39 protein-coding genes, 2 pseudogenes, 1 riboswitch and 1 other annotated feature (1 of these 43 running past the window's edge) are annotated in these 57,671 nt (G+C 64.1%); of the genes and pseudogenes, 22 read left to right on the top strand and 19 right to left on the bottom strand.

The window, feature by feature from the left end:
• Positions 1-138: 138 nt before the first annotated feature.
• The 5 genes from BLW83_RS04210 to BLW83_RS16060 all read right to left on the bottom strand — a co-directional run bounded on the left by BLW83_RS04210 (position 139) and on the right by BLW83_RS16060 (position 8,337).
• Complete coding sequence (locus tag BLW83_RS04210; protein ID WP_143042738.1) at positions 139-603, bottom strand: hypothetical protein; 465 nt, start codon at positions 601-603, stop codon at positions 139-141.
• A gap of 233 nt (positions 604-836) precedes the next feature.
• Entirely contained in the window at positions 837-4,103 is a 3,267-nt protein-coding gene (locus tag BLW83_RS04215; RefSeq protein WP_090845979.1) for an N-6 DNA methylase, read from the bottom strand.
• Positions 4,093-6,222, bottom strand: a complete 2,130-nt coding sequence (locus BLW83_RS04220) for an N-6 DNA methylase (RefSeq protein WP_143042740.1) — start codon at positions 6,220-6,222, stop codon at positions 4,093-4,095. Before BLW83_RS04220 ends, BLW83_RS04215 begins: the two co-directional genes overlap by 11 nt.
• Positions 6,209-8,122: a DNA methyltransferase gene (locus BLW83_RS04225; RefSeq protein WP_218139079.1), complete on the bottom strand. Its 1,914-nt coding sequence runs from the start codon at positions 8,120-8,122 to the stop codon at positions 6,209-6,211. Before BLW83_RS04225 ends, BLW83_RS04220 begins: the two co-directional genes overlap by 14 nt.
• Complete coding sequence (locus tag BLW83_RS16060) at positions 8,119-8,337, bottom strand: ribbon-helix-helix protein, CopG family (protein WP_090845980.1); 219 nt, start codon at positions 8,335-8,337, stop codon at positions 8,119-8,121. Before BLW83_RS16060 ends, BLW83_RS04225 begins: the two co-directional genes overlap by 4 nt.
• A gap of 728 nt (positions 8,338-9,065) precedes the next feature.
• Between BLW83_RS16060 and BLW83_RS04235 the strand changes: the two genes are divergently transcribed.
• A protein-coding gene (locus tag BLW83_RS04235; RefSeq protein WP_090845982.1) for an IS3 family transposase occupies positions 9,066-10,300 on the top strand; the annotation gives its coding sequence in 2 pieces (ribosomal slippage) (positions 9,066-9,366 and positions 9,366-10,300; 1,236 coding nt in all).
• Positions 9,353-9,469, top strand: a sequence feature (AL1L pseudoknot). (Overlaps the previous gene by 117 nt.)
• A gap of 310 nt (positions 10,301-10,610) precedes the next feature.
• Here the strand turns inward: BLW83_RS04235 and BLW83_RS04240 are convergent.
• Positions 10,611-10,724, bottom strand: a pseudogene (locus BLW83_RS04240) (transposase); the annotation flags it as partial.
• A 229-nt stretch (positions 10,725-10,953) separates the two neighbouring features.
• Here BLW83_RS04240 and BLW83_RS04245 point away from each other — a divergent pair.
• The 7 genes from BLW83_RS04245 (at position 10,954) to BLW83_RS04275 (ending at position 18,185) form a co-directional block, all read left to right on the top strand.
• Positions 10,954-11,931: a VOC family protein gene (locus BLW83_RS04245; protein WP_090845984.1), complete on the top strand. Its 978-nt coding sequence runs from the start codon at positions 10,954-10,956 to the stop codon at positions 11,929-11,931.
• A 2-nt stretch (positions 11,932-11,933) separates the two neighbouring features.
• Complete coding sequence (mhpA, locus tag BLW83_RS04250; RefSeq protein ID WP_090845986.1) at positions 11,934-13,430, top strand: bifunctional 3-(3-hydroxy-phenyl)propionate/3-hydroxycinnamic acid hydroxylase MhpA; 1,497 nt, start codon at positions 11,934-11,936, stop codon at positions 13,428-13,430.
• A gap of 2 nt (positions 13,431-13,432) precedes the next feature.
• Entirely contained in the window at positions 13,433-14,275 is an 843-nt protein-coding gene (locus BLW83_RS04255) for a fumarylacetoacetate hydrolase family protein (RefSeq protein WP_090845988.1), read from the top strand.
• Between the two features lie 38 nt (positions 14,276-14,313).
• On the top strand, positions 14,314-15,102 hold the full coding sequence (locus tag BLW83_RS04260; RefSeq protein WP_090845990.1) for a DNA-binding transcriptional regulator: 789 nt from the start codon (positions 14,314-14,316) through the stop codon (positions 15,100-15,102).
• A gap of 308 nt (positions 15,103-15,410) precedes the next feature.
• On the top strand, positions 15,411-15,860 hold the full coding sequence (locus BLW83_RS04265; protein WP_245728632.1) for a TRAP transporter small permease: 450 nt from the start codon (positions 15,411-15,413) through the stop codon (positions 15,858-15,860).
• On the top strand, positions 15,857-17,158 hold the full coding sequence (locus BLW83_RS04270) for a TRAP transporter large permease (RefSeq protein ID WP_090845994.1): 1,302 nt from the start codon (positions 15,857-15,859) through the stop codon (positions 17,156-17,158). Before BLW83_RS04265 ends, BLW83_RS04270 begins: the two co-directional genes overlap by 4 nt.
• A 28-nt stretch (positions 17,159-17,186) precedes the next feature.
• Complete coding sequence (locus tag BLW83_RS04275; protein WP_090845996.1) at positions 17,187-18,185, top strand: TRAP transporter substrate-binding protein; 999 nt, start codon at positions 17,187-17,189, stop codon at positions 18,183-18,185.
• A 102-nt stretch (positions 18,186-18,287) separates the two neighbouring features.
• Here the strand turns inward: BLW83_RS04275 and BLW83_RS04280 are convergent, their stop codons facing one another.
• The gene (locus BLW83_RS04280; protein ID WP_090845999.1) at positions 18,288-19,046 is read right to left on the bottom strand and encodes an IclR family transcriptional regulator domain-containing protein; all 759 of its coding nucleotides are present in this window, start codon (positions 19,044-19,046) and stop codon (positions 18,288-18,290) included.
• Positions 19,047-19,153: 107 nt separating this feature from the next.
• Here BLW83_RS04280 and BLW83_RS04285 point away from each other — a divergent pair, with 107 nt between their 5' ends.
• From BLW83_RS04285 to pcaF, 3 genes are read left to right on the top strand one after another with little or no spacing between them, the layout of a single operon-like run.
• Positions 19,154-19,888 carry a 3-oxoacid CoA-transferase subunit A gene (locus BLW83_RS04285; RefSeq protein ID WP_090847441.1) on the top strand — a complete coding sequence of 245 codons (735 nt, stop codon included), beginning with the start codon at positions 19,154-19,156 and terminating at the stop codon, positions 19,886-19,888.
• The gene (locus BLW83_RS04290) at positions 19,885-20,556 is read left to right on the top strand and encodes a 3-oxoacid CoA-transferase subunit B (protein WP_090846002.1); all 672 of its coding nucleotides are present in this window, start codon (positions 19,885-19,887) and stop codon (positions 20,554-20,556) included. Before BLW83_RS04285 ends, BLW83_RS04290 begins: the two co-directional genes overlap by 4 nt.
• A 1-nt stretch (position 20,557) precedes the next feature.
• On the top strand, positions 20,558-21,757 hold the full coding sequence (gene pcaF, locus BLW83_RS04295; protein ID WP_090846004.1) for a 3-oxoadipyl-CoA thiolase: 1,200 nt from the start codon (positions 20,558-20,560) through the stop codon (positions 21,755-21,757).
• Positions 21,758-21,866: 109 nt separating this feature from the next.
• Here pcaF and BLW83_RS04300 read toward each other — a convergent pair whose 3' ends face one another.
• Positions 21,867-22,277: a hypothetical protein gene (locus BLW83_RS04300; RefSeq protein ID WP_090846006.1), complete on the bottom strand. Its 411-nt coding sequence runs from the start codon at positions 22,275-22,277 to the stop codon at positions 21,867-21,869.
• 109 nt (positions 22,278-22,386) lie between these two features.
• Between BLW83_RS04300 and BLW83_RS04305 the strand changes: the two genes are divergently transcribed.
• Positions 22,387-23,286: a hypothetical protein gene (locus BLW83_RS04305; protein WP_143042742.1), complete on the top strand. Its 900-nt coding sequence runs from the start codon at positions 22,387-22,389 to the stop codon at positions 23,284-23,286.
• Positions 23,287-23,456: 170 nt separating this feature from the next.
• Here the strand turns inward: BLW83_RS04305 and BLW83_RS04310 are convergent, their stop codons facing one another.
• The 11 genes from BLW83_RS04310 to BLW83_RS04360 form a co-directional block, all read right to left on the bottom strand.
• Positions 23,457-24,485: a methionine synthase gene (locus tag BLW83_RS04310; protein ID WP_090846010.1), complete on the bottom strand. Its 1,029-nt coding sequence runs from the start codon at positions 24,483-24,485 to the stop codon at positions 23,457-23,459.
• Positions 24,486-24,512: 27 nt separating this feature from the next.
• The gene (locus tag BLW83_RS04315) at positions 24,513-25,496 is read right to left on the bottom strand and encodes a DUF1852 domain-containing protein (RefSeq protein ID WP_090846012.1); all 984 of its coding nucleotides are present in this window, start codon (positions 25,494-25,496) and stop codon (positions 24,513-24,515) included.
• A gap of 127 nt (positions 25,497-25,623) precedes the next feature.
• A riboswitch (cobalamin riboswitch) is annotated at positions 25,624-25,823 on the bottom strand.
• A gap of 493 nt (positions 25,824-26,316) precedes the next feature.
• Positions 26,317-26,742, bottom strand: coding sequence for a universal stress protein (locus tag BLW83_RS04320; protein WP_090846014.1), 426 nt, complete (start codon positions 26,740-26,742; stop codon positions 26,317-26,319).
• 12 nt (positions 26,743-26,754) lie between these two features.
• Complete coding sequence (locus tag BLW83_RS04325; protein WP_425433932.1) at positions 26,755-29,391, bottom strand: TRAP transporter permease; 2,637 nt, start codon at positions 29,389-29,391, stop codon at positions 26,755-26,757.
• A gap of 84 nt (positions 29,392-29,475) precedes the next feature.
• On the bottom strand, positions 29,476-30,435 hold the full coding sequence (locus BLW83_RS04330; protein ID WP_090846016.1) for a TAXI family TRAP transporter solute-binding subunit: 960 nt from the start codon (positions 30,433-30,435) through the stop codon (positions 29,476-29,478).
• 606 nt (positions 30,436-31,041) lie between these two features.
• The gene (locus BLW83_RS04335; RefSeq protein WP_090846020.1) at positions 31,042-31,959 is read right to left on the bottom strand and encodes a D-amino-acid transaminase; all 918 of its coding nucleotides are present in this window, start codon (positions 31,957-31,959) and stop codon (positions 31,042-31,044) included.
• Positions 31,960-33,999, bottom strand: coding sequence for an NADH:flavin oxidoreductase (locus BLW83_RS04340; protein ID WP_090846022.1), 2,040 nt, complete (start codon positions 33,997-33,999; stop codon positions 31,960-31,962).
• Between the two features lie 65 nt (positions 34,000-34,064).
• Complete coding sequence (locus BLW83_RS04345; RefSeq protein WP_090846024.1) at positions 34,065-34,829, bottom strand: amino acid ABC transporter ATP-binding protein; 765 nt, start codon at positions 34,827-34,829, stop codon at positions 34,065-34,067.
• Complete coding sequence (locus tag BLW83_RS04350; RefSeq protein ID WP_090846027.1) at positions 34,829-35,497, bottom strand: amino acid ABC transporter permease; 669 nt, start codon at positions 35,495-35,497, stop codon at positions 34,829-34,831. Before BLW83_RS04350 ends, BLW83_RS04345 begins: the two co-directional genes overlap by 1 nt.
• 68 nt (positions 35,498-35,565) lie before the next feature.
• The gene (locus tag BLW83_RS04355; RefSeq protein ID WP_090846031.1) at positions 35,566-36,408 is read right to left on the bottom strand and encodes a transporter substrate-binding domain-containing protein; all 843 of its coding nucleotides are present in this window, start codon (positions 36,406-36,408) and stop codon (positions 35,566-35,568) included.
• Between the two features lie 42 nt (positions 36,409-36,450).
• Positions 36,451-37,365: a dihydrodipicolinate synthase family protein gene (locus tag BLW83_RS04360; protein WP_090846033.1), complete on the bottom strand. Its 915-nt coding sequence runs from the start codon at positions 37,363-37,365 to the stop codon at positions 36,451-36,453.
• Between the two features lie 46 nt (positions 37,366-37,411).
• Here BLW83_RS04360 and BLW83_RS04365 point away from each other — a divergent pair, with 46 nt between their 5' ends.
• From BLW83_RS04365 to BLW83_RS15810, 10 genes and pseudogenes are all read left to right on the top strand, one after another.
• Positions 37,412-38,134: a GntR family transcriptional regulator gene (locus tag BLW83_RS04365; RefSeq protein ID WP_090846035.1), complete on the top strand. Its 723-nt coding sequence runs from the start codon at positions 37,412-37,414 to the stop codon at positions 38,132-38,134.
• A 42-nt stretch (positions 38,135-38,176) separates the two neighbouring features.
• Positions 38,177-39,313 (top strand): NAD(P)/FAD-dependent oxidoreductase, encoded by a 1,137-nt coding sequence (locus tag BLW83_RS04370; RefSeq protein WP_090846038.1) that lies wholly within the window; start codon positions 38,177-38,179, stop codon positions 39,311-39,313.
• 1 nt (position 39,314) lies between these two features.
• On the top strand, positions 39,315-39,602 hold the full coding sequence (locus tag BLW83_RS04375) for a (2Fe-2S)-binding protein (RefSeq protein ID WP_090846040.1): 288 nt from the start codon (positions 39,315-39,317) through the stop codon (positions 39,600-39,602).
• Between the two features lies 1 nt (position 39,603).
• Positions 39,604-41,049: an FAD-dependent oxidoreductase gene (locus tag BLW83_RS04380; RefSeq protein ID WP_090846042.1), complete on the top strand. Its 1,446-nt coding sequence runs from the start codon at positions 39,604-39,606 to the stop codon at positions 41,047-41,049.
• Between the two features lie 3 nt (positions 41,050-41,052).
• Positions 41,053-42,507, top strand: coding sequence for an aldehyde dehydrogenase family protein (locus BLW83_RS04385; RefSeq protein WP_090846044.1), 1,455 nt, complete (start codon positions 41,053-41,055; stop codon positions 42,505-42,507).
• Positions 42,508-42,709: 202 nt separating this feature from the next.
• Positions 42,710-42,934: a hypothetical protein gene (locus tag BLW83_RS04390; protein ID WP_177172489.1), complete on the top strand. Its 225-nt coding sequence runs from the start codon at positions 42,710-42,712 to the stop codon at positions 42,932-42,934.
• A gap of 741 nt (positions 42,935-43,675) precedes the next feature.
• Positions 43,676-53,143 carry a DUF7507 domain-containing protein gene (locus tag BLW83_RS04395; protein ID WP_177172490.1) on the top strand — a complete coding sequence of 3,156 codons (9,468 nt, stop codon included), beginning with the start codon at positions 43,676-43,678 and terminating at the stop codon, positions 53,141-53,143.
• The gene (locus BLW83_RS04400) at positions 53,140-56,700 is read left to right on the top strand and encodes a hypothetical protein (RefSeq protein ID WP_090846050.1); all 3,561 of its coding nucleotides are present in this window, start codon (positions 53,140-53,142) and stop codon (positions 56,698-56,700) included. The genes BLW83_RS04395 and BLW83_RS04400 overlap by 4 nt, the downstream gene beginning before the upstream one ends.
• Before the next feature lie 759 nt (positions 56,701-57,459).
• Positions 57,460-57,522: pseudogene (locus BLW83_RS16065) on the top strand (hypothetical protein); the annotation flags it as partial.
• Between the two features lie 76 nt (positions 57,523-57,598).
• Positions 57,599-57,671, top strand: partial view of an SDR family NAD(P)-dependent oxidoreductase gene (locus BLW83_RS15810; protein WP_218139081.1) — the 5' end (the start) only. The gene runs 341 nt beyond the window's last position; 73 of the gene's 414 nt are visible here — the first part of the coding sequence; it begins with the start codon at positions 57,599-57,601; the stop codon falls past the right edge of the window.

Raw genomic sequence — 57,671 nt, forward strand, 5'->3', positions numbered from 1 at the left:
AAACGGGCAGCCCGCCCTCCGCCTGGCGCAGCACGCCCATGATCTGGGCTTCGGTGAAACGGCTCTTCTTCATCGGAATCTCCTCGTCCATCTTGCCGAGAAAATTCTACCTTCGCATCCCCTTAACCACGGGGAGGATTACCTGTGCATCGACGTCGTGCGGAGAGCGGCGATGGCACCGGCGAACATCACCTCGAAATAATCGAGAGCCGACCCTGCCTCAGCCCGATCTTCAATGAGCTTGGCGATGAATATGTCCATTACGCGTTCTCGCCCAGCGGCGGCATGTACATTCTCTGATCGGCCTGCCTGCTCACCCGAGATGCGTGGTAGCGCAGAGGCAAGCCGCCGCATGAGCTCGCGATAGAGTTCGTTGAAATAGCTCTCGTCGTTGTCGTTGCGCGTGTCGCGTATGAGATAAACGATGCATTCGGATTTTATGTACAGAGGTGACGATCTGTCTCGGACCTTCAAGGCTGCGACGATTTCCTCGCGCGGCTGTTTGGTCAGCTTTACCAGTGCCTGTTCAACGTCAGCGCGACGCGTGTAGGCCGTGCCGGCAGATCGACACTTAGTAAGCGGTTTTACGTCTCCATTACCCAAAGGCATCCCCTTGATCTATCCGCATGTTCAGCAATGATAGCGCCCACAGATTTACCTCGGCTGAGCGTGTAGCCGTCTATCTACTTCGTTCGGCCATTTTAGGGGTACATATATTGAGGATGATAGTGATCCCAGTAGCATTTCTTCACCGTTACATTGTATTGTGGTGCGGCGAGTGATCGGTTGACTATTGGCCCCGCAGCGAAGCCACAGATCCGCGGCATTCTGGCCGATCAGCATGACGGTGCCTGCGTCCTGCTGCTGCTCCCATCGGACAACGCTGTGGATGTGCCGGCCAGCGCCGACTGCGCCAGCGTTTCAAGTTGCGCCAGAAGCGGCGATGCATCGAGCAGCGTACGCAGTTTGCGGCGACGCGCCGTCAGTGCTTTGGCAGGATCAGAAAGATACGGGTCTGTCGTGCAATGGCCTTCTGCAAGTACGGCAATATCCTTGGCAAGGACCCCGATCTTCCGATGATCGCCGTTGCCGGAGTCGTATGCGGGCATCATCCTGTACGGCAGGGTGTGAAGATGCCGTTCGCCGAAATCGCCCTTCGGGTTAAACGCGAGAGTGGCGTTGGTGAGCGCTAGGCTGTTGAGCATGCCGATCTGATACCAGGCCTCGTCCGCGTCCGTCACGACTTTCCAGTACAGGGTCTGGTCAACGACAAGGTCCTGGGCTTGCGCAACCGGAACGCACGCCGCGCAGACAATTTTGCCGCCGGCGCCGGCCAGAATGAGGTAGCCGGTCGTCCCTAAGACTTGCCTGGAGAGTTTGCCCCGCTCATCGATGCGCTGCTGGAGCGATTTGCCTTTCCCGACCGTCTTAAGCTTCTGGTTGATTGTGGCAAACCGGCGTGCTGTCTGGGTAAATCCCTGCCTGCGGATTTCGGCCTCGTCGAGAATGCTCCAAGTTCCACTCGCTTCACGCAGCGCCGGCAGAGCGAGCGGCGCGCGATGGACACCGAGCACGAACGGCAGCAGGTTTTCTGACTGAGCCATGCGGAAAATAAAGCGCGGCGCGACATGGCCGGGGAATCGGTCCGCCGCCATTTCCTTGGCTGATTTGATGGTAAACCCCCATGCGGAACCGCGCGTCGGCGTATCGACGTGGTATTCCGCCCCCGCATTCTGGAGGATGTCCACACATACGGCCGTGCGCGGCATAAGGTCGGCCCCCTGCTGCGGCAGGTCGCCGCCACCGCCGGCCACGGCCGAACCGCTGCCCGTTTCAAGAACCCAGGCGCTGCGTGCCGCACCGATGGTGCGAACCGAAAAACCTGCGGCATCCAATCCCGCGTCGGTCGCCATAAAGCCGCTAAACGTGCTTTGTGGAAGCCCGGTCGTATTCGCTCTTTTGTGACCGACCAGCGCCGCGCCGGGATATTTGAATGTTCCGGGCGCGACCTGCCAAATTTCGGCGATGTCGAACGGCACCGGACGGTCGCTTGTTAGGAAATCATGCTGCCTGAGCCTTTCGTGGTGGGTGCCGTTCAGCACCGTGCCGGGTACAAGGCAGGCAACGCAGGCATCAGGTCCCAAATAACGGTCGATGGCATGAAGCAGGTGCATCGTGCCCAGCTCAAGATGGAGAAAGGACTGTCCTGCGGGCTGGATGCCGTAGAGTTTCGCCCGGCCTTTCAGCAAGTCCCGGTACGGATTGTCGGCCAGCCCGCTCATGGCAAGCCATGGCGGATTGGACACAAGCCCGTTGAAGTGGCCGGCAAGAAGGCCCGGCCTGTAGGTATTGCGCAGGATGAACGCCCAGATGCCGTTGCGCCCGGCAACAGCCAGTTCAGCCATGCAATGCGCCAGCGGGAACAGCGCATCGGAAAGCTGTTTGTAAAGCTCCGGCGACAACGTGACCCCGAACGCCGCGATGGTGCCGTCGAGAAAACTGTCTGCGTCCGCCTTTGTGAAATCCGCAACGGTTCCGCGCCGCTGCGCATCATGCGCCTCGTCATAGGCCCAGTCCACGATCCGGTCGAAAAACTCCCGGTACGTTGGCTGCACCAACGCTGTCGGTAAATGTACGGTCGTGCCGTCAAGCGATACCGGAATGGTATCGCTTTCGCCGACTAGCGGAACTGACGCGGAAACTGGCGTGACGGCGAACAGCGAGTCCGCATGATAGATCGGGATGACGATGGGCTTTGTCGCCGCCTTGATCTCAGCCGAGAGGCTGACGACCCAAGTTGTCTTGGCGAGACTGACGGCCAGCGGGTCAATGTCGAAGCCAGTTGCTACGTCTTCAAGCTGCTCGATGGTAGAAAAGCCGAACCGGATCCGTGTGGCCTTTATGATTTCCGCGAGCATCGTACCGGATCCGCAGCACATATCGACGATCCGGGGGCTTTCCCCGTTCGGCAGGCCGTCGATGCAACGGTCGGCAAGCAGACGGGCGAGCCAGTGCGGGGTCCATTCCTGACCGAGCAGCTTGCGCTGGCTGCGGCGGGCGAGTTGCGCCATAAAGCGGCCGAACAAATCCTCTTCGGGATACCAGCTGAAATCGTAAGCATAGAGATCGCGCTGGAGGTCGCGGGCCACTGCAACAAGCCGGTCGATGTGCGACGGGCTGAGAAGCCAGCCGAAATAATCCTGCTCGACCACATTCTCCAACTGGAAATTGTTGCGGAAGAATTCGCCGTTCAAGATTGCCTTCAGTTCGTCGTCCGTGCTCAGCACCGCCTTGCCTGTCAGCACGTTCGCGCTCAGAAGCCGCGCGAGAAGGGTCACGTAAGCTTCATCGACATACGCGGCGGTGCGGAAAGTTCCTGCCGGCCCCTCCAGATGATCGACGAACTGCGACCAGAGATCGGTGGCAAGGTCCGCCGACGGATCGGCCTTGCGCCCCTCGTCCACCAGCAGCGACAAAGGCCCCGCGCTGCTCTTATATGCGGCCGAGTCCATGCCAAGGTCGGAAGCGAGGAATTCGGACCGCAACGGCCGCGACTGTTCGCGCGCCAGATGCTTTTTGATAAAGCCGCCAAGCTGCTCGGCGGACAGTACGCTGTCATCGGGCAGCTTGAGTTCGTCGATAACAACGAGCGCGATGTCGGCAGCGGTGCAGGCGGATGGATCGACCCCCGCTGCAAGTACGGCATCATAGGCGTACCATTCGACCGTGTCGGACAGCACGCCCCGGACCGTGGAAACCGGCATGCCCGCGCGGACAAGCCCCGCCGCCTGCTCTTGCACCTGCGCGTAACCGGTGTCGCGCTTGGCGGTGTTGCGCAGGTCGGATTCGTACTCAATCGTGGTCGAACCCACCAAATTGTCGATGAACCGGGATGCGGCTTTGCCTGATCCCGTGCCCACCTTGGTATGGGCTTCCGTTCCTTCGGTGTAGTTGTTGATCCAAGTCTCGTGCGCGGTGTCCGGGAACATAAGCCGCAATCGCCCCTGGACCTCGCTGCGCAGCACCGCCTCGACATGACCGGCATCCCGCAGCATGCGGCTGCGCGCGATAGTTTCACGAATGCGGGCAATATCAGCTGTCATGCACTGTCCTTTGACGGGCGGCGCACGCAGCCTCAAGGCGAGAGTCGATATGGCGCGCTACTTTCTTGAGGTCGTTTTCATTCATACCAGGCAACGAAGCGGCTAGGATGAACACATCGATCTGGTGCCGGGCTGATGGCACGCCCGCAGCAAGCTGCTGTCCGAGCGCGGAAAGTCTCTCGCAGTCGCCGTGCGATAAAGCGGGAATTGGCACTTGACGGATGTGTGTCGCTTCGAGTTTGAGCGCGCCGCCGCCAAGCGGCGTACCGGCGGCTTCCATTGCCGCCCTGCACCAGCTGCTATGGAACAGGGCGTAGAGCGCATGCGCTGTCCATCGCTTCTCATCCGCCCACAGGGTTGAGAAGTTGGCATCGATCAAAACCGGCGGCTGCGTATTCAGCGCGACGGCCGGTGTCCCGTGATTGATCCGCGGCGTGAAGATCGAGGGCAGGTGGCGCGCGGTGAAGGCCGGCAACATGTACCAGAAGCGCGGAACGTCGCGGCCGTTGCTTGGCCGGCGGACATTGGTACGCACCGCCGAAAGGTCGGGAATGAACCGTGCCGGCTTTTTCAGGTCCAGCGCAGTCCGGGCTGCCAGACGTACGAACGAAGCGAGCTCGGGCGGCATGACGCGGGGCGCAGACACGCGCCGCTTACGATAAGCCTCCGCCGCTTCTGCGACGAGCCTCTGATCTTCCGGCAGAACCCAATCAGACAAATCAAGCACGCGCGTGGCCGGACCGCGCCCGTCCGCAAAGGCTTGCATATCCGCCTGACGATGAAGAACGGGGCGCAGCGCCGCCACGGGAACGCGGACTTGCATGTTCTGAAAGCTGTCCGACGCTTCGACGGTGACGGTTTCGCCCTCTTCGTCACCGGCCATGGTCATATAGAAGAAGCGGTTACAGCCCGAACGCAGGCCTTGGCTGACCCGGATACCCGCCTGTTCAATTGTCTGGAGGTGCGCCGGTGCCGCGCCGGGCGGCAGCATGTCGCGCAGTCCTTCCGGTACCACCGTCGGCCTTACGTCCCCGGCGAAAAATAGCGGCAGCGCATGGCCCCTGTTCTCGGCCTTCTGAAACCAGCCTTTGCGTTCAAGGCGCTGCTCCAGCGTGCGCCATTCCTCATCCAGCGCAAAGGGGCGGCGCTCAATGCCCGGCACGTCCCCATTCGCCGCGCCGGCCCATGCCGCAAAGTCCCGTTCCGGTTCCGAACCGGGAAAGGCACCGCCCACAAGCGACTCTCCGCCCGCAGCCGCCGGACCAACTTGCAGCCAGGTTGCGATCGGCAGGGACGACCGGGCTGACACAGGCTCTTGCGCCTCGTCCCATGAAAGCCGCCGCGTGATCACAAGGTGCGTGCGCACCAGCGCATCGGAAAACCAGCCGGGCTGGGTATCCGCGACAATGTACTCAAGGCGAAACGCGCGCAGCAGCAGGTAGCGCACGACATCGGCATAGTCGCGCGAACGCCAGGTGGCGGGAACAACAAGGGCCAGGCGGCCGCCCGGCCGTGTCAACAGGGCGGACAGGAGCCAGGCCGGTACGGAAAGATCGGCAAGACCCGAATAGCCGTCAACCAGCGCCTGCCAGAGCGCGCGCTCGCCGCCGATCATGCGCGCATCAACAATCGCGGACAGGCCCCGGCGCACGTCACCGACACCGGCACCGTTCCCGTTTTGCGATTGGTATCTCACATAGGGGGGATTGGTGATGACGAGATCGTAGCCGGGCGTATCCAGCGTCGCGATGGCGGCGGGGTCAAAAGCGCTTCCCGTGAGAATATGGCTGCTCTCCGCAGCTTCGTCTGCCTGCAAAGCCGCCATCCTGCGACCGCAGAAGGCGGCTGTTTCGGAATCAAGCTCTATGCCGTCCAGTCGGCTGAGCCGAGCTCCCCGCGCCTGCGCCGTCAATGCTGCCGCATCAAGCAGGTCGCCATGCCCAGCCATCGGATCGATCACCGTGCGCGCGCCGGAGTTGAGCGCTAGGTGCGCGAGAAGCGCCCCCAGCGGCAACCCGGTAAAGAACTGCCCCAGCCGTTTGCGCTGAGCCGGCGGCAGGCTTTCCTCAAAGGACCGCGCCGAGGATCTGATCGCGCCGACCGCGTCAGTCGCCGGCACTGCATGGAACTCCCGGCAGCTTCTGTTTCGCATACCAGCGATAGAAGACATCAGCGTCGAGCGGGACTTGCTGATGATGGCTGAGGAAATGCGTCACAAGGCGGGAATAAAGCCTCTGCGCCGTCGCTTCGACTGGATCATGCGCGGCGGTCGCCGCGCGGTGAAGGGCCGTCGCGACTGTCCATACACATTCATCTGCTCCGGTCTTGCTTTCGATCCGGGCCCCGGCCTTGCGACGTGGCCCCAACAGGAGCACGGGGTCGCCGCGCACGGCTCCTTCCGTTGTGACCTGTTTGAAGCTGCCCTGCTTCTTGTCGAGAACCCCCGCATACTCCACGTCAAAGCCCGCATCCTGGTAGGCGCGCTGCAAGGCGTTCCAGACTTCGGCGGATGCGGAATGAAACACCATCGTGGCTTTGCCGGACGGCTTCAATATCCGGCGGGCCTCGCTGAACGACCGGGTCAGCAGGTCCCGATACTCGTCAATGGCCTTACCCTGGTCTGGGCTGACGATGGCTTCATCCGTGCGGTCGGTGAACGTCTTGAGCCAAGCCTCGTTTATAAAACTGAGTTCGGCGTAAGGTATGTTAGCCCCGAAGGGCGGGTCCGTGAACACATAGTCGATGCTCCCGGATGGCAGCGCGACAGCGCAGCTGGAGCCATGGACGACTTCGACCTTGCCGCTGCCTCCGTGGATTGTCTCAAACGCCTGCGCAATCGTTGTCAGTTTGCGCCGCAATCCTGCAAAAAAATTCTTCTCCACTGGAAGGCCGCTGACATAGAGCACGCCGGGCTGGGCGCTGGTGACGACTAGGTCTTTCTGGCTGGACTTCGCCACGACGCGGGTCATGATTGTGCCGTGCGCCGCGTTATAACTGAGCAGCCAGAAACGCAGCCCCTCGCGGAGCGCGCCGCGATAGGATTCCACGCGCTCCCACATGCGGGCGAAGACGATGAGATTGCGCCGCGTGTAGAAGTGATGAACGTGGGTAATTCCTTGATGGTAGCCCTTGCGATAGAGGTCGCCCCAGGGGATCAGCGCCTGCGGCACGCAGGACGGGATCGGTTCCGCCTCAATCTTCTTGACAAGAGCCAGGTCGGCGGCTGTGGCCGGACGCGACCAGCGTTTTTTCCCGGTCGAACCATACACGCGGGCCATCGCGCGCCCGCGCAAGGCGCGCTGCTCGCCCAGCACGTCATCCTGTTCCTGCACCGTCACCCGCTGCACATCATCCAGCGACGCTTCATGGCGGCACTTCGGGCAAGCGAAGGTGGAGGATATCTCCGCAGGATCGAGCGAAACGCACGCATCCCACAAGGTGACAGAGCTGTGGCAACCGGGGCAGTGCAGCTTATCGCTCCAGATCAGATGGCGAAGGGAGCCTTTAGCACCGGAGGGATCGCGCGCCTCATACATCCAGCCGTCTTCGCTCTCCCCGGCGGCCAAGACATCTTCGGCGGCCTTCTTGAACGCGGCAGGATCGGGCGGATTAGTCAGCGTCCGGCCGACAAACGAGCCGAGCGCGCCCAGCTCATACAGAACGGCATTGCGAGCACCCCATTGCACGTCAAGACCAAGGCGGATTGCTTCCGCGCGCAGTTCCTCTGGCGGCCGCTCGCAAAGCAGTGCGGCCAAGCCGGTCGTTCCGCTACCCCCGAACCCGTCAAACACGGTATCGCCGGGCTTGGTATGGGCGGCGATATACAGGGCAATCGCCTCCGGGGAAATTTTTGTCGGGTAGGGAAAGGCCCCATAAAGGGCACCGGTGCGCTTTGCAGCCAGCGGCTGACCATAGAGGGCATCCAGAGACTTGGCGGGTATCGCCGGCGCTGACTTGCGTGGCTTGGTCGCGGTGTGAAGCATCTGTCCGTTTTCCCCCGGCATTCTCATTCGTTTCATGTCCGCGCCGGTGCCGCCGTTTGCTGGTCAAGAGCCGGCCGCCGCGCCGCACGCGTGGGCCGCTGGTGTCGCCGCAAGTATTCCTGGATGGCACGCCGCACGACCCAAGACACGGATACGTCGTCCTTTTCTGCGAGCGCGTTAAGCGTGTCATAGTCTCCCGGCGTGACGCTGACTGTGACCCGGGGGCCGAGCTTTTTTGATCGATCACTCATGGTGGGCCTGCTAATGTTCCCCTATTGTTCACTTTAGCGAGATGTGATTCTAATTGCAACATAATGCATCACTTTGACTCGCGAGAACAGCGCATTTCTGACGCCTGTTGGAGTGTGTGTGTTGGTAGGGGCGTCGCCCTCGCGCCGGCAGGGCCATCAGCCCCCACAGGTCATCAAGACAGCGAGAACACCATCATGGCTGGTGCTCGGCAGAGTCATGGAACACCGGTTATCGATGAGCTTCGCCCGCAGTAGTTTCGGCCGGACGATGATTCTCACGGACACTATCATGGACGGCGCAACAACACGGACAGCGGCTGATCTTTCACGTGAAGAACTTTAAGCCTTGGTATGGGAGCGTCCGCTCAACCGTGTCGGACCTGAACTTGGCCTTGATGGACCTCGCCTGGCGAAGCTATGCGACCAGTGGCAGATCCCTTATCCGCGGCCGGGTTACTGGCAAAAGAAGGCGGTTGGCCGGGCGCCCGCGCCGACGCCGTTATCCCCAGTGCAAACGGCAGACGCGCTTACGCAAAGCCGTGCTGCGAGAGCGAGCGCCAAGGTGGGAGCCAAGCCACTCACACAGCGGATGACGGCACGAACTGCCAGGCGAGCAGCCGCAGTGGGTCGAGAAGCCGAAAAAGCTCTTCGCTACCCTGATGCCGACAATTGTGGAAATGAACCGCCCCGGGTTTACCGGAGAGTAAAACTCTCAAAAGGTGAGCCTCATGACAGACAAGAAACACACCCCGAGCTACACGGCCGAGTTCCGCGCGCGCGGCGTTCGGCTTTTCCGCGAACATCGTTCTGATTACAGCAGCGACAGTGCCGCCTACCGGGCAATTGCCTCGAAGCTGGGCTGTTCATCTTTCAGCCTGCGGGACTGGTGTCGGCGCGCCGCGCGTGATGCAGGCGAGCTGTCCGGACCGACGAGCGAGGAGAAGGCGCGGATCAAGGCCTTGGAGCGTGAGAACCGTGAACTGCGCCAAGCCAATGAGATCCTGAAGAAGGCCAGCGCATATTTCGCTGCGGCGGAGCTCGACCGCCCCTTCCGCAAATGATCGCGTTCGTCGACGATCACCGTTCTGTCCATGGTGTCGGGCCGATCTGCCGGGTTCTGGGGATCGCACCATCGACGTTCTACGCTTTCAAGGCCGTGGAGCGTGATCCTGAGTTGGCATCGGATCGGGCCAGGCAGGATCGTCTGGATATGGTTGCCATCAAGGAAGCCTTCGATGGCAGTCGGGGCCGATATGGCGCGCGCAAGGTCTGGCACCAACTGCGCCGTGAAGGGCGCGACATCGCTCGCTGCGCGGTGGAGAGGCTGATGAAGGTGATGGGATTACAGGGCGTTGTCCGCGGCAAGAAGGTCATCACGACCAACCCCGATGCGGCCCAGCCTTGCCCGGACGACAAGGTGAACCGCGCCTTCGTGGCAGACATGCCGAACCAGCTCTGGGTCAGCGATTTCACCTATGTCTCAAGCTGGCAGGGCATGGTCTACGTGGCCTTCATCATCGACGTCTTTGCCCGAAAGATCGTCGGCTGGCGCGTCTCGACCTCAATGACCACCGGTTTCGTCCTCGATGCCCTGAACCAGGCCATCTGCCAGCGGGCGCCGTCCGAGGCTGACAAGCTGATCCACCACAGCGACCGCGGCAGCCAATACCTGTCGATCCGATACACCGAGCGGCTCGCGGAGGCCGGCATCGATACCTCGGTCGGCAGCGTCGGAGATTCCTACGACAACGCCCTCGCCGAAAGCATCATCGGCCTGTTCAAGACCGAGGTCATCAAGTTCCTCGGCCCCTGGAAGTCCGCTGGTCAGGTCGAATGGGAAACCCTGAAATGGGTCGACTGGTATAACAACACCCGCCTGCACAGCGCCATTGGCTACGTCACGCCGCACGAAGCAGAGGAGGCCTTCTATGCAAGCTTGAACGCCGGCGAAAAAGCAGCCTAATCATCGAACCAGAAACTCTCCGGTAAACCCGGGGCGGTTCAACATGGCGGATGTCGTCTTTCCGGATCCGCCCTTTGGATTGGCGAAGGTGATTACGAACATGAAGCCAAGCGTGCGCGTATTCGCTCACATTGTCAACTCTAACATTATCTTTAACTATAACACCAACTCTAATGTTAACTATAACTATAAAGTTATAGTTTGCGTTCTGATCCCTTCCGATCTTTATCACGTGCCAAGCGCCGCCGTTCGGCGGCGCGCTTGCGCCCTTCCCGTGCTTTGTGGGCGCGGATGAGGGTTACGCTGCCGAAAACGTCGCGCTGCTGATCCCATGCTCGCGGCAAAGCTCGGAAACGGGCAGCCCGCCCTCCGCCTGGCGCAGCACGCCCATGATCTGGGCTTCGGTGAAACGGCTCTTCTTCATCGGAATCTCCTCGTCCATCTTGTCGAGAAAATTCTACCTTCGCATCCCCTTAACCACGGGAGGATTACCCCGCCAGCCGGCCGGCCTGTCCGCCTGGCGGACAGAATCGGCGGCGTTGCTGATTCTCGGGCCGGACTGCGGCAAAGCCCTTTGCGGGAGCAGGAGTTTCGCCCCGGCGTCGGGACGGGCGCCGGCAAGCGGATCATCCGGAATTTGATGGGAGTATGCCGTGGCAATCAATGCATTGGGCTATCTCGGGGTGCGTTCGGACCGGTTGGACGACTGGTCGGATTTCGCAGGGCATCTGTTGGGGATGCAGAAAATCGACCGCGGCGGCAAGGCGTTGGCCTTTCGCATGGACGACAAGGTCCAGCGGCTGCTGGTCTCGGACGAGCCGGGCGAGACCCTGGCCTTTCTGGGGTTCGAGGTCGAGCATAAATCCGACCTGCAATCCTATGCTGCGCGGCTGGATGCGGTGGGGGTCGAGGTCCATCTGGGGGCGCGCGAACTGGCCGACCGGCGTTTCGTGGGCGATCTGATCTGGTTTCTGGACCCGATGGGCAACCGGGTCGAACTGTTTCACGCGCCGATGATCGCCAGCGACCCTTTCGTGCCGGGCCGGCCGATCGACGGGTTCAGGACCGGCCCGCTGGGCATGGGGCACGCGGTTCTGCATGTGCAGGATATCGACGTGATGATGCCGTTTTACCGGGATCTGCTGGATTTCCACGTCTCGGATTACGGGCTTGAGCCTTACGGTCTTTATTTCTTTCACCTGAACGAGCGGCATCATTCTTTTGCCATGGTCGGCTCGGGGCAGCGCGGTTTCCACCACTTCATGGTCGAGTTCCAGAATCTCGACGATGTGGGGCAGGGCTTTGACATCGCGCAGCAGGATGAACGCGTGGCCTATACGCTGGGGCGCCATACGAACGACTATATGACCAGCTTTTACGCGCATTCGCCCTCGGGGTTCTTTGTCGAGAACGGTTGGGGCGGTCGCCTGATCGACCCCGCCACATGGGAGCCGCATCAGACCCATGACGGACCCAGCTTCTGGGGACACGAGCGGCTGTATCTGACCGAAGAGGGCGGCCGCAAACGGCTGCGCGACATGCGCATGGATGCGGCGGCACGCGGGCGCCGGGCGCCTCCGGTGCCGGATTGTCCGTGGCTTTATGGCGAACTTGCGAAATCGGGGAGATAGGCGTGGAAAACTATGACGTCGCCATCGTGGGCTATGGCCCGACCGGGGCCACGCTGGCCCATCTGCTGGGGCAATGCGGGCTGAAGGTACTGGTGCTGGAACGCGAAGCCGCCGCCTATCACCTGCCGCGCGCCGTGCATTTCGACGGCGAGGTGATGCGGGTTCTGCAATGGATCGGCATCGCCGATGCCATGGAGCCGCTGACCTGCCAGCATCCGGGGATGCGCTTTGTCGGGCCGGACGGCAAGCTGCTGCTGGACTGGCCGCGCCCGCCGGGCAAGGGGCCGCAGGGCTGGCGCTCGAACTATCGTTTCCACCAGCCCGACCTTGAACGCCTGCTGCGCGAGGCGATGGTCGATCGGCCGCAGGTGACGGTGCGCACCCGCTGCGACCTGTTTCTGGTCGAGGAGGACGAGACCGGCGTCACCCTGCGTTACGAGGACATGAGCCGGGGCAAGATCCAGCGCGCCCGCGCGAAATATGTCGTCGGCTGCGACGGGGCGCGGTCGCTTGTCCGTCGCTTCATCGAGACGGGGATGGAGGATTACGGCTTTCACGAACGCTGGCTGGTGGTGGACGTGATCCTCAGGGACGACAAGCCCGAGCTGGGCGACCACTCGATCCAGTATTGCGTGCCCGAGCGTCCTTCGACCTATGTGCGGATACCGGGCCGGCGGCGGCGGTGGGAAATCACCGTTCGGCCGGACGAGGATTCGGCCGAGATGATCCGCCCCGACAAGGTCTGGGAAATGCTGTCCCCCTGGGTGCGCCCCGACGAGGCCGATCTTGAGCGCGCGGCGGTCTATGTGTTCCATTCGCTGGTGGCCGAGGACTGGCGCCGGGGCCGGCTGTTTCTGGCGGGCGACGCCTGCCACCAGACCCCGCCCTTCATGGGGCAGGGCATGTGCGCGGGCATCCGCGATGCGGCCAACCTATACTGGAAACTGGCGCTGGCCTGCCATGGGTCGCTCGGCAAGGACGAGACCGAGCGTGTGCTGGACAGCTATACGTCCGAGCGCAAGCCCAATGCCCGTGAATATATCCAGACCGCGGTGCGCCTTGGCGGGCTGATCAATACCTGCGGCACCGAGGCGGCGCTGCGAGAGGCCCTGCCCGGCAGTGGCGGCATCGCCCGGATGGAAAGCATCGCGCCCCCCTTGGGCGAGGGGCTGGGCCATGGCCCGGCGGCCGGGCGGCTGTTCGGCCAGCCGCATCTGGCAAGCGGCGCGCTGATGGATGATGCCCATCGCCACAAATGGGTGGTCGTCGCCGATGCCGAACTGGCCAGAGGGCTTGATCTGCCCGCCGGCGTAGCGCTGGTCAGCACCGCCAATTCGCCCGATGCGGCGGAACATCTGGCGCGTTTCGGGGTGGGCGCGGTCTTGCTGCGCCCCGATCGCCATACGCTTGGCAGCGCCGATACCCAGGCCGAACTGGCACAACTTGTTGAACGGGCGCTGCCCAACCCTGTCAATTCCAGCATTCCGGAGATGGTCTGACCATGAAACTGTGTTCCTTTGCCACCAATGGCCGCGCCAGCTGGGGTCTTGTCACCGACGGCGGCATCGTCGATCTGGGCCAGCGCGGACTGGCCGCGACGCTGCGCGATTTTCTGGCGCAGGGCGATCTGGCCCCCGCCGCTGCGCTGGCCGGTGAAAAGCCCGATTTCGCCTTTGACGCGGTCCGGCATGATCCGGTGATCCCGAACCCCGACAAGATCATCTGCGTCGGCCTGAACTATCACGATCACATCCAGGAAACCGGGCGCGAGGAAACCCCGAACCCGGTCCTGTTCGCCCGCTATGCCGGCAGCCAGATCGGCCACGGCCAGCCGCTTATCAAGCCGCTGGAATCCGACATGTTCGATTACGAGGGCGAGCTGGCGGTGATCATCGGCAAGGAAGGCCGCCGGATTTCCGAAGCTGACGCGCTGTCTCATGTCGCGGGCTATGCCTGCTATAACGACGGCTCGGTGCGCGACTGGCAAAAGCACACGCATCAGTTCATGCCCGGTAAGACCTTTGCGGGGACCGGCGGCTTTGGCCCGTGGATGGTGACAGCGGACGAGATCCCCGACCCCTCGGCCCTGCATCTGCAAACCCGCCTGAACGGGCAGGTGGTGCAGGATACCGATCTGACGCTGCTGATTGCCTCGATCCCGCGGCTGATCGCCTATTGCTCGACCATCCTGCCGCTGTTGCCGGGCGATGTGATCGTTTCGGGGACGCCGGGCGGTGTCGGCGCGCGCCGCAATCCGCCGCTGTGGATGCGCGATGGCGATGTCTGCGAGGTCGAGATCAGCGGCATCGGCACGCTGTCGAACCCCGTGCGCAACGAGGGATGAGGCTTTTCCCAGGTCGCACCCTGTGCCATTCTGGCGCCATGGGTGCAGAGCAGAAGCCGGTTCAGAAATCCGGGGCCGTGCGGGCATTGACGCGCGGCCTTTCCATATTGCGCCACGTCAATTCGGTCGGAGAGGCGCGGCCGGGCGAGATCGCCAAGGCGCTGAACATTCCCCGCCCCAGCGTCTATCGCTTGCTGCAAACGCTGGAAGAGGCCGGCTATGTCGCCTTTTCCGCCAGCGCCAATCTGGTGCGGGTGACGCGGCTGGCGGCGTCATTGGGCGACGGCTCGGCGCTGAGTTCGGAAATCTGCCAGAGCGCCGCGCCGATCCTTGCCGAATATTCCGCGCTGTTGATCTGGCCGCTGGACCTGACCATTCAGCACAATGCCTCGATGGTGATTCAGGAAACGACGCATGGCCGTTCGCCCCTGTCGATCGACCGGGCGATGATCGGCTCGCATCTGCCGATGATGCGGACCTCGGCGGGGCGGGCCTATCTGACATTCTGCGACCAGACGCAGCGCGACCTGATCCTGGCGCATATCCGCCGCCTGGGCGACCCGGCCGACGAGCCCTTTCTGGACCCGAGATGGCTGGCGCGGATGATGTATGAAACCCGCGAACGCGGCTTTGCCTTGCGCGACGCGGGCGAGTTCCGTGCCCAGACGGCATCGCTTGCCGCGCCGATCATGGCGGCGGGGGGAATCGTCGGCTGTGTCTCGATGATCTGGATCCGCAGCGCGCTGGGCACGCGCGAAGCCCTTGCGACCTATGCCGCACCGTTGGTCGAAGTGGCTGCGCAGATTGCAAAATCCATAGCGGATTAAGCCCGGATCACAAAACCCCCGCCTGTCCGCCTGCCGGACATATCGGCCGCCAATGGCGCGTGGAATGGCGTATTTCCCGGAAACTGCCCCGTAAACCGCCGGATTCCTGTCCGCCAGGCGGACAGATTTGCAGCGACGCTATATCGCAGCCGCTGCTTCGGTCAGAACTTGACGCGGGGAAAACGACGCTGAGGAGGAGTTGGCGTGTTTCACGATTCAAGACCCATGGCGATTGCAAGCCGGCGCGGGCACAGCGGCAAGAGGCCGGGCCAATGACCCGGACCGCCGGTCGGAAAATACAGTCGCTGTTGCTGGGGACGGCAGCGGGCTGTTTCGTCATCGGGGCGGGGGCGACGGTGCTGGACGTGATCCTGCGCAAGACCGCGGGGGTGAACGTGCCGGCGGTGATCGAATTCACCTCGTTCGTGATCGGGTTGGGGGCGCTGGTTTCCTTTCCCGTCTGCTATGCGCAGCGCAGCCATGTGACGGCGCAGCTGCTCTCTGAGCTCAGGCCCCGGACGTTTTCGCGGCCTCTAGGGCTGTTCGGCGTCTTTGTCGCAATGATCTTTGCGGTGATTCTTTTCGTCGTCATGGCTGACAACACCTGGTCCAAGCTCGGCTCGCCCGAGCTGTCGCGGGATCTGGCCCTGCCGATGCCGGTGCTGCTGGGGATCGTCACCGTCATCCTCGGCGTTTCTGCCGTCGCCGCAATCATCGGCATGATCGCCGAGCTGCGCAGGAAGGGGGCCGGCAAATGAGCGGCCTGGTTCTGGGAAGCCTCGGCTTTGCCGCCGCGCTGTTTCTGATTTTTCTTGAGGTTCCGATTGCCGTTGCCATGGGGCTGGTCGGACTGGCGGGAACCGCGATGATCATCGGCATCGACGGCACGGTCGCCGTCGGCGCCACGACCGTCTGGGACAGCGTCACCAACTATACGCTGACGATGCTGCCGCTGTTCGTGCTGATGGGCAATCTTGCCGCCAGATCGGGGCTGTCCTCGCAGTTGTTTCAGGCGATGTCGGTGCTGATCGGCCATCGCCGGGGCGGGCTGGCGCTGGCGACCATCGGGGCCAGCGCCGGGTTCGGGATGATTTCGGGATCCTCGCTGGCGACGACCGCCACCATGGGCCGGATCGCCATGCCCGAGATGAAACAGGCGGGCTATTCGCAATCGCTGGCCGGGGGCTCGATTGCGGCGGGGGGCACACTGGGTATCCTGATCCCGCCTTCGACCATTCTGGTCATCTACGCCTTTATCGCCGAACAGTCGGTCCGCACGCTGATGCTGGCCACGGCGGGGCCCATCGTGCTGGCGGTTGCACTGTATTGCCTCGCGATCTGGATCCCGCTGTGGATGGGCTGGAGCAGCGCGCCAAAGCGCCAGCGCGCCAGCCGGGCCGAGGCGATTGCCGCGCTATACGATCTGGTGCCGCCGGTCGCGATGTTCGGGGTGATCATGGGCGGCCTTTACACCGGCTTTTTCACCGCCAACGAGACCGCGGCGGTCGGTGCCGCCGTGGTGCTGGCCTATGGGGTGGTGTCGCGCCGCCTGTCGATGCGCAGCTTTCTTGCGGCCGCGATGGACACCGCGGCCACCTGCGGGGCGCTGTATCTGGTGCTGATCGGGGCCAATCTGTTCAACTTCTTTCTGGCGCTTTCAGGGCTGCCGTTCTCGTTGACAGGCATGTTCTCGGGCGTGCTGGACCAGCCTGTGCTGGTGATCCTGATCATGCTGGCGATCTATCTGCTGATGGGCGCGCTGATGGACAGCCTGGCGATGCTGCTGCTGACGGTGCCCCTGTTCGTGCCGATCGCCAGCGCCGCGGGCATCGACCTGATCTGGTTCGGCGTCTTTGCCATCATGGTGATCGAGATGGGCCTGATCACACCGCCCGTCGGGATGAACCTGTTCGTTCTCAAGGCCGTCAACCCCAGCGTCCGGATGGTCGAGCTGTGGCGGGGCATCACCCCCTTTGTCATCGCCGACCTGATCCGCGTCGCAATCATCATCGCCATTCCGGCAATCGTGCTCTGGGTGCCCTATGCCGCGCGCTGAGCCACAATGTTTCATGGGAGGAAACATCATGTTCAAGAAAATCCTGGCTGCCTCGGCCGCCGTGCTTGCCCTTGCCTTGCCGTTGACCGGACAGGCGCGCGAGCTGCGGGTCTCGTCTTTCGAGCCGCCTATGGGTTTCTATTCGTCCAAGGTGCTTCAGGCGTGGATTGACGAGATCAACCCCAAGCTCACCGGGGGGACGTCGCTCAAGCTGTATGCCGGTTCGATCCTTGGCGCGGCGCCGGCGCAGCCCGAGCTGGTCAAGGCCGGCGTTGCCGACATCGCGCTGATCGTTCCGACCTATACGCCGGGGCTGTTCCCGCTGTCGGGCGTGGTCGAGGTTCCGGGTCTGGTCGAGACCTCTGCCGACGGCACCGCGATCCTCAACAGCCTGTCCGAACAGGGGATGCTGGATGATGAATATCGCGACTACAAGATCTTGGCGCTGTTCTCGACCCCCGGCTACCGCTTTCTGATGAGCGGGGACGGCGTTTCCGAACCCGGGCAGCTTCAGGGGCTGAAGATGCGCACGCCCTCGCCCTTCGGGTCGGAAATCCTGTCGATCCTGGGGGCCTCGGGCGTGTCGATTCCGGCGCCGCAGGTTTACGAAAACCTTGAACGTCATGTCGTTGCAGGTGCTGTCTGGGTCATGGACGCCTATCGCACCTTCCGCCTTGACGAGGTTGCGCCGGCCGTCACCTCGCTGCGCTTTACCGCCTCGCCCATGGCGATCCTGATGAACCGCGCCGCATATGATTCGCTGCCCCAGGAGGATCGCGAGGTGCTGGATGAAACGGCGGGCCGCAAACTGGCCGAATGGATCGCCGGCGTCGTCGATGCCACCGATGCCGAGATCGAGGCTGCATATCGCAACGGCGGCAAGGTGAAGTTCATCGACCTGGATGATGATGCCGTGGCCGTCTGGCGCGAAGCCCTGGCCGCTGCGCCGGAAAAATGGATCGAAAGCCAGTCCGACCGCGACGCCGCCGTCAAGGCGCTGGACGCTGCCGGCAACACCCGCCAATGACCTGATGGCCGGCCCTGCGCGGTCCGTTCTCGGGCCGGCCAACCGCATCGGTCCGCGACGGCCCGGCCGCACAGGCTGCCCCGTCGGTTCCGGGAAACATCGCTAGCGCAGCACCCGGCGCAGCCCCTCTTGCACCCTCAGCAGCGCCGGCAGGTAAAGCGGGGCCAGTTCCCCGGCCGAGGATTGCACCGCCGCCACCCCGGTATTCAGCGCCGCCACCACCCGGCCATGCGCATTCCAAAGCGGCACGGCCAGCGAGCGCAGGCCCAGTTCCACCTCTTGGTCGATCACTGCATGGCCGTCGGCGCGGGTCTGGCGGATGCGGGCCATGATCTCGTCCGGTGCGGTCAGGCTGTAGGCGGTGCGCGGGGTCAGGTCTGATTGCTCGATGATGGCGCGCGCCTCGGGCTCGGGCAGGGCGGCCAGCAGCACCCGTCCCATCGAGGTGCAATGCGCCGGCAGGCGCGAACCCGGCATCAGCCCGATGGACATCACCCGACGCTGCGCGGCCCGCGCCAGATAGACGATCTCGGTCCCGTCGAGGATCGAGACCGAGGTCGATTGCCCGATCTGTTCGGACAGCTGGTCCAGCCAGGGCTGCACCAGTTGCGCCAGCGGCATTGCCGCCAAGGCTCCCATGCCCAGCCGCAGGATGCGCGGGGTCAGGGTAAAGAACTTGCCGTCGTAATCGGCATAGCCCAGCTCGTGCAGGGTCAGCAGGCAGCGCCGCGCCGTCGCCCGGTCCAGCCCCGTCGCCTCGGCCACCTCGGCGATGGAAAGCCGCGGGCGTTCGGCGCGGAACGCCTCGATCACGCCAAGCCCCTTGGCAAGCGAGGCGATAAAGTCGGTCTTGTTCACCATGCGCACAGATTTTTACGCACTTTGAACAAATGTCAACATCCGCACGAAACCTCTGGCCTCGTCGGCCCCCTGCGCGCATGACATCCCGGAACCCGCAGGAGGAGGTCATGGACAAACGCATCCCCAATCTGGCCACGGCCGTCGCCGGCATCCCCGACGGCGCCACGGTGATGATCGGCGGCTTCGGCGGCTCGGGTGCCCCGATCGAGCTGATCCACGCGCTGATCGACCGCTATCTGGCCACCGGCAGCCCCAAGGGCCTGACCATCATCAACAACAACGCGGGCAACGGCCATGTCGGCATCGCCGCGCTGATCGAGCAGGGCATGGTCCGCAAGATGGTCTGCTCATTCCCGCGCTCGGCCGATCCGCGGGTCTTTACCGAGAAATATCTGGCCGGAGAGATCGAGCTGGAACTGGTGCCGCAGGGCACGCTAGCCGAACGCATCCGCGCCGGCGGGGCTGGTATCCCGGCCTTTTACACGCCGACCAGCTATGGCACCGACCTGGCCCGCGGCAAGCCGGTGGCCGAATTCGACGGCCGCCCCTATGTGCAGGAACGTTGGCTCAAGGCTGATTTTGCGCTGATCAAGGCCGAGACGGGCGATCATTACGGCAACCTGACCTATCGCATGGCGGCGCGGAATTTTTCGCCCCTGATGGCGATGGCGGCGGCGCGCACCATTGCGCAGGTGACGCAGGCGGTCGCGCCGGGCGGCATCGACCCCGAGCACGTGGTGACGCCGGGCATCTTCGTCTCAAGCATCGTCGAGGTTGCGAACCCCGCGCAAGAGGAAGTCCTGAACCGCGCCGACGCGCATTACCCAAAGGTGACGGCATGACCCCGAAACTGACCAATGCCCAGATTGCGTGGCGCGCGGCGCAGGACATCGCCGACGGCGCCTATGTCAACCTCGGCATCGGCTTTCCCGAGATGGTGGCCCGTTTCCAGCCGCCGGGCAGGCAGGCCATCTTCCACACCGAGAACGGCATTCTCGGCTTTGGCGGGGCGCCCGAGCCGGGGGCCGAGGACTGGGATCTGATCAATGCCGGGAAAAAGGCCGTGACGCTGAAGCCCGGCACCGCATTTTTCCACCATGCCGACAGTTTCGCGATGGTGCGCGGCGGGCATCTGGATGTGGCGATTCTGGGCGCCTATCAGGTGGCGCAGAATGGCGATCTGGCGAACTGGTCCACCGGACCCAAGGGCGTGCCGGCGGTGGGCGGCGCGATGGATCTGGTGCATGGCGCAAAGCGTGTCGCCGTCATCACCGACCACGTCACCAAGGACGGCAAGCCCAAGCTGGTGCAGTCCTGCACCCTGCCGCTGACCGGGGTGGGCTGTGTGACCCGCGTCTATACCTCGCTGGCGGTGGTCGATGTGCAGGACGGGCGTTTCGTGCTGCGCGAGAAGCTGCCCGCAATTTCCCTTGACGATCTGCAAGCCGTGACCGGCGCGCGGCTGCATCTGGATGGTGCGGTCGGCGATCTGGTCGTGCCGGAGCTGTGACATGACCGAAGTTTTCATCTGCGACTATATCCGCACCCCCATCGGCCGTTTCGGCGGCGCGCTGGCCCCTGTCCGCGCCGATGATCTGGGCGCGGTGCCGCTGCGCGCGTTGATGGCGCGTCATGCGAGGCTGGACTGGCAGGCGGTGGACGACGTGATCTATGGCTGCGCCAATCAGGCGGGCGAGGATAACCGCAACGTCGCCCGCATGTCTGCGCTGCTGGCCGGGCTGCCGGTCGAGGTGACGGGGACCACGATCAACCGGCTGTGCGGTTCGGGCATGGATGCGGTGCTGGTCGCCGCGCGCCAGATCGCGGCGGGCGAGGCCGGGCTGATGATCGCCGGTGGCGTCGAGTCGATGTCACGGGCGCCCTTTGTGCTGCCCAAGGCGGAGACTGCCTTTTCCCGCCATGCCGAGATCCATGACACCACCATCGGCTGGCGTTTCGTGAACCCGGCGATGGATGCTGCCCATGGCACGGATTCCATGCCCCAGACCGGCCAGAACGTGGCCGACGACTATGGCGTCTCGCGCGAGGCGCAGGATGCGATGGCGATGGGCTCGCAAGCCAAGGCCGCGGCGGCGATCGCCAATGGCCGGCTGGCGCGCGAAATCACGCCGGTCAGCGTCCCGCAGCGCAGGGGCGATCCGGTGGTGGTCGAGACCGACGAACATCCCCGCGCCACCACGGCCGAGACGCTGGCCAGGCTGCGCCCGCTGTTTACGAACGGTTCGGTCACGGCGGGCAATGCCTCGGGCGTGAACGACGGGGCGGCGGCGCTGATCCTGGCATCCGAGACGGCGGCGCGGACCCATGGCCTGACCCCCATCGCTCGCGTGCTGGGTGGGGCGACGGCGGGGGTTCCGCCGCGCATCATGGGCATCGGCCCGGCCCCCGCCAGCCACAAGCTGCTGGCGCGGCTGGGCCTGACCCCGGCGGATTTCGACGTGATCGAGCTGAACGAGGCATTTGCCGCGCAGGGTATCGCCACGCTGCGGCAGCTGGGCATCGCCGAGGACGACCCGCGGGTGAACCCGAACGGCGGCGCCATCGCGCTGGGGCATCCGCTGGGCATGTCGGGCGCGCGCATCACCGGCACGGCGGCGCTGGAACTGGCGCTGAACGGCGGCAGGCGTTCGCTTTCGACCATGTGCATCGGGGTGGGGCAGGGCATCGCCATCGCGTTGGAGCGGGTGTGATACGGCCGTTCAATTCCATTTCAGCATAAGCTGGATCGCGGCGGGGGCGAAACGTCATGCTGTTTACGGCGCTGCCGCGACATCAAGATAGCCTGCTTGCCAAGGGGCGTTACCAACCTTCGTCAAATGTTTGGGTGTCGTCCAGGATCTCGGCGTTGGTTTCAAGGAAATAATGCTTTCGCTTTCCGTTCTTTACCACCGTATAGCTGACCGTGCATTGAACCGGCTCGATTTCGGAAAGTGCGGGGCGGACAATTTCGCGAAATACCGCGTGTGCCTTGCTGACGTCCGCCTCATCCTCAAGAATGATCCAGAACGGCATTTCCTTGTAATGTGAATGCAGCTCGCCGTTGACGTGTTTCCAGCTACGCCCCGTTTCGGCGCGAACCAGTTCGAGCAGGCGGTCGTGGATCGGGTTTATCGTCCGCCAATCCAGCTGCTGCCAGTCCGTCTGCCGGGGCGGCGGTTCGGTTGCGCCGGTCCGGGCAGGGAATTTGGGTGAGCGGGGTTTTCTTGCCATGCCCCGAGCTTACCCACATGAGCGACAGTATTGCCAGCCCGGATTGCGATATGGCACAGTGGGCATCGAAAATGGGATGCACGCCCGGCCGGATCGTGATGAGGTGTTGATGACGCTGCCCGAATCCGATGAGCTGCTGATCCTTGCATACGAGGCGCTGGAAAGCCGCGCCCGTTTCGATAAGGAATTGCCGGATTTTCCCCTGTTCCGTTCCGAGTGGTCGGCGGTCCATATCGAAAGCCATGGGTCGCATATCCTGTCCTTTTGGCGAGGCCCGGGGACCGAGATGATGGTTCTGCTGACCCAAGGCCAGCCGCCGGAACGGACCTTGGCAGCCGTCGACCACCGGCCGTGCGCACGTAAACCTCGCATCGAACCGACCGAGGGGAGTTTCTTTTTGCCCGGCGTCCCCGTTGGCTCGCCGCGCGGCAGTATTTCGAGTTTCGGCATCTTTGCCGGCTGGTGGCCCTGTGAAACGGACGCGAAACGGCTGCGCCTGACGCGGCGCGGCAAGGTCAGCGAGATCGAGGCCGGGTCCAATGGATTCATGCTTGTCGACTGGAACTCCCCCGCTGCGGTCGAGCGGTTTGATGCCGTCGAGATCGGCAAGACGGGCTGGACGCCGACGGTAGTGCCAACGGTCCCATTCACGGGCGATCATCTGTTTCGCAGTTATCAGCGGTTTCGGCTAAGCGGAGTGGACTGGGGCGACGAAAACCCCGACCTGTGGGCCTATGATCTGTTTTCAATTCAGGGAAAGGCATGGCTGGATGCCGTTGTGGCGATCATGCGTCGCGCCGATCCGCATCGCGATGCTGATATGCTCGCCAGTTTCGGGGCGCATATCTATGCCAATGGCGACGCCTATTACGATCGAATGGAACGTGAGCTGAACGCCGGCACGATCCGGCGAGAGACGCTGGGAATCGTGCTGTCCATGGAAAAACCCGAGTTCATGGAGGCTGATCTGCGTGAACGACATAAACGCCTTGCGGCAAGATGTGGATAAAGAATGACGCACGGTTGAATTGTGAACCTTGCACGCCAGATAGTTCCGATGCCATTCCGGATCGTTTGATTGCGAATATGCCGCAACTTGCGGCCCGGGGCTGTTGCCGGCAACCACTGCGCCTGGATCTCTGCTTGCCGACAACAGCCCCGCGATTCGGGATATGAGCTTCAGGCTGAAAGCTCTTGTCTCACGATATCGGCGCCCGCGCTCAACGCCGCCAGCTTTTGTCTGGCCACATTTCGGGACAGGGGCGCCATACCGCAATTGGTGCAGGGATAGAGCTTGTCGGCGTCTACGAATTGCAGCGCATTGCGCAAGACTTCGGCAACCTCTTGGGGGGATTCGATCTTGTCGGTCGCCACGTCAATGGCCCCGACCATCACTTTCTTGCCCCGCAAAAGCTCGATCAGATCCATCGGAACATGCGAATTCTGGCACTCAAGCGACACTATGTCGATGTTCGATGTCCGCAGCTTTGGAAACACCGACTCATATTGCCGCCATTCCGCGCCCAAGGTTTTTTTCCAGTCCGTATTGGCCTTGATCCCATAGCCATAGCAGAGGTGAACGGCCGTTTCGCATTTCAGCCCCTCGGCCGCGCGCTCAAGCGCTGCAACGCCCCAGTCGTTCACTTCATCGAAAAAGACATTGAATGCCGGCTCATCGAACTGGATTATGTTGATACCGGCTGCCTCCAGTTCCCGCGCTTCTTCGTTGAGTATGCGGGCGAATTCCCACGCCAGTTTCTCGCGGCTTTTGTAATGGCCGTCGTAAAGCGTGTCGATCATGGTCATTGGACCCGGCAGGGCCCATTTGATAGGCTGATTGGTCTGCGAACGCAGGAATTTTGCATCATCGACGAATACCGGCTTGTTGCGGGACACGGCTCCGACGACGGAGGGGACGCTGGCGTCATAGCGGTTCCGGATCCGGACGGTTTCGCGTTTATCGAAATCGACGCCTTCCAGATGCTCGATGAAGGTGGTGACGAAATGCTGACGCGTCTGTTCACCGTCGCTGACAATGTCAATGCCCGCAAGCTGCTGATCATGCAGGGCAACGCGCAGGGCGTCCTGCTTGCCTTCGCGCAGTTCCTCTCCATCCAGCTTCCATGGCGACCACAGTTTTTCCGGCTCGGCGAGCCAGGACGGTTTGGGCAGGCTTCCCGCGGTCGAGGTAGGCAGAAGTTTGTTCATGAAGAATTTTCCTGGCTGTTCCGGTAATCAGGCGGCGTATCGGGCGGACCATTCTGCAAGAATGTCCTGATAGGGCGTGATAAAGTTTTCCTCGGCAAACCTGCCCTGTTCGACCGCCAATCGGCTGCGTTCTTCTCGGTCATAGGTGACGAGACTTAGCGAATAGTCCTTATGCGTCAGGCTTGGCCGGTAAACAGCCCCTGCCGGAGAGTTGGCGTTGTAGATTTCCGGGCGGTAGATCCGCTGGAAAGCTTCCATGGTGCTGATTGTGCCGACAAGTTCAAGGGGCGAATAGTCATTAAGCAGGTCACCCGTGTGATAAAACGCCAGCGGCGCCACCGCGTCCGGAGGCATGAAATTGCGGACCTGCAAGCCCATTTTTGCGAAATAGCGGTCGGTGGCCGAAAATTCGCCCTGCCGGTATTCAAATCCCAGGATGGGGTGTAGGTTTTCGGTTCTATGGTATGTCCGGCTGGTCGAGACGCTCAGGCAGATGACCGGCGGTTTCCCCGAGAGCTGCCGATAGGCGGCCGAATCCAGAAAGCTTTTGAATAGGTTCCCGTGCAGATCACCGAAATCTTCGGGCATGCCGGGATTCTTGATATCCCGATTGTGCCGGGGCAGAATGACGCTGAAGTCGTAATCCCGCACATAGGACGAGAAATTATTCCCCGCGATGCCGTCGATCCGTTTTCCGGACACGCGGTCGATGATGGTCGGCTTGAGAATTTCGATCAATGGAAAGGCGTCGACATGGCGCCGGTCGCCGATGCTTAAAGCGACGGAGATGATGTCGAGTTCAACCGAATAACGGTCACGGCTCGGATTGTCCCAATTCGCAAGCGCATTGAAACGGTTGTCGATCATGGCAAGCGCATTGCGCAGGTTTTCCTGCCGCAATTCGCCCCGGGCCAGATTGGCGAAATTGGTTGTGGCACGGGTGCTGTCCGACGGATGATAGCTGTCGTCGAGGCGAAGGGTTGTGATTGAGTAAGCAAGATCATTTTTCATCCTGGCATGCCTTCCGAGTGGCCCGCAATTGCGGACCTTGAAAACCAAACGATCCCCGTGACGACTGTCACGAAGCGGCGATTTCACCTTGCGGATAGGCCGCTCCCGGCGCGCCCACCGCGGCCGGAACAGGTGAGAGATCGAGGCAGGTTTCCTGACTTGCGGGTCGTCACCTGGTCCAGCCTTCCCGACGCGAGATTCGCGCCAGTGGCATGTCGGACAGGCTCTCCGCCAACAGTTGCGGGGGCAGTTCCGGAATTGGCGAAAGCCGGACCGGATTCCCTTTTTCCCGAGGTCTTCCCCGGCACCTTGATCTGCCGGCAAACTCGTCCGGATCAGCCTGTGAGTCAACGTGGCCGAGGCATCGAAATTCTCATCTAGATTATGAGGATGATACGGGGCAAAGTTGAGCCGAGGGCGGGTGCCGGTCGGCAGACCCTTGCCGCCGTCATCCCGGAACTGCTGCGATGCCAGTCCAATTCGCGATTGTCTCGCCACCACCGGGCGCAAAGCCTTGGTCCTGTTTTAAGTTCCGCGTTCTGCGCACTGGCCCCGAGCGAGCCGATGAACAGGCCGACTTACCCGTTTTTGCCACGCTGGCAATTCGACGCCAGAAAATGTCAGATCCGGGAATCGAGATAAAATCGGGGCCAAGAAAAAGCTTTTGTACCTGTCACCCTCGGGACGAGAAAATGCCGGCATCATCCTTGGGCTGAGTTGCCGCAGATCGCGAACTGGTGATCTGGGGCAGTCAGCCAGAGAACCCGGCCGGGCGAGGGCGGCAAGACATCAGGGGGCACGGCAGTTTCCCGGCAGAAAATCAGGGTCTTACCACATAGACCGAGCAGGTGGCGTGCCGGACCACCCGCGCGGCGTTCGGACCAAGCAGATAGTCTTTCAGAACCGGCCGGTGGGATCCGATCACGATCACATCCGCGGACAGTTTCCTGGCCGAGCGCAAGACCTCGTCGTAGATAGTGCCTTGCAGGACATGGGGATGGACCTCGACATCCTCGGGCACATTGGTCTTGATCCACTCCTTCAGCGCGGTCGCCAACCGTCTTAGCGCCTCTTTCTCGAAACCCTCGCGGAAATGCCCTGAAACCTGCGGCAGGCCAAAGCTGGGCAGGACCGATACCACGTGCAGCTGCGCTCCGTGGTGGCGCACAAGGACCAGCGCGGCGTCAAGCAGGGCAAGGCTGCCCTGCTCTTCGGACAGGTCGATGGTCATCAGGACCGTTTTCATCGTCGCTCCTCCCTAGAATGCGGGTTTGGTCTGGCGCCGGCGCTGGATGGCGATCACCAGCGCCAGCAGCAGCAGCGCCGGCGGATAGAACCAGTAGCGCGACGGCCGTTCGGCAGGTTCCAGCAGGCTGACGACCTCGGTCCGGGCGTCGGGCCGGTAGAAATCAAAGCCGGCCATCGCCTCTTGCATGGCCGATCCGAACATCGGTTCTTCCATGAACATGCGGTCGCCCTCGGGCATCAGGAACAGCCCGGCCGCCTGCGCGCGACCCTGCGCGGGGTCGCTGTCCGCGATGGCGTGGACCACGGTTGTCCGGGTGATGGCGCCGGCAAAATTCGGCCCCTGCACGACAAAGCGCAGCCGCTCGCCGGGTTCGGCCTGGTCGAATGCCTGCTCAAGCTGGGCCACCGGGCGTTCGGCAAAGGCAGGGAACACGCGGTCCTGCCAGAAGTTCGGCACGAACAGCGTGAATGCGACCAGCAGCAGCGCCGCACTTTCCCACAGCCGCGACCGGGCAAGGAAATAGCCCTGCGTGGCGGCGGCGAACAGCAGCATCGCGAATGTGGCGACGACAAAGATCCACGCCGCATATGCAAGCCCGCCCGCCGTGCCAAGGTCGACGCCATACAGGATCAGCGCCGGATTGTAGATGAACAGAAAGGGCAGGGCGATGGTGCGCAACGAATAGCCGAATGCGGTGACCCCGGTGCGGATCGGGTCGCCGCCCGACACCGCCGCGGCCGCGAACGAGGCAAGGCCCACGGGGGGCGTCACGTCAGCCATGATCCCGAAATAGAACACGAAAAGATGCGCCGCGATCAGCGGCACGATCAGCCCCTCTTGCGCGCCCAGGCTGACCACGACCCCGGCCATCAGCGACGACACGACGATATAGTTCGCCGTCGTCGGCAGCCCCATGCCCAGAACCAGCGAAAAAGCCCCGATCAGGATCAGCATCAGCATCAGGTTGCCGCCGGCGAAGATCTCGACCAGCCCGGCCAGCTCGGTGCCGATGGGGGTGCGGGTGACGGTGGCCACGATGATCCCGGCCGCGGCCGTCGCCACGCCGATGCCGATCATGTTGCGCGCGCCAGAGATCATCCCGTCGATCAGGTCGTTCCAGCCTGCGACCAGCGCCGGCAAGATGGCTTCGCCGCGGAACATGGCTTTCAGCGGGCGCTGGGTCAGCATGATGAAGATCAGCATCGCGACCGCGTAAAAGGCGGATTTGGCGGGCGACTGCATCTCGACCATCAGGAACCAGACAAGGACCAGGATCGGCAGCAGGTAATGCAGCCCCGTCGGCAGGACATGCCCCATGCGCGGCAGCTCGAACCGTTCGGCGCTGGGGTCGTCCAGTTCCAGGTCGTCGCGCTGGGCCGAGATGCGCACCAGCCAGGCATAGACCGCCAGCAGCAGCAGCATGACCACCGGATCGGCGATCGCCGGGGCCAGCGCCTGCAACCCGCGCACGCCGTAGATCAGCGCCGTGAATGCCACGCCCATCAGGACAAAGCCGACAAAGGTCCGCAGCAGCATCGACAGCAGCGACCGGGCCTCGCCCAGGGCCGGCATGTCGCGCTTGAGCGCCTCGAGATGGACGATATAGAGCAGCGCGATATACGAGATCACCGCCGGGATGAAGGCGTGCTTGATCACCTGCACGTAAGAGATGCCGATGAATTCGACCATCAGAAATGCCGCGGCACCCATCACCGGCGGCATGATCTGCCCGTTGACCGACGAGGCAACCTCGACCGCGCCGGCCTTTTCCGAGGTGAAGCCGACGCGCTTCATCAGCGGGATGGTAAAGGTGCCGGTGGTCACCACGTTGGCGATTGAGGAACCTGAAATCAGCCCGGTCAGGGCCGATCCCACCACCGCCGCCTTGGCCGGCCCGCCGCGCAGATGGCCCAGCCCGGCAAAGGCGATCTGGATGAAGTAATTGCCCGCCCCGGCCTTGTCGAGCATCGACCCGAACAGCACGAACAGGAACACGAATGCCGTCGACACGCCCAGAGGGATGCCGAAAACGCCCCCGGTATCCAGCCATTGCGCGTTGATGATCGAGGTCAGCGACATCCCGTTATGGCTGATGATGTCCGGGATCAGCCAGCCCGACCCCATGTAGCTGTAGATCAGAAACAGGCTGCCGACGATGGTCAGGGCCGGGCCAAGCGCGCGGCGCGACGCCTCAAGCAGCAGGACAAGGCCGGCGGCGCCGATGATGACCTGCGTCTGCGTCGGCAGGCCGGACCGCGCGGTCAGTGACAGCTCGCGGGAATAGACAAAGATGTAGAACGCGCAGAAGCCGCCGGCGATGGCCAGCACCCAATCCATCAGCGGCACCCTGTCGCGGGGCGAGGATTTCAGCGCCGGATAGGCCAGATAGGCCAGCACGATCGCAAAGGTCAGGTGGATCGGGCGCGTCTGCGAGCTGTTCAGAACCGGCAGATATTGCCCGAACCACAGCTGCGGCTGCGCGATCCACAGCTGGAACAGCGACCAGGCCAGCGCAAGTCCCGCAATCAACAATGCGACCGCCCGGCTGCGCGGTTCGCGCGCGCCGGTATCGCTGCTGGCGACCAGATCATGCAAATCCTCGTCGCTGAACTGGCGTTCCTTCGGCTCTGGTGCCCTGGTCATCATGTCCCCGCGGCTTATGTCTGGAAAAACAAGGGGTCGCCGCCCGCCGGGGCGACGACCCTGTCGGTTACAAGGCTGGCTGGCGCATTACTCGATCAGACCGGCTTCGCGGAAATAGCGCTCGGCTCCCGAATGCAGCGGGGCGGTCAGCCCCTCGCTGGCCATTTCAGCCGGATCCAGGTTGGCAAAGGCGGGATGCAGGCCCTTGAACTGGTCGATGTTGTCAAAGACCGACTTGACCACGTTATAGACGACCTCTTCGGGGACATCGGCCCCCGTGACCAGCGTGGCGCCGACGCCAAAGGTGGTCACATCCTCGTCCGTGCCGCGATACATGCCGCCCGGAATGACGGCCGTGCGGTAAAAGGGGTTTTCCTCGACCAGCTTTTCCACCTCGGGGCCGGTGACGTTCACGACCACGGAATCGCAGGCGGTCGTCGCCTCCTGGATCGAGCCCGAGGGGTGGCCGACGGTATAGATCATCGCGTCGATGTTGTTGTCGCAAAGCGCCTGCGACTGTTCGCCCGCCTGCAATTCGCTGACCAGCGAGAAATCGCCCATGGTCCAGCCCAGCGTGGCCATCAGCACCTCCATCGTGTCGCGCTGGCCCGAGCCGGGGTTGCCGACGTTCACGCGCTTGCCCTTGAGATCCTCAAAGTTGCGAATGCCGGAATCCGCGCGCGCAACCACGGTGAAGGGTTCGGGGTGCAGTGCAAAGACCGAGCGCAGGTTTTCGTTCGGGCCCTGGTCGGCAAAGTTGTCGACGCCGTTATATGCCTTGAACTGCACGTCGGACTGGGCGACGCCGAACTGAAGCTCTCCGGCGCGGATGGCGTTGACGTTGTAGACCGACCCGCCGGTTGCCTCGACGCTGCAACGGATGTTGTTGGTCGCCCGTTCGCGCGACACCATCCTGCAAATCGCCCCGCCGGTGGGGTAATACACCCCGGTCACCGCGCCGGTGCCGACCGTGATGAAGGTTTCCTGAGCCAGCACAGGGGCTGATGTGGCCAAGCCGATGGCTACTGCGTAAACCCCGATTTTCATGGCTTTTCTCCCGTTCAGCCCTGTTGTTATGACATCTACGTTAGCTCGCGCGGCCTTGTAGTTCAATTTTATTATCGGGCAAAGACACGCAGCCCCCACCCGCGGGCGCCGCTCTTGCGCGGGAATCCGGGGCCTGGCAGCATGCCTGCCCGGGCGGGCCTTGTAAGTCCTGACCTTGGGAAACAGCGGCCCATATGCCCCTTGCGGGATTGGCCGCGTCCGGGTCCGGATTGTCGCGAGCGCGGAGTCGAACTGGTCTGCCACCGGGGTTTCCGGCCAGTTTTTCGTGTCATCCAGACCCCGTCGAGGCCCAGCGACATACTGGCATCCAAACGGTGCGGTTCAGGTGTCCTGATCACAATGCGGCGCGCATGGTGCCTGCCTGTCCCCGTGGCAGGCGACGCTCCTGTCCGGATCGCGCTGTCCGGGGTGATTCCAGCGTGGATTGTTCTCGAACGGCATCGGGCCAGGCACCAATATTTGCCGTTGCAGATCGAACGTTTGCAGCTCTCGTCCCGGTCCGTCGATCAGAACTGCTGTGGTTTCGACGGTGAGAAAGGGCGCAGGGCCAGAAGCTGCGCCCCGGTCGCGATCCGGGATGCGGGGCTACGTGGACCGCGGTTCCTGATGGTATCCAGCCATGGAGCTGAACTTTGCTTGACGGTCCTTGCGAGCGTCGCGCTCTTCGGCGGCCTTGAGGTAATGGCCCTGCAATTCCCGGGTCAGCGGCCCGGGGCTGCCGTTGCCGACAACTGCGCCGCCGATCCGCACGACCGGCAGCACCAGGCTGGAGGCCGAGGTCATGAATGCCTCGGCCGCGCCCTGCGCCTCGGCCGGGGTAAAGGCGCGTCTTTCGACCGTCAGCCCGTGTTCGGCGCATAGCCGCAGCAGCGCGCGGCTTGTGCAGCCCGGCAGTGTCGCCTGTGAATCACCCCGGGTCACGATGCGGCCGTCGGCGGTAATGATATAAGCGGTCGAGGACGCACCCTCGGTCACCTTTCCGTCCTCGACCAGCCAGACATCGGCAAAGCCGCGTTCGCGCGCGCGGGTCTTGGCCAGCACCTGCCCCAGCAGCATCACTGTCTTGATGTCCCGCCGGGTCCAGCGCGGGTCATCGGCAAGATCGACGGCGACCCCTTCGCGCTGGGCTTTGGTCCCGACCAGCTTGCGCGCCTGCGTAAAGCCGATCAGCGCCGGGGCCAGCCCCTCGGGGTAAAGAAAATCCCGATCCGTCTCGCCGCGCGAGACTTGCAGATAGACCGTGCCCTCGGTCAGGTCGTTGCGGGCGATCAGCTGCTGCTGGACATGCTCGATCCGGTCCACCGGCATCGGCAGCGGGATCGACAGTTCCGCCAGCGACCGTTGCAGCCGCGCAAGATGCAGGTCGTTGTCGATCATCCGCCCGCCGATCACGGCAGTGACCTCATACACGGCATCCCCGAACAGCAGGCCGCGGTCGAACAGACTGACCTGCGCCTGCGCCTCGTCCCGGAAATCCCCGCGACAATACACGATCCGGGCCATTCAAAAGTCCTTGCACAGCCGCAGGCTGTCCAGCAGTGCGGCGTGGATGTTGCGGCTGGCGACCGCATCGCCGACGCGGAACAACATGTATTTGCCATCGGGGTTCGAGATCAGTGTCTGCGGCCGCCCCTCCATCAGTGCCTTGTGGTCTGTGGCGCCAAGGTTCTTCGACGCGGGTTTGAGCTCGTCATACAGGTCGTCCACCGGCAGCGTGCCGTTGTCACAGACCACCTGATCGACCAGCCGAGTGTCCTGTTCCAGCGTGTATTCGTTGCGCATGGTGACCCGCAGCTTGCCATCTTGGGGCTTGACGCTCAGCAGCCGCATGTCGGGGGTGATCCGCACGCCCTTGCTGTAGAGGTTCTGAAGATAGACCGGGAAGTTATAGGCCCCGGCCTCGACGCCCAGGTGGCGCTCGGGGGTGATCACCTCCAGCGTCTTGGCGCGCTGAGCCAGGTAATCGGCGCAGCTGATCCCCGAATCCGCGCCCTGATCGTCGAACATCAGCACGTTCTCGGCGATCGCCACGCGGCCGCCGAGGATGTCCCAGCTGCTGTAGACATGTTCGTCGCCCTCGATCTCGCCGACGCTGGGATAGCCGCCGGTCGCGACGACCACGATATCGGGATCGAAGCGTTCGACCATGGCGGTGTCGGCCATGTAGCCCAGCCAGATGTCCACGCCCAGCTTGCGGCACTGATCCTCGAGCCATTGCGGCACGGTTTGCAGATCCTGCCGCCAGGTGACATGGGCGGCGATATTGACCTGACCGCCGGCCCTGGGCTCGGCCTCGATCAGCGTGACCTTGTGGCCGCGCTCGGCCGAGACGCGCGCAGCCTCCAGCCCGGCGACGCCGCCGCCGACCACGACCACATTCCTGGGCGTGTCGGCCTTGGGCACGTCATGGGGCAGAGACGCCTCGCGCCCGGTCGCGGGGTTTTGCAGGCACAGCGATTCCCCGCCGGCATAGATGCGGCTGATGCAATAGTTGGCGCCGACGCAGGGGCGGATGTCGCTGACCCGGCCCTCCATCAGCTTGCGCACGATATGGGGGTCGGCGATCTGCGCGCGGGTCATGCCGACCAGGTCGATCATCCCGTCCTCGATGGCGCGGGCGGCGGTCGAAAAGTCGATGATGCGGTTGGCGTGCATCACCGGCAGGGCGATCTGTTCCTTGATCGCCGCGGCCATCGGCAGATAGGGCGCCAGCGGCGTTCCCATGCTGGGCATCGACATCGAGGCGGCGCGCCAGTTGTAGACGGTGCTGGCCATCACGTTCAGGTAGTCGATCTGTCCGCTGGCCGACAGCGCCTTGGCGATCTCGATGCACTCGGGCTGTTCCAGCCCATGCTCGAAGAACTCGTCGGCAGTGATGCGCACGCCCAGCACCAGCTGGTCGCCCAGCCCGCGGCGGACCGCCTCGACGATCTGCAGCGGGAAGCGCAGGCGGTTTTCAAGAATGCCGCCGTATTCGTCCATGCGGCGGTTCACTGCCGGCGACAGGAACTGCATCCCGATCTGACCGCCACCGAACAGCAGTTCCAACCCGTCCAGCCCCGCCGCGACGGCGCGCTGTCCGGCGTCTTGGAAATCTTGCAGGATACGGTCGAAGTCCCAGGGCTCCATTTCCTTGGGGAACGAGCGGTGCTGCGCCTCGCGCACCGCCGACGGACCCACCGGGGTGATCCAGGCGCCGGAATCCCAGCGGCCGCGCCGGCCGGCGTGGGAAATCTGGCAGAATACCGCCGCGCCATGTGCGTGGACGGAATCGGTCAGCTCTTTCATATGCGGGATGGCGCGGTCCTCGGCCAGCGTCAGCTGCCCGAAGGGCGCGGCCGCGTCGGGCGACACCGCGGTCGATCCGCCGATCATCGTCAGGGCCACCCCGCCCCTGGCCTTTTCTTCGTGGTAGCGGCGATAGCGTTCACCGGCGATGGACTGGACGCTGTAGCCCGGCGCATGGGCCGTGCTGACGATGCGGTTGCGCAGGGTAAGATTGCGCAGATTGAACGGTTGAAGCAGGATATCATAGGCTGACATCGGGACGTGATCCTTGCAAGGCGAGGAGTGGCAGGTCGAATGAATACCGGGCAGTCAGGCAGGTGTCAGACCTGCCCGGAATAACGCTTGAGAAACGAGGCGAGCCGCTCGGTTTGCGGGTTTTCCATCAGAACCTCGGGCTTGCCGCTTTCCAGCACCCGCCCCTGGTCAAAGAAATACAGCGTGTCGGCCACGTCGCGGGCAAAGGCCAGCTCGTGGGTGACCACCAGCAGCGTGCGGCCCTCGCTGGCCAGATCGCGGATCACCGCCAGCACCTCGCCCACCAGCTCGGGGTCAAGGGCCGAGGTCGCCTCGTCGAACAGCAGGACGCGGGGGGCCATGGCCAGCGCGCGGGCGATCGCCACCCGCTGTGCCTGGCCGCCGGACAGCTCGGTCACCGGGGCTGTCGCCTTGTGCTTGAGCCCGACCCGGTCAAGCAGCGCCAGCGCGGTTTCCTCGGCCTCGTCGCGCCGCATTCCCTTGACCAGCCGTGGGGCGAGGGTGATGTTGCGCAGCACGTTCATGTTCGGGAACAGCTCGAAGCTCTGGAACACCATCGCCATCGACTTGCGGAAATTCAGCGAGCGGTCGGCGCCGCGGATCATTTCCCCGTCGGCGAACTCCACTTCGTCCTCGCCGATGCGCATCGTGCCCGAGGTCGGCGTTTCCAGCATGTTCAGGCAGCGCAGAAAGGTGGACTTGCCGCAGCCGCTGGACCCGATGATCGCGGCGGTCCGGCCTTCGTCCAGTTGCAGGCTGACATCGTCGACGGCGACGACATCGCCGAACAGCTTGCGCAGATGGGTGATTTCGATGAAGGGGCGGGACATCAGCGCGTCCTTCCTTGGGCAGAGCGTTTCTCGACGACATGGGCGATAGAGGCGAGGGGCCAGATCAGGATGATGTAGAGCACCGAGGCAAAGGTCAGCACCTCCAGCGGGCGGTAGGTCTCGGCCGTCAGCGACGATGCGGTGAACATGATGTCATGGACCGCGACCACCGACAGCAGCGAGGTGTTCTTGAACTGGATGATCGACTGGTTGACGATGGCCGGGGTCATCCGCCGGAACGCCTGCGGCAGGACCACATGGCGCATCGCCTGCCAGGGCGACATGCACAGCGAACGGGTGGCGTTCCACTGTCCCTTTTCGATCGACTGGATGCCGCCGCGGAAAATCTCGGCCGAAAACGCGGCCATGTAGAAGGTCAGCCCCATGCTGGCGGCAAGCCAGGCCGGCATGTTGACCGCCAGCACCATCGGAAATGCATAGTAGAACCATACGATCTGGATCAGCGCAGGCGTGCATCTGAACAGTCCGATGAACAGCGCCACCGCCCGGCGCAGCACCCAGAACCGGCTGATCAGCGCCAGCCCCAGGATCAGCCCCAGGATCAGCCCGACCGCCGTGGTGGCGATGCCGTAGGCCAGCGTTACCTTGATCGCCCCGAACCAGGCTGCGGGATCCCAGACGGCCGACCAGTCGAATTGATAATTCACTCCGAAGCTCCTTCGTTGTGGGAAGCGGGCGGGTCCGTCGCATCAGCCCCGCCCGCGACCTGGAGGACTCAGAACTTCACTTCTGGCGGCAGTTCAGCGATATCGACCCCGGCAGCCTCAAAGGCTTTCATGAAGATCTCGGTCACTGCACCCGAGGCGCGCTTTTCCTCGGCCCAGACGGCCAGCCACTCGGCCAGCTGGTCGGCGTCTTTCAGGATACCTGCCGAAGACCCCATCGACTTGAGCGGTTCAGGCACGGTGATCTGACCGAATGCGTCGGGCGCCGCCGCACGGACGTTGACGCAGCGCAGGATGTCCGCGCCCATGACATCGGCACGGCCCGACTGCACCGCCAACGTCACCTCGGCATATTCCCCAAGGCTGATATGGGTGGCATTCGGCGCGCCCTCCTTGAAGGCGGTCTCGACGCTGGTGCCGGTCACCGTCGCGATCCGCACCGCGGGATCGTTCAGGCTTTCCCAGGTCGCGCCTTCGGTGAAGGACTTCGAGTTCACCCCGCAGAACGCCAGATCATACATCGGCCCGATCATCGACAGGGCTTTCTTGCGTTCCTCGGTCGCGCTCATCCCCGGCCAGAGGTCGATCTTGCTGGCCTGCAGGTCCAGCACGATGGTCTTCCAGCTGGTCTCGCGGAACTCGGGGACGATTTCCTTGCCCATCTCGGTGGACAGATCGGCGGCGATCGCGCGGCAAAGCTCGATCTCGTAGCCTTCCCATTGGCCGCTCTCGCGATCGTGCCACGAGCCGATCTTGTCGTTGGGGATGGCGCCGCAGACGATCTTTCCGCGCTCGGCGATGCGGTCCCAGACCGCATCCGCCTGCGCCGCGGAACCGACCGCCGCGAATGCCATCGCAACGGTCAGGGCCGAATATTTACCCATGGGTTTCATGTTTTCCTCCTCCTCGTTGGCTGTCTTGTGTCTTTATCGGCTTCAGGCTTGCGGAAGCTCGATCCCGGCGCGTGCGTAGATCGCCCTTACCTCCTTGCCGATCTCGGCGATCTTGGCGTCGTCGCCCATGATGTGGGGCGCGCGCACGGCACCGCCCGGCCGGCCCAGCGCGGCCATGGCGCATTTCACGAATGAAAAATTGGCCAGTCCCGAGCGGCCCAGCAAGTGATACATCTCGTCGATCACCCGCTGGTTTTTCGCAGCTTCGGCGGCATCCCCGGCGCGAATTGCGTTGTAGTAATCGACGACCTGGCGTCCGACGACGTTCGAGATGGTCGAGACGATCCCCGCGCCCCCGCGCGACATGATCGCTGCGCCGTAAGGTTCCAGCCCGGCAAAGATTGCCAGCCGGTCGCGGGTGGCATAGCAAAGCTCGGCCACCGCATAAAGATCGCGGGCGCTTTCCTTGTAGGCGGCAACCCCTGGAATCGCGGTCAGTTTTTCAGTCAGCCCGGTCGGCAGGGCGACACCCACGCGGGCAGGGTTATTATAGACCATGATCGGCAGGCCGATGGCGGCGATTTCCTCGAACACCTTCACGATCTCGGCCGGCGTCGGCAGGCAATAGACCGGCGGCAGCACCATCACCCCGTCATAGCCGATGTCCTTGGCCACGCGGGTCAGGTGCAGGGTCTCGGCATGGTTGGTGCTGGAAGTGCCGGCGATCAGGGTGCCGCGTCCCGCCACCACTGCATGGACGCCGCGAAACAGCTCTTCGCGCTCTTCCAGCGACATCGAGTAATATTCGCCGGTGCTGCCGCCGACGATGAAACCGTGGACGCCTTCGCTCAAAAGCAACTCGACCAGTGCGGCCTGCTGGGCCTTGTCGATCTTGCCTTCAGAGGTGAACGGGGTTGCCAGCGCGGGGAACACCCCAGTCCACTTTGCCTTGGTCATCCTATTGCTCCTTGACTGCTTGGATATTTGATATATCGTATTCGATGTGTGGTATTACCTGTCAAGGGGCATTAACGTGTTGACCCAAGAAAATTCACCCAAATACGAAACTGCGCAGCGAGGGGACACGCTGGCGCAGCAGGTAAGCCGGCAGCTTTCCTCGGCCATCCTGTCGGGGATGTTCGCACCCCTGGACCGGCTCAACATCCGCCGTCTGGCCGACGAGATGGGGGTTTCCGCTACCCCCGCGCGCGAGGCGATCCTGCGTCTGATTTCCGACGAAGTGCTTCAGATCAACAACAAGGGCGCCATCATCGTGCCCGAGCGGACAGCCCCCGAAATCGCTGAAATCTTCAGCATCCGCCGGATGCTCGAGGGGCAGATGGCGGCCAGCGCCGCCGCCGCGCTGACGGACGATGATATCGCATTCCTCGAAGCCACCCAGGCAGAATTCCTGCGCAGCTTGGCTGACGCTGATTTCAAGGAGGTGCTGCGCTATAATTCGCTGTTCCACTTTCGCATCTACGAACGTGCCGGGCAGCCCATTGGCCTACGCATCGTCGAATCGCTGTGGCTGCGAATCGGGCCGACACTGCGGCACATGTATCCGTATCTTCAACGAAATCGCGGTAACCACCGTGGTCATGAGAACGTGATCGACGCCGCCCGCCACCGAGACCCCGAGGCATTGCGTCATGCGATTCTTGCCGATCTCGACGCGTCCGAGACTGCACTGAAGCGCTATATCGCCAACCCCAACGGCGCCTGACCGGCCATCCCGGCCGATCCTGGGCGAAACGAAGTGAGCCTCATGAACACCGCAAAAGCCAGAACCGCCGCCGGGCAGGCTGACACGATCATCGTCGGGGGCGGCATCTTCGGGCTGTTCTGCGCCATGACCCTGGCCGAGGCGGGAAAATCCGTCATCCTGCTGGACAAGGGACGTATTTGGGCCGAGGCATCGGCGGTCAATGCCGGATCGCTGGGCGTGCAGAACAAGCTGCCGGCGCTGATTCCCTATACGCTGTGGTCGTGGGACATCTGGAACACGCTTTCCGATCGGTTGGGGGCCGATCTGGGGCTGCGCCGCAACGGCGGCTACAAGATCGCCATGACCGAGGATGAGGCCGCGCGGCTAGGCCGGGTCGTGTCCGAACAGATCGACTACGGGCTTGACGCGCAGCGCCTGTCGCCGGCCGCGTTGCGGGCGCAGGCGCCGTGGATCGCCCCCGACTGCATGGCGGCCACATGGTCGCCGCAGGACGGCTACGCAAGCCCGACACGGGTCGGGCCGGCACTGCGGCGCAAGGTTGAAAGCCTGGGCGTCCGGATCGTGGAAGGTGCGGCGGTCGCCGCTGTGGAAAACGGCCCTGACATTCGCGTCCTGACCACCGCCGGGGACTTCCACGGCACCGAACTGGCCATTACCGCCGGCGCCTGGTCGGCGACTATCGCGGCAATGCTGGGGGTCAAGATCCCGATCAGCCTCGATGTGAACATGGTTTCCGTGACCGAGCCCGCGCGCCCGACCATCGAGTGCATCGTGACCCATGCCCGCGGCATCCTGACGCTCAAGCAGGTGGCCAATGGCAGTTGCCTGATCGGGGGCGGCTGGCAGGGGATTGGAAGCATCGGCGACAGCCGCAAGGATATCGACCACGACCAATTGGTCCACAATCTGCGGCTGGCAATGCGGGTGATTCCGGGGCTCGCCCCGCTCAACATCCTGCGTAGCTGGGCGGGGTATGAGGGCGTGACCCCCGACAGCTACCCCTATCTCGGCCGGCTGCCTGGGCACGATAACGTCTATCTGGCCGCCTGCGCACGCGGCGGCTTCACTCTCGGCCCGCTGATGGGCACGCTTCTGGGCGAGTTGATCCTGACGGATCGTCCCTCGCGCCCGATCACGATCTTCGATCCAGCGAGATTTTCCAATGCCGCAGCCTAAAATGCGCTTTATTCCCGGTGTCGTCCCCAACGCGGGAACGCTCAGTTTCAGCTTCGAGGGCAACGAGATCCCCGCCCGCCCCGGCGAAACCGTCGCCTCGGCCCTGATGCGGGCGGGGGTGCCGGTCCTGCGCCGCACAAGGATCGAGAACCAGCCCCGCGGCTATTTCTGCGGCATGGGCATCTGCTGGGAATGCGCGGTGTTTGTCGAAGGCACTGGCGTCGTGCGCAGCTGTGGCGAGCCGGCTCGCCCCGGCATGGTCGTCCGTCTTGCCGAGGCCGAGGTCTGAGATGGCGAACCCGGTTTTCACCCCCACCAACGCCAACTCCGACGCCCCCGTCATCGTCATCGGGGCCGGCCCCGCGGGTCTGGCCTGCGCCCAGGAACTCGTGGCCGGAAACCGCCGCGTCGTGTTGATCGACGACAACATCCAGCCGGGCGGACAGTATTTCCGCCAGCTGCCCCCCGGTTATTCGACCGCGCCGCGCGCAAGGCTGATGCGGGACAAGGCCCGCTATGACGATCTGGCCCGGGTGCTGGACAGCCCGCTGCTTACACATCTGCCCCGCACTACTGCATGGTCCTTTCCCCAGCCCGGCACCGTGGCCCATGCCGGCCCCCTAGGCAGCGGCCGCATCGCCGGCTCTGCCGTGGTCATCGCCACCGGCGCGCAGGAACGGTCCATGCCGTTTCCGGGCTGGACGCTGCCCGGGGTGATCTCGGCGGGCGGTTGCCTCAACCTTGCCAAGGCGCACGGGCTGGTTCCCGAAGGGCGCGTGGTCGTGGCGGGGAACGGGCCGCTGGTGCTGGTCGCCGCCGCGACTATGGCCGCAGCCGGCGCCCGGGTCACGACCGTGGCCGAGGCTCAACAATCCCGCAGGCTGGCCGGCGCCGCGCTGTCGGGGGTAGTCGCCGCGCCCGGCATTCTTGCGAAAGCCGCGCAGTATCGCGCCCAGATCCTGCGCGCGGGTGCCGCCTGGAAAACCGGCTGGATGGTCAGCCGCGCCCATGGCGACGAGACGCTGCGCGAGGTCTCGATCGCGCCGGTCGGCCCTGACGGCCGCCCGGACCTGACGCGAGAACGGACGATTCCGGCCGATCTGCTGGTGCTGGGCTACGGGCTGATGCCCGGGTCTGATGCAGCCCGCCTGCTGGGCTGCCGGATGGAACTGCGCCCCGACCTTGGCGGGCTGGTCCCCGTCCGCGGACCGGACCTGCAAACCAGCACCGCCGGCGTCTATGCGGTCGGCGACGGCGCCGGCATCGGCGGGGTCGAGGTGGCATTGATCGAGGGGCGGCTGGCCGCCCACGCGATCCTCGGCACCCCCGCCCCCAAGCAGCTGGCGCATCGCTATCGCACGCTCGACCGGTTCCGCCGCGCGCTGAACAGCGCCTATGTCCTGCCCACGCCCCTGCGTGCAGCCGACGACGACACGATCATCTGCCGCTGCGAGGAATTGCGCCTGCGCGACCTCAAGGCCGACGGCAATGCGGCCTCGGGCAGTCTCAACACGCTGAAAACCTCCAGCCGGCTGGGCATGGGGCGCTGCCAGGGCCGCAATTGCCTGCATACGGCGGCGGGGCTGCTGGGGCTGTCGCCCGAAACCATGGTCGAGACCATGCCTCGGTTCCGTCCGCCGCTGCGCCCGGTGCCGCTGGCGCGGCTGGCGGCGGATCGCGACGCCGGACCTGCCCGCGAACCCGACGAAATCATTCTTTCAGAAGCCAAGGACTGACCGATGACCTACCAAAGCGAAATCCACAGCATCGATCTCGACCCCTATATCGACGGTCAGCGCCGCAAGATCACGGGCGAGACCTTTCCCACCTATGATCCCGCCAGCGGCACCGTGTTGCACGAGGTGCCGGTCGCCGATGCGTCCGTGGTGGGCGAGGCGGTCGAGACCGCGGCCCGCGCGCTCAAGGGCAGTTGGGCCGCCATCACCCCGGCCGAACGCAGCCGGATGCTGTTCCGGGTTGCGCAGGAAATCCGCAACGACGCCGAGCGCCTGTCCATCGTCGAATCGCTCGACGCCGGCAAACCCCTGCGCGAGGCGCGGGGCGACATCGAGACCTCGGCCCGCTACTTTGAATACTACGCCGGCATCGCCGACAAGATGCAGGGCGACACCATCCCGCTGGGCCCGGATTTCATCTCGTTCACCCTGCACGAGCCGATCGGCGCCACCGCCCATATCATCCCGTGGAATTTCCCGCTGGTGACCACCGCCCGCGGCCTTGCCCCGGCGCTGGCCGCAGGCGCGACCGCCGTCATCAAGCCGGCCGAACAGACCCCGCTGACCGCGCTGATGCTGCCGGAATACCTGGAACGCGCGGGCGTGCCCGCCGGGGTGGTGAACGTGGTCTGCGGTCCCGGCGCCGTCACCGGCGCGCCGCTGGTCGCGCATGACAAGATCGCGCATGTGACCTTTACCGGTTCGGTTGCGACGGGCAAGGCGGTGCTGGCCTCGGCCGCTAGCCATGTCGCATCGACCACGATGGAGCTGGGCGGCAAGTCGCCGGTGGTGGTTCTGGCCGATGCAGACATGGACGCCGCGCTGGACGGGGTGATGAAGGCCATCTTCACCAACGCCGGGCAGGTGTGCTCGGCCGGATCGCGCCTGGTGATCGAGCGCGGCTGCGCCGATGCCTTCCTCGACCGGCTGGTCGCGCGCATCAAGACGCTGGGCTTCGGCCGCGGTCTGGACAACCCCGACATCGGCCCCGTCGTCTCGCACCAGCAGCTGCTCAAGATCGAGGGCATCGTCAAGGCGTCGGTCGGCGCAGGGGCGCAGCTGCTGGTCGGCGGCTCGATCGCCCACCCCGAAGGGCTGGGCGGCTGGTTCTTTGAGCCCACGGTGCTGCTCGCTTCGGACCCGGCGACGCTGGCCGTGCAAGAGGAAATCTTCGGCCCGGTTCTGACCGTGCAGATCGCGGATGATTTCGACCACGCCTGCGCGCTGGCGGAATGCACGGATTTCGGGCTGGTGGCCGGGATCTACACCAGCGACATCTCCAAGGCCCTGCGCTTTGCCCGCATTGCATCGGGCGGGCAGGTCTTCATCAACCAGTATTTTGCCGGTGGCGTGGAAACCCCGTTCGGGGGCGTCAAAAACAGCGGCTTCGGCCGTGAAAAGGGGCTCGAGGGGCTGAAGTCCTATTATACCGTCAAAACGGTCACCGCCCGCATCTGATCCCGAAAGAAAGACCTGACCCCAGCGTGTGGGGCGATCGGAATGGAGTTGCGCTTCCGGAACTATTGCCAAGATTTTTACTCTGGAAGCTATCTTGGCAATCTCGCCTGACGCCTGAGCGCGGAAGAACGGAGCCTCGATCTCACGAGCTCTATCAAACGCGTCTGTCGTCCGCCCTGCTTCTGCATGGGTTACGGCGTCGGTGACCGTCCATGACAGCATGATCGCGCCCTATACCCACAGCATGGAGATACAGGCGGTCATGCGATATGCGGCCGCCGACGTGGCAAGGCGAGAGTTGCCGGTGGTGGCTGAACCCCGCGGGCTGGACGAATGGCAAGGCGAGCCACGTTACGTTCAGCAGGACTTCCAGTGGTGGAGGAAAACAGAACGAAGCGAAGCGTATCTGGCGAGACTCGCAGCCTGAGAAACGGAGACAGGAAGGGAGGTTGTCCCTTACAGACTGACCGGGCGAGAAGAGTGAGTGTAGGATTTACCAGCCCTCCAACCAACATTCTTCTCCCTCCGTCCCGCTTTCCCCATGCTTGCACATATCAACTTATTGAATATGAAAAAGAAATTTTGGCGTGCAGGAGCGCAAAGAAGGGGAGCGACTGGCAGGCTGTCTCGGGTGACCTTTTGAGGTGGCGGAGTGAGGTGGAGCATCCGGGAGGATGCGGCGGCAATGTTCGCACAGGCGGGCTTCAGTCTACAGACAGGGCTGTTTGACGTAAAAAGGCGCCTTGGTGAGGCGACCTTGGTTTCGGGTATGATCAGACCCGCCGAGGTGGGAGGCCTTAGAAAAAAGGCGAAGACCGGCTCATCCCGACAGGGCCGGGCGCTTACACTACCCGGCAAGCTGGTTCCCTTGTTAGCGCCGGGTCAGCGGCTTTCGACAGCACTGCCCGGCTTTTCGTGTGGATTTTGTCACAGCTCTGAGGCGAGAGAGAGCGCACAGGTTGAATAGAGACCTTCGGCGCTTCACAGGCAAGTGAGACGGTTGGGCGCTTGTTGGGAAGTTGTTCGCTTGTGCAGCACGGCTCCGACCAGATTTTCGGCAGATGGCGGTCGCTGCGAACGTGACCACCACGGGATTCGCCGAGTTGGGAACGGGAGACGCGGTGTTATGAAGTTTGGCTCGTCGTTGGTCGGACTTCTGACCAGTTCTATGCTTGGGCTTGGTCTGCTGGCCGGCGGTGCTCATGCCCAGGCGGCCGGTCTTACGCTGAACATCAACGATGCCGGCTTTGACCCGACCCCTGCCGGTGGCAGTATCGAATATTCCGTGCGGGTGGATAATGGTGGCAACACCCGCTCGGCTGCGGAAACGCTGAGCTTCGCCATCCCGGCAGGCGCGACATATGCCGGCACCTCGGGGGGGCTGTCGGATTGCTCGCCCGCCCCGGATCTGCCCGGGCCGGGCACGGTCACCTGCCAGATTCCCGAACTTGCGCCGCGCCAGTCGCTTCAGGGAACCGTCCTGCTGGTTCCGTCCACCGCTGGCATCACCACCCTGTCCGGTGAACTGGGCGCGGCCGGCCCTGTAGCGACGGAAGACACGACCGTGACCATGGGCGCGGATCTGGATCTGAGCTTCGTTGCCCCAGCCGAGATCCGGGCCGGCGAATTCATGGAGTTTCAGGCCGTCATCACCAATAACGGCCCCTATGCCAGCACGGGAACCGCCTTCAGCATGCCGCTGCCGGCCAGCCTGTCCACGGATATCACCATGCCGGCGGGCTGCGAAATTGTCGGCAATACGGTCAGTTGCCTGATCACTCAGGAAATTGTTGCCGGGGACAGCATTACGCTGGATTTCCGCACGCAGGTGTTGACCGACAACGCCTCGGATATCACGGTGGCGGGTTCGGTTGACTCCGATGTCACGATGCCGCCCGACCCGGACCTGAGCAATGACACCGGCTCGTTCAGCGTGAACGTCAATCCCGGCACCGATGTGCGACTGGGCAAGAGCCGCAGCCCCTCGGGGCTGGTGTTCGTCGGGCAAGAGGTCGAGTTCACCTTGACCCCGCAGTTCAGCGGCTTTGCCCCGCTGGCGGCCGAGATCACCGACAACCTTCCGGCGAATTACGAACTTGTCGACGTTACGGCGACGGGTGCGGGCTGGACGTGTAATGCCGTCAATCCGGTGTCGTGCCACTATGAAAGCGCTGCCGGCGACGCTGCCGAGTTCGTCAAGCCGATCATCATCACGGCCATGCCGGTGGCCGACACCGCGACCGGCGTGCCGGTGGCGAATATCGCCGAGATTTCGGCCCCGGGCGATGTCGTGCCCGACAACAACCAGGCCTCGGATGGTGGCGCCGATATCGTGCAGCCGGCCACCGATCTGGTCGCCCGCAAAAGCGGCCCGCAGCATGGGCTGGTGACGGTCGGCAACGCCTATGACTGGCGCATCTGGACCCATAACGCCGGTAATGTCGGCTTTGCCGGCACCCTGGTGCTGACCGATTCCCTGCCTGCGGGGTTGGAGCTGACCGCGATCAGCGCGCCTGCCGGCTGGGCCTGTTCGCCCACAACTGGGACAGGTCCGCTTACCGTGACCTGCACCAGCGACAACTACACCACGGCGGCGCCTTTGGGCGTTGGTGCAGCCACCCCGGCGATTACCCTGACGACCACGGTGCTGACGACAGGGGCGCTGGAAAACAGCCTGAACGTCGCCGACGAAAACGCCAACTATGACGATCGCGACCTGTCCAACAACGACATCCGCGTGGGCGTGACCTCGGGCGACGATGCCGATCCCGACTATCAATATGCCGATCTGCGGCTGGAAAAAGCCGTGGCCGATCCCGGCCCGCATCTTGCGGGCGATCCGGTCGAATTTACCATCACGCTTCATAACGACGGCCCGGGCACCGCAAGGGATGTGCGGGTGCTGGACCGGTTGGAGGATCTGTATTTCGCGGATTCGACCACCACCGGCGTCACGCTGGGCACTCAGCCCGAGGGGGGCGTTTGTGCGGTCACCCGCGGTTCCGGCTTTTACAGCGACCTGAGCTGCACCATCGACGAGCTTGCGGCCGGCGAATCGCGGGTGATCAGCTTCACGGCGCTGGCTGGCGGCAATGCGGGCCCCAAGACCAACAGTGCCGACACCTATTCTACCCAGACGCCTGATCCCAACTTTGCCAACAATGCGGCCAGCGCCGCATACAGCGTGTCGGCCCGCACCGATGTCACCGTGCAAAAGACCGCATCACATCCCGATGACAGCAATGTTCAGGCCGGTCAGCGGCTGATCTATGTCCTGACCGCCAGCGTCCCGGATACCGGGCTTTCGGATGCCGAGAATGTGACCGTCACCGACGCCTTGCCCCCCGGGCTTCGGATCGTCGGCGTCACCCCCTCGGCCGGAAGCTGCGGGCCGGTCAGCGGGATGGTGGACGGGATCACGACCGCCGGGTCGCAGCTGGTCTGCAACCTGGGCACCGTCACCAACGGCAACGCCCGCACGGTCAGCATCGAAACCGTGCCGTCCACGGGGATCGCAAATACCACGATTATCAACCCGGTGACCGTCAGCACCAGCACTGTCGAAATGGATCCGGCTAACAACGCCCACCAGATCCGCCACCACATCACCCAGCCGTCGCTGGACCTGATCACCAACAAGACCGACAGCGCCGATCCGCTGGAGGTGGGCAATCCCACCGTCTATACCGTCACCGTCCATAATGCCGGCCCCTCTGAAGCCTTTGATCTGGTCATTACGGATACGCTTCCCGCTGAGGGGATGCGGTATGATGAGATCGTCAGCACCTCGGCCGGGCTGGTCTGTGCTCCTGTCGGCGCCGCCCCCGGCAGCATCGGCGGCCAGATCAGCTGTGAGCTGCCCAACCTGCCGGTAGGCGAGACCGCCGAATTCCAGGTCCAGATGACGGCAACCGAACGCGGCCGCTGGACCAACCACGTCCAGGCGCGGTCGGCCGAATATGACCACGAGCCGCTGAAGACCAACAATGACGTGGACGAGACCACCGCGGTTTTTGAGCGCGCCAACCTGAAGGTAACCAAGGTCGCCGATCCCGCCTCGGTGGATCTGAACGAGCCGTTTGATTGGACCATCACGGTCGAGAATGACACCGCCGTTGGAATCGGGCTGGCCGAAAACGTCGTGCTGGCTGACACCCTGCCGGCCAATATGGAAATCACTGGCGCCGTCGGCACCAGCGGGGTCGGTGCCAGTTGCGACGCGCCCATAGGTGGCCGCGATCTGATCTGCATCATCGACGACATGCAGGCGGGCGATCTGCTGACGATCACCCTGCCGGTGCGGGTGACCGCGATCACCGCCTCGCCGCAGGGGTTCGACAACACCGCCGCCGTCACCACGGATTCCTTCGAGCAGGACGTCAGCGACAACAGCGCGACCGGCGCGGTCGAGGTCAGCGGGGCCTCGGTCTCGGGCGCCATCTGGCGCGACTTCAACGAGGATTTGGCGCGGGCCGCCCATGACAGCGGTATCGCGGGTCTTGAGCTGGCGCTGACCGGCACCGATGAATGGGGCAACCCGGTCTCGCGCAGCATCAGCACCGATGCGGATGGCAATTACGCCTTTGACCTGCTGCCGCCGGGCACCTATCAGGTCAGCTATACGCCGCCGACCGGCGATGCCTATGAACTCGGCAGCGCGCTGCCGGGGGCGGTGGGTGGTGGCACGGCCAACGACCAGACCACGATCGGCGCGATCACGGTGACCACCGCTGCCGGGGCGACCGGCAACGACTTCACCCTTGTTCCGCAGGCGCAGATCGCGCTGTCCAAGCAGCTTGCCGCACCCGCCTTGCAGGCCGACGGCTCATATGCCCTGACCTATACGTTCCGCATCCGGAACGACAGCCAGGAGCCGGTCAGCGACCTGACCCTGACTGACACGCTGGACAGCGACTTCGGCAGCCTGGTGACCGGCACGCCGGATCATGGCCAGTTCAGCATCGGCACCCCCGGCGGCGCGACGGTCCTGGCATCGTCGGATACCGGGATCACGCTTGAGATCGCGGGGCCGGTCGCTGCCGGTGCCACTCATACGGTAGCGATGGAACTGCTGGTCAACCCGCCGCTGCCCCGCGTGGCACCCAGCCAGACATTTACCAACAACGCCGAGATCGAGGGCAACGGTGACTGGTCCACGCAGACCCCGGGCGATCAGTCGAATGACGGCGCAAACCCGGTGCATGGCAGCCAGTCGCCGACCTCCGACACGGTGGATTTCACCCCCGCCATCAGCGTCGAAAAGACCGCGGTTCTGGACGGGGACGACGCGGCGGCAGCCCCGGGCGATGTGGTCAGCTATAGCTTCACCATCACCAATACCGGCAACACGCCGCTGGTGGATGTGACGCTGGCTGACCCGCTGCCCGGGCTGGTCTGGGATACGACCGGCACCATTGCGCGGCTGAACCCCGGCGAACAGGATACCTCCACTTTCACCGCCCATTACGTCCTGACCCAGGACGATATCGAGGCCGGCGGCGTCGATAACACCGCCACCGCCCTGGGCCGCTGGGCCGTCGATGGTGTCGATGATCCGACCGTCAGCGCCGCGGACAGCGCCAACATCACGGCGCTGAACGAGCCGGGGCTGACCGTCGTCAAGGCCGAAGTGTCGCACACGGTCCAGGAACCGACCGTGATCGGCGACACGATCCGCTATAGCTTTACGATCACCAACACCGGCAACGTCGAATTGCGCGACCTGGTGCTGACCGACGCCATCGCGGTCGCGCCGGACCCGGCTGGCAGCTTTTCCATCGGCACGCTGGCGCGCGCCGGTCAGCCGGGGGACACCGTCACCCTTTACGCCGATTATCTGGTGACCCAGGATGATATCGACGCGGGCACGGTGCTCAACACCGCATTCGTCACCGGGGCGCATGGCCCGGATGACACCCCGATCACGGCGGGCTCGAACGAGGTCGAGACGCCGCTTCATCCCGATCCGAAAATGCGGGTGACCAAGCTGCCGGTTGAGCCGCTGCCCGATACCCCGCGGGCCGGCGATACGATCAGCTGGACCATCTCTATCGAGAATACCGGCAACACCCGCCTGCAAATCGGCACCATCACCGAGCCGCTCGCCAATACCACCGTCGGCGCCCCGGCGCTGACGGTGCTGCAACCGGGAGACAGCACCACCGCCACCGCCACCCATACGCTTTCGCAGGCCGAGATCGACGCGGGCGAGGTGCGCAACCAGGTCACGGTCGCGGGTGAGGTGCCCGGATCGGGGATTCCCTTTAAGCCCACCCCCTCGGGCAACGATCCCGACGACCCCAACGAGGATGAGACCGTCACGCCGTTGCCGGCCGTGCCCTCCATTGCCTTGCAGAAGGTGCTGACCAGCGATGTCTCGGAGCCGCTGATGCCGGGCGCGGTGATCGAATTCGATTTCACCATCCGCAATACCGGCAACGTGACGCTGGATAATCTGGTGCTGACCGATGATCTGGCGGATGTGGAGCTGGACGATGCGGCGCTTGCGGGGCTGAGCCTTGCCCCCGCCGGCGAGGTCACGGTGACCGGCAGCTATGTGCTGACCGCCGCCGATATCGAGGCCGGCGGGCTGGACAACACCGCCACCGTGACCGGCGACGCCCCGGATGGCACCGGGGTCGAGGACGATTCCGGCACCGGGTTCGACAATGACGATCCGACCCCGGTTACCTTGCTGCGAAACCCGCAGATCGCGCTGATCAAGACCATATCGGTCGCGCCTACGGCCCCGGTCGGGGCGGGCGATCAGATCGAATACGCATTCGAGATCCGCAATACCGGCAACGTCGCGTTGCAGAATATCGACCTGACCGAACTGGTCGGCGGCATCACCCTGACCGGCAGCCGCTCCGCGCCGCTGGCGGTGGGCGAGGTGGATACGGACAGTTTCACCGGTCTTTATACCCTGACCCAGACCGATATCGACGCCGGCAGTTTTGCCAACAGCGCCGAGGTCAGCGGCACCGGCACCGGCCCGGACGGCGACCCGCAGCAGGTCACGGATATTTCCGGCACGGGCGTGGACAATGACACGCCGACCGAGTTGCTGATTACCCCTGAACCGGCGCTGGAAATCGTCAAGGAAGCCGATGACAGCCAGGTCACCAGCCCTGCCGCGGTGAATGATCTGATCACCTACAGCTTCACGGTGACCAATACCGGCAGTGTGACGCTGACCGATGTGACCGTGACCGACCCGCTGCTGGGCGGCATGTTCGCGGACAATGTGATCGCCAGCCTTGCGCCGGGTGCGCATGAGGTGCTGAGCGCCGAATATCGGGTTACCGCGGATGATATCGAGAACGGGCTGGTCGCCAATACCGCCTCGGTTACGGGGGAATATTTCGACCGCGAGACCGGCGGCCCGCTGACCACGCCTCCGGTCAATTCCGAGGAAATCATCGTGCCGCTGGACCAGCTGCCGCATCTTGCGGTGGTCAAGACGGCAGATGCCTCGGCCGTGACCGAGCCGGCGCAGGTCGGGCAGGTGATCACCTACAGTTTCACCGTGACCAATATCGGCAACGTGACCATCGAGGATGTCGACCTGACCGACCCGCTGCCGGGGCTGTCACAGGGCAGCTTCACCATCGGCACGCTTGCGCCGGAAGCCTCGCAGACCGTCACCGCGACCTATGCGCTGACCCAGGCCGATATCGACGCGGCCGAGGTGGTCAACCAGGCGCAGGCCACCGGCAGCCATGAGGACGAGCCGGTAACGGATCTGTCCGGTCCCGACCTGACCACGGACGAGGAAACCGTGGTGCCGCTGGTTCAGGCCCCCGGGCTTGATCTGGTCAAGCACGCGGACGGCTCGGCGTTGGGCGATCCGGCGGTTGCGGGGCAGGAGATTTCCTACAGCTTCACCGTGACCAACACCGGCAACGTGACCCTGACCGAGGTGGTGGTCGATGACCCGCTGCCGGGACTGTCGCCGGGCAGCTTTACGATCGGCGAACTGGCGCCGGGCGCGGAAGTGACGGTGGGGCCCGCGGTTTATGCGATCACCGAGGCCGATATCATCGCCGGCAACGTGTCGAACCGGGCCTTGGCAAGCGGCGTCTACGGCCCGCCCGACGATCCGCAGCCGTTCGAGACACCCTCGCGCAATGACGAGGGCGAGGAGGGGCCGAACGTGGTCCCGGTGATCAGCCAGCCCGGCATCGCGCTGGTCAAGCAGCTGGCGGCTGATATCGACCCCGACAGCCTGACGCTTGGCAGTGAGGTCCGCTGGACCTTCACGGTGACCAACATCGGCAACGTGCCGCTGGACGAGGTGACGGTCACCGAAGAGATGATCGGCGCCACGGTCAGCGGCGGCCCGATCAGCCTTGCGGTCGGGGCCAGCGACAGCAGCAGCTTCACCGCCAGCTACATGGTGGCGCAGGCTGACCTTGATGCCGGCCAGATCATCAACCAGGCGCGTGCGGACGGGGTGTTCGAGGACGGCGACGGCACCCGTCACCCGGTCACGGACACATCCGGCACCGATCTGGACAATGACGATCCGACGCAGACGCCGCTGATGCAGAACCCCGGGATTGATCTGGTCAAGCTGGCGGATGTGTCCGGTCTGGGCGATCCGGCGGTTGCGGGGCAGGAAGTCGTCTACAGCTTCACGGTAACCAATACCGGCAACGTGACCTTGACCGATGTGGTCGTCGATGACCCGCTGCCCGGACTGGTGCTGAGCGGCGGCCCGATTGCGTCGCTGGCGCCGGACGCCGTCGATACCCTGACCTTCAGCGGCCGTTATGCCCTGACCCAGGGGGATATCGACAGCGGCCGGACGCTGGAAAACCAGGCGACCGTTACCGGGAACTATACCGATCCCGATGGCGACCCGGGCCAGGTCACCGACCTTTCCGGCACCGAGACTGGCACCGACCAGCCAACCACGGTCGAGTTCGCCCGCCTGCCGGGGCTCGAACTGGTCAAGAGCGCCGACGATTCGGGCATTTCCGAAGTGGCGCAGGCCGGCGAGGAAATCATCTACAGCTTCACGGTGACCAATACCGGCAACGTGACCCTGACCGATGTGGTCGTCGAAGACCCGCTGCCGGGGCTGGTGCTGTCCGGCGCCCCGATTGCAAGCCTTGCGCCGGGCGAGACTTCGGAGGCGATTACCGGCGTCTATGCCATCACCGCCGAGGACATCATCGCGGCCGAGCGTCCCAATACCGCCACGGCCAGCGCTGTCTGGACCCCCGAAGACGGGGAGCCTGTCGAGGTCGAGAGCGAGGAATCCACGGCCGTGGTCGAACTGGGTTATCCCGAGATCGCCTTTGAGATCACCATAGGGGAACTGCGCGACCTGAACGGCGACGGCCTGATGGGCGAGGGTGACGAGGTTGTGTTCCGCTTCCGCGTCACCAACACCGGAACGGTTCCCCTGAACGATGTCGATGTCGATCGGTCCAGCCTGTCCCTGCCGCTGCCGGGGCTGGTCTGCACCCCGGTCACGCTGGCGCCGGGCGAAAGCGCGTTCCTCGAATGCAGCGGGGCAGGGCATATCATCACCGCAGGCGATGCTGCGCGCGGCGAAATCACCTTGACGGGTGATGCGACCGGCGCATCGGATGCCGGGGTCGTGGTGCGGGCCAGTTCCGCGGCGGCGACGGTTCCGAACATCGCTGCCGGTGGTCTGGCACTGGAAAAAGTCGCCGGGGTTGAGACTGCGATGATCGGGGATGTGGTGCCTTATACCATCCACGTCTCAAATGCCGCCGAGGGGGTTGCGGTCAGCGCGCGGCTGATCGACCGCCTGCCCGAAGGCTTTACCTATGTCGCGGGGACGGCGCGGCTGGATGGTGTGCCGGTCGAGGTCGAGGATAGCGGTCGGCGCATCATCCTTGATCCGGTCGACATCCTACCCGGCCAGACGCGCGCGCTGACCCTGGATGCCCGCGTGGGCGGCTCGGCCAAGCCGGGGTTGCATGTCAACCGTGCCCAACTGGTCAGTCGGATCACCGGCGCCCAGATCGCGCCCGAAGCCTCTGCCCCGGTCCGGATTCTGGCGGATGCGGTGCTGCAATGTTCGACGGTGCTGGGCCGGGTCTTTGATGATCGCGACCAGAACGGCCACATGAGCCGCGCTGATGAGGAGCGGGGGCTGCCCAACGTGCGCCTTGTCGCGCCGAACGGGTTGGCCATCGTGACGGATGCACATGGCCGTTTCAGCGTGCCTTGTGCCGCCATGCCGCGCGCCATCGGCTCCAACTTCATGCTGAAGCTGGATGAGCGCACGCTGCCGGCCGGCTACCGCCTGACCACGGAAAACCCGCGTATCGTGCGGGTGACGCCGGGGATGATCACGCGGCTGGATTTCGGGGCCACGCTGGCCCGGCTGGTGCGTATCGACCTGGCGGCCAATGCCTTCGATCAGGGAGAGATGCGCCCGGCGCTGCGCGATGGCCTGCGCAAGATGGTCGGCGAGATCCGCGATCAGGCCGTGATGCTGCGGGTGACCTATCTGCTGGCGCCGCAGGAAAGCGAACAGGCCGCCCGCCGTCATCTGCGGCTGGTCGAACAGCAGGTGCGCAAGCTGTGGTCGGGTGAGGGGCGCTACAAACTGAATGTCGAAACCCTGATTCAGAGGGCAGGAGCCGCACGATGAACAGCACCAAGCCTTATTCCCTGCCCATCCGGGTTATGCTGGCTGGGGGTGCTGCGGTTGCCGCGTTGATGATGGCCGGCAGCCTTCAGGCGGGTGAATGCCGCGTTGGAGAGCCCGATCACCCGGGGGATTGCACCCATTACAACGCGGGAACCGTGGTGGCGCGTCCGGTCCAGCCCAATGTCGCCGACGAGATCGTGGCCCCGCTGGGGGATATCGGGTTCTCGATCTCGATCGACGGGGCGGAAGCGGGGCCGGACGCCCCGCGGCACACCATTGCGGGCGCGCCGGCCCGGCCCGATGTGCTGCGCGGCATCGACCGGATGTTGCAGGCCGTGGATGTGGACCTGACCTATGATGGGCTTGGCGCCCGCCCGCGCCTGGCCGTCGCCACCAGCGATCTGCGCCGCGGTTTCGTCGCAGGCGAGACGGTGCGCTTTCGCGCGTCGAGCAATTATCCCGACTGGATCGCCGGGGCCGAGGTCGTGATCACCGATATCCGTGGCCGCACGCTGGCACGGGTGCCGATCGCGGCCAATGGCGAGGCCGGCTGGGTGATGCCCGCCGACGGCCCCGAGGCGTTTCTTTTCCATTTGCGCGTCCGGGACGAGGCAGGCCGCCTTGACGAGACCCGCGCCCTTGCGCTGCAACGAGTCGCCCGGGTCGAGGCGCCCGACCTGACCGGGCCGGTCATTGCCGCCGCCGAAGGCGACGACATGACGGCGCGCCGGGGCATCCCGATACGCGGCGGTGCCATCACCGTTTCGGGGCAGGCGTCGGATCCGCAATCCGTGCGGGTGCTGGGACAGCAGGTGCCGGTCGATCCGGGCGGCCGCTTTGTCGTGCAGCGCATCCTGCCGCCGGGCACGCATTCGGTTGCGATCTCGGTCGATGGGCAGGGGGTGGACCGCCCGGTCACCATCGAGGAATCGGAATGGTTCGCGACCGGCATCGTCGATCTGACGGTCGGCCGCGGTGGCGGTGAAACCTGGCGGCATGGCCGGATCTCGGGCTTTGCGCAGGGGGTGCGCGCGGACGGCACCCGCATCACTGCCTCGGTCGATACCCGCGAACATGAACTGCGCGACCTGTTCCGCGACTTTGGCCGAAAGCACCCCGACAACACCCTGCGCGAGATGGAGGCGCGGGACGTCTTCAACACGCTGGGCGACGATTCCCAGATCAGCGAACTGGCGCCCAGCTCGGGCCGGGCGTTCCTGCGGGTCGAACGGGATGGCAGCCACCTGCAATGGGGCGATTTCAAGCCGCAGGAAAACACCGACCTGACCGTGCGCTCGGAACGGGCGCTTTACGGTGCATCGGGGCAATACCAGTCGTTGGACGTCACCGACCAGGGCGAGGCCCGCACCCGGGTCAGCGGCTTTGCGGCTCAGGCCGACAGCCTGATGGCCCGCGATGTGCTGCGCGCCACCGGCGGCAGCGCCTATTTCCTGTCGCGTCAGGATATTCTGGTGGACAGCGAGGTTCTGGTGGTCGAGGTGCGCTCGCGCGTTACGGGGCTGGTCGTCGAAAGCCGCCGCCTGCGCGAGGGTGCGGATTACCGCATCAACCCGGTGCAGGGGGTGGTGTTCCTGAATGCGCCCCTGTCGTCGTCGCTGACCGGCAACGGGCTGATTCAGGATAACCCGCTGGGCGATTATGACGTCAATCTGGTTGCGCAATATGAATATGTGCCGACGATCGGCGACGTGGATGGCCATACCGCCGGATTGCGGGCCGAGCACTGGGTGACTGATGGCGCCCGGATCGGTGCATCGGGGCTGCGCGAAACCTCGGGGATTGCCGACCAGACCTTGCTGGGGGCCGATATCCTGTTGCGCCATGGCGAGACGCGCGAATTCCTGCTGGATTATGCCACCAGCAAGGGGCCCGGCTTCGGCAGCAACTTCTCGCTCAATGGCGGGCTGGATCTGGAACCCTCCAATCCCAGCTATGGCCTGCCCGGGCAGAAGGCGGAATCCTGGCGGATGGCCGGGCGCAGCGATCTGGGCTTTATCGGCATCAACGGAGAGATCGCCGGCTTCTACGACCGCAAGGAGGCCGGATTTTCGTCCCCCGATGCGGATATCCGCGACGATCAGACCGCATGGGGGCTGTCGGGCTTTGCGGCGCTGTCGGCGCGCACCGACCTGACATTCGGCGGCGAATCGTTTCGCAGCGATGATGGCCGGCGCGAGGAAAAGGCCCGGATCGGTTTTGCGCATACCCTCAACTCCCGCTGGATGCTTGAGGGCGAACTGGCGCGGGACCGTCGCGCAGACAACGGATCGACGCTTGATTTCGGGACGCGGACCGATGCGGCCGCGCGGCTGACCTGGCAGCGCGACGAAGACCTGTCAGCCTGGGTGTTCGGGCAGGGCACGCTGGCGCGTGACGATACCCGCCGCAACAACGACCGGGTGGGTGTCGGTATCCAGACTCGTCTTGGCGAACGCACCGACATGATCGCCGAGGTGTCGGGCGGCAGCCTGGGCGCCGCGGGCCGGCTGGAACTGGGCCACGAACCCGATGCGGACAGCCGGGTGACCTTGGGCTATCAGCTTGATCCCATGCGCCGTTTCGATACCAGCAACTTCAGCGGGCGGGACCGCGGCAGCCTGGTGTTCGGCATGGATCGCCGGATCAACTCGCGCTGGAGCTATACCGGGGAAACCAGCTACAGCGCCTTTGGCACGCGGCCGGCGCTGACCTCGGGCTATGGGGTCAGCTATACGCCGGCCGACAGCTGGCGCTATGATGCAATGTTGCAATTCGGCGAAAGCCGCGAGGCTGACGGCAGCCGGCTGGAGCGTCGGGGCCTGTCGCTGGGCGTGCGCCACAATCAGGGCGAGGATGTCAGCGCCGGCCTGCGCGGCGAATGGTTGCGCGAGGACTCTGACCGGCCCGGCAATGCGCTGGATCGCGATACCTGGCAGCTTTCGGGTTTCTACGAGACGAAGGTCGATCCTGACTGGCGCTTCGTGTCTTCGCTGGACGCGGTGATTTCGGACAGCGACCAAAGCTCGTTCCGCAATGGTCGCTATATCGAGACACGGCTGGGCTATGCCTGGCGGCCGGAAAGCAACGATCACATCAATGCTCTGCTGAGCTATACCTATCTTCACGACCTTCCGGGCCCCGATCAGGTCAACTTCGACGGCGATGTGAACGGGCCCCGCCAGAAAAGCCATATCATCAACGCCGCCATCAACTGGCAGGCCAACCCTGTCTGGACGCTGGGCGCGAAATACGGGTATCGCCTGCGGGAATCCGCCCCACGCGGCACCGACAGCTTCACCCGCTCCGAGGCGCATCTGGGCGTTCTGCGTGCCGACTATCATATCGTGCACAACTGGGACGTGATGGGCGAAGTGCGGCTGCTGCGCACCCCGACGACCAGAACGACCGAAACCGCCGCCTTGCTGGGCATCTACCGCCTGTTCGGCGACAATCTGCGCGCCGGTGGTGGTTATCTGTGGGGTGAGGTTTCGGATGACCTGCGGACCATTGATGCCCTGGACAAGGGGCTGTTCCTGAATATCACGACGCAATTCTGAGGGGGGTGCTGCCAGTTAAAATCGAACTCGCCTCGGTTTTCCGCTACCGTGCCGATTTCAGGCAGCGGAGCCGCGAGGCGCGCTTGCGCCGAATCCCGGCGGCGAACATCTGGCCGAACCGAATTCACCGCTGACGCATCGTCTCATGGCAGAGGTTGATCCCGCGCTTGCGGAGCAGGTTTTCGACGTCAAGCAGGGTAAGCAGGAACCTGACGTAGAGTATGACCGTGAGGCGGATCACTTTGGATGAGGTCTTGAAATGGCCAATGGTGGGTCATTCCGGGCAGGGGAGGGCTGGCACCATCACCCGGCAAGCTAGCTCCCTTGACAGCGCCCCCCGCCTGCATCCGTGACCAGATCGCAAGACTTTGCATCTGGAGTGCCGGTCTCCACTGGCCTTTGGTTTGCCTTACCGCCGGGCCGGGCAGAGGATGATCGCCCGAACCTGGCGGGCAGAGCGACGCCACGCCCTGCAAAATCTGATAACGATTCCGGGCAGCGAATGAGGACAATCATGGAAATGAATGTTCTGATTGCCGGCGCCGGATCCGGCATGGGGCTGGCCACCGCACTGTTGCTGGCGGCGGACGGCTACTAGGTTTTCGCCGGGATTCGGGGCGAGGATAGCGACCTGCTGAAGGCCGCGCAGGCGCAGGGGGTGCCCGTGACGCCAGTTCGGCTCGACGTGCAGGATCCCGGCTCGGTGCGCGAGGCGGGGTGGCGCGGGTCGTCGCCGAGGCGGGCAGCATCTACGTTTTGGTGAACGATGCCGGCTTTGGTCTGCTTGCCACGGTCGAGGACGGCACCGACGAGGAAATGATCCGCCAGTTCGACGTCAACGTATTCGGCCTGCTGCGGATGACGCGCGAGGTTCTTCCTCGAACGCATGGGTCTGCCATTGCTGATCCATTACAACGCCAGCAAATACGCGGTCGAAGGCATCACCGATTCGCTTCGGCTAGAGGTCGGGC

It is taken from the genome of Paracoccus alkenifer (assembly GCF_900108405.1).
GTDB lineage: Bacteria > Pseudomonadota > Alphaproteobacteria > Rhodobacterales > Rhodobacteraceae > Paracoccus > Paracoccus alkenifer.

Coding starts and splice junctions, on each gene's coding strand:
- BLW83_RS04215 (WP_090845979.1), bottom strand. CDS start 4,103: ATGACAGCTGATATTGCCCGCATTCGTGAAACTATCGCGCGCAGCCGC.
- BLW83_RS04225 (WP_218139079.1), bottom strand. CDS start 8,122: ATGAAACGAATGAGAATGCCGGGGGAAAACGGACAGATGCTTCACACC.
- BLW83_RS16060 (WP_090845980.1), bottom strand. CDS start 8,337: ATGAGTGATCGATCAAAAAAGCTCGGCCCCCGGGTCACAGTCAGCGTC.
- BLW83_RS04255 (WP_090845988.1), top strand. CDS start 13,433: ATGAAACTGTGTTCCTTTGCCACCAATGGCCGCGCCAGCTGGGGTCTT.
- BLW83_RS04260 (WP_090845990.1), top strand. CDS start 14,314: ATGGGTGCAGAGCAGAAGCCGGTTCAGAAATCCGGGGCCGTGCGGGCA.
- BLW83_RS04270 (WP_090845994.1), top strand. CDS start 15,857: ATGAGCGGCCTGGTTCTGGGAAGCCTCGGCTTTGCCGCCGCGCTGTTT.
- BLW83_RS04275 (WP_090845996.1), top strand. CDS start 17,187: ATGTTCAAGAAAATCCTGGCTGCCTCGGCCGCCGTGCTTGCCCTTGCC.
- BLW83_RS04280 (WP_090845999.1), bottom strand. CDS start 19,046: ATGGTGAACAAGACCGACTTTATCGCCTCGCTTGCCAAGGGGCTTGGC.
- BLW83_RS04285 (WP_090847441.1), top strand. CDS start 19,154: ATGGACAAACGCATCCCCAATCTGGCCACGGCCGTCGCCGGCATCCCC.
- BLW83_RS04290 (WP_090846002.1), top strand. CDS start 19,885: ATGACCCCGAAACTGACCAATGCCCAGATTGCGTGGCGCGCGGCGCAG.
- pcaF (WP_090846004.1), top strand. CDS start 20,558: ATGACCGAAGTTTTCATCTGCGACTATATCCGCACCCCCATCGGCCGT.
- BLW83_RS04300 (WP_090846006.1), bottom strand. CDS start 22,277: ATGGCAAGAAAACCCCGCTCACCCAAATTCCCTGCCCGGACCGGCGCA.
- BLW83_RS04305 (WP_143042742.1), top strand. CDS start 22,387: ATGACGCTGCCCGAATCCGATGAGCTGCTGATCCTTGCATACGAGGCG.
- BLW83_RS04310 (WP_090846010.1), bottom strand. CDS start 24,485: ATGAACAAACTTCTGCCTACCTCGACCGCGGGAAGCCTGCCCAAACCG.
- BLW83_RS04315 (WP_090846012.1), bottom strand. CDS start 25,496: ATGAAAAATGATCTTGCTTACTCAATCACAACCCTTCGCCTCGACGAC.
- BLW83_RS04320 (WP_090846014.1), bottom strand. CDS start 26,742: ATGAAAACGGTCCTGATGACCATCGACCTGTCCGAAGAGCAGGGCAGC.
- BLW83_RS04325 (WP_425433932.1), bottom strand. CDS start 29,391: ATGATGACCAGGGCACCAGAGCCGAAGGAACGCCAGTTCAGCGACGAG.
- BLW83_RS04330 (WP_090846016.1), bottom strand. CDS start 30,435: ATGAAAATCGGGGTTTACGCAGTAGCCATCGGCTTGGCCACATCAGCC.
- BLW83_RS04335 (WP_090846020.1), bottom strand. CDS start 31,959: ATGGCCCGGATCGTGTATTGTCGCGGGGATTTCCGGGACGAGGCGCAG.
- BLW83_RS04340 (WP_090846022.1), bottom strand. CDS start 33,999: ATGTCAGCCTATGATATCCTGCTTCAACCGTTCAATCTGCGCAATCTT.
- BLW83_RS04345 (WP_090846024.1), bottom strand. CDS start 34,829: ATGTCCCGCCCCTTCATCGAAATCACCCATCTGCGCAAGCTGTTCGGC.
- BLW83_RS04355 (WP_090846031.1), bottom strand. CDS start 36,408: ATGAAACCCATGGGTAAATATTCGGCCCTGACCGTTGCGATGGCATTC.
- BLW83_RS04360 (WP_090846033.1), bottom strand. CDS start 37,365: ATGACCAAGGCAAAGTGGACTGGGGTGTTCCCCGCGCTGGCAACCCCG.
- BLW83_RS04370 (WP_090846038.1), top strand. CDS start 38,177: ATGAACACCGCAAAAGCCAGAACCGCCGCCGGGCAGGCTGACACGATC.
- BLW83_RS04375 (WP_090846040.1), top strand. CDS start 39,315: ATGCGCTTTATTCCCGGTGTCGTCCCCAACGCGGGAACGCTCAGTTTC.
- BLW83_RS04380 (WP_090846042.1), top strand. CDS start 39,604: ATGGCGAACCCGGTTTTCACCCCCACCAACGCCAACTCCGACGCCCCC.
- BLW83_RS04385 (WP_090846044.1), top strand. CDS start 41,053: ATGACCTACCAAAGCGAAATCCACAGCATCGATCTCGACCCCTATATC.
- BLW83_RS04395 (WP_177172490.1), top strand. CDS start 43,676: ATGCTTGGGCTTGGTCTGCTGGCCGGCGGTGCTCATGCCCAGGCGGCC.
- BLW83_RS04400 (WP_090846050.1), top strand. CDS start 53,140: ATGAACAGCACCAAGCCTTATTCCCTGCCCATCCGGGTTATGCTGGCT.